The organism is Lysinibacillus sp. (assembly GCF_032093475.1).
Classification (GTDB): Bacteria; Bacillota; Bacilli; order Bacillales_A; family Planococcaceae; genus Lysinibacillus; species Lysinibacillus irui.
In genome coordinates this window covers 1-40,519 of record NZ_DAMDAY010000025.1, presented here as the reverse complement: position 1 = coordinate 40,519, position 40,519 = coordinate 1, and the positions used below count along the sequence as shown (strand labels likewise).

At 37.5% G+C, this 40,519-nt stretch carries 26 protein-coding genes and 1 riboswitch; of the genes, 20 read left to right on the top strand and 6 right to left on the bottom strand.

The window, feature by feature from the left end:
- A partial coding sequence (locus RT445_RS07925) for a response regulator transcription factor (protein WP_313470375.1) occupies positions 1-548 on the bottom strand: 548 nt, incomplete at its 3' end.
- Positions 549-748: 200 nt separating this feature from the next.
- Between RT445_RS07925 and RT445_RS07920 the strand changes: the two genes are divergently transcribed.
- The 4 genes from RT445_RS07920 (at position 749) to RT445_RS07905 (ending at position 5,345) form a co-directional block, all read left to right on the top strand.
- Positions 749-1,363: a PH domain-containing protein gene (locus tag RT445_RS07920; RefSeq protein ID WP_274795246.1), complete on the top strand. Its 615-nt coding sequence runs from the start codon at positions 749-751 to the stop codon at positions 1,361-1,363.
- A 194-nt stretch (positions 1,364-1,557) separates the two neighbouring features.
- Positions 1,558-2,916, top strand: coding sequence for an acetamidase/formamidase family protein (locus RT445_RS07915; protein WP_312507209.1), 1,359 nt, complete (start codon positions 1,558-1,560; stop codon positions 2,914-2,916).
- Between the two features lie 200 nt (positions 2,917-3,116).
- Entirely contained in the window at positions 3,117-3,671 is a 555-nt protein-coding gene (locus RT445_RS07910; RefSeq protein ID WP_312507210.1) for an HPP family protein, read from the top strand.
- A gap of 198 nt (positions 3,672-3,869) precedes the next feature.
- Positions 3,870-5,345: a hypothetical protein gene (locus RT445_RS07905; protein WP_312507211.1), complete on the top strand. Its 1,476-nt coding sequence runs from the start codon at positions 3,870-3,872 to the stop codon at positions 5,343-5,345.
- A 94-nt stretch (positions 5,346-5,439) separates the two neighbouring features.
- Here the strand turns inward: RT445_RS07905 and RT445_RS07900 are convergent, their stop codons facing one another.
- Positions 5,440-6,624, bottom strand: a complete 1,185-nt coding sequence (locus RT445_RS07900) for a CaiB/BaiF CoA transferase family protein (protein ID WP_274795250.1) — start codon at positions 6,622-6,624, stop codon at positions 5,440-5,442.
- A 457-nt stretch (positions 6,625-7,081) separates the two neighbouring features.
- Here RT445_RS07900 and RT445_RS07895 point away from each other — a divergent pair, with 457 nt between their 5' ends.
- The 3 genes from RT445_RS07895 to RT445_RS07885 all read left to right on the top strand — a co-directional run bounded on the left by RT445_RS07895 (position 7,082) and on the right by RT445_RS07885 (position 13,866).
- The gene (locus RT445_RS07895; RefSeq protein ID WP_312507212.1) at positions 7,082-8,644 is read left to right on the top strand and encodes a sensor domain-containing diguanylate cyclase; all 1,563 of its coding nucleotides are present in this window, start codon (positions 7,082-7,084) and stop codon (positions 8,642-8,644) included.
- 553 nt (positions 8,645-9,197) lie between these two features.
- Entirely contained in the window at positions 9,198-9,359 is a 162-nt protein-coding gene (locus RT445_RS07890) for a hypothetical protein (RefSeq protein WP_313470368.1), read from the top strand.
- 331 nt (positions 9,360-9,690) lie between these two features.
- Entirely contained in the window at positions 9,691-13,866 is a 4,176-nt protein-coding gene (locus RT445_RS07885; RefSeq protein ID WP_312507213.1) for an S-layer homology domain-containing protein, read from the top strand.
- A 289-nt stretch (positions 13,867-14,155) separates the two neighbouring features.
- Here the strand turns inward: RT445_RS07885 and RT445_RS07880 are convergent, their stop codons facing one another.
- On the bottom strand, positions 14,156-15,439 hold the full coding sequence (locus RT445_RS07880) for a hypothetical protein (protein ID WP_312507214.1): 1,284 nt from the start codon (positions 15,437-15,439) through the stop codon (positions 14,156-14,158).
- An 865-nt stretch (positions 15,440-16,304) separates the two neighbouring features.
- On the opposite strand from RT445_RS07880, the gene RT445_RS07875 reads away from it, so the two are divergent.
- A complete protein-coding gene (locus RT445_RS07875; RefSeq protein ID WP_274795257.1) occupies positions 16,305-17,060 on the top strand; it encodes an N-acetylmuramoyl-L-alanine amidase in 756 nt (251 codons plus the stop codon).
- Between the two features lie 509 nt (positions 17,061-17,569).
- Here RT445_RS07875 and RT445_RS07870 read toward each other — a convergent pair.
- Positions 17,570-19,195, bottom strand: a complete 1,626-nt coding sequence (locus tag RT445_RS07870) for an S-layer protein (protein WP_274795259.1) — start codon at positions 19,193-19,195, stop codon at positions 17,570-17,572.
- Between the two features lie 253 nt (positions 19,196-19,448).
- Here RT445_RS07870 and RT445_RS07865 point away from each other — a divergent pair, with 253 nt between their 5' ends.
- The 3 genes from RT445_RS07865 to thiC all read left to right on the top strand — a co-directional run bounded on the left by RT445_RS07865 (position 19,449) and on the right by thiC (position 24,698).
- A complete protein-coding gene (locus RT445_RS07865; RefSeq protein ID WP_274795260.1) occupies positions 19,449-21,551 on the top strand; it encodes a methyl-accepting chemotaxis protein in 2,103 nt (700 codons plus the stop codon).
- 105 nt (positions 21,552-21,656) lie between these two features.
- Complete coding sequence (locus RT445_RS07860; protein ID WP_274795261.1) at positions 21,657-22,586, top strand: AEC family transporter; 930 nt, start codon at positions 21,657-21,659, stop codon at positions 22,584-22,586.
- Positions 22,587-22,664: 78 nt separating this feature from the next.
- Positions 22,665-22,779: riboswitch (TPP riboswitch) on the top strand.
- Between the two features lie 140 nt (positions 22,780-22,919).
- Complete coding sequence (thiC, locus tag RT445_RS07855) at positions 22,920-24,698, top strand: phosphomethylpyrimidine synthase ThiC (protein ID WP_274795262.1); 1,779 nt, start codon at positions 22,920-22,922, stop codon at positions 24,696-24,698.
- A gap of 118 nt (positions 24,699-24,816) precedes the next feature.
- Here thiC and RT445_RS07850 read toward each other — a convergent pair whose 3' ends face one another.
- Both RT445_RS07850 and RT445_RS07845 read right to left on the bottom strand, forming a co-directional pair.
- Positions 24,817-26,322: a catalase gene (locus RT445_RS07850; RefSeq protein WP_274795263.1), complete on the bottom strand. Its 1,506-nt coding sequence runs from the start codon at positions 26,320-26,322 to the stop codon at positions 24,817-24,819.
- Positions 26,323-26,606: 284 nt separating this feature from the next.
- The gene (locus tag RT445_RS07845; RefSeq protein ID WP_274795264.1) at positions 26,607-28,061 is read right to left on the bottom strand and encodes a helix-turn-helix domain-containing protein; all 1,455 of its coding nucleotides are present in this window, start codon (positions 28,059-28,061) and stop codon (positions 26,607-26,609) included.
- A gap of 398 nt (positions 28,062-28,459) precedes the next feature.
- Between RT445_RS07845 and hutH the strand changes: the two genes are divergently transcribed.
- The 9 genes from hutH to RT445_RS07800 all read left to right on the top strand — a co-directional run bounded on the left by hutH (position 28,460) and on the right by RT445_RS07800 (position 40,051).
- Positions 28,460-29,974, top strand: coding sequence for a histidine ammonia-lyase (gene hutH / locus RT445_RS07840; RefSeq protein WP_274795265.1), 1,515 nt, complete (start codon positions 28,460-28,462; stop codon positions 29,972-29,974).
- A 70-nt stretch (positions 29,975-30,044) separates the two neighbouring features.
- Complete coding sequence (locus tag RT445_RS07835) at positions 30,045-31,373, top strand: YjiH family protein (protein ID WP_274795266.1); 1,329 nt, start codon at positions 30,045-30,047, stop codon at positions 31,371-31,373.
- Positions 31,374-31,388: 15 nt separating this feature from the next.
- A complete protein-coding gene (gene hutU, locus RT445_RS07830) occupies positions 31,389-33,059 on the top strand; it encodes a urocanate hydratase (protein WP_312507215.1) in 1,671 nt (556 codons plus the stop codon).
- Positions 33,056-34,333, top strand: a complete 1,278-nt coding sequence (hutI, locus tag RT445_RS07825) for an imidazolonepropionase (RefSeq protein ID WP_312507216.1) — start codon at positions 33,056-33,058, stop codon at positions 34,331-34,333. The genes hutU and hutI overlap by 4 nt, the downstream gene beginning before the upstream one ends.
- A gap of 152 nt (positions 34,334-34,485) precedes the next feature.
- Positions 34,486-35,286, top strand: a complete 801-nt coding sequence (locus tag RT445_RS07820; RefSeq protein ID WP_274795269.1) for an NUDIX domain-containing protein — start codon at positions 34,486-34,488, stop codon at positions 35,284-35,286.
- Between the two features lie 84 nt (positions 35,287-35,370).
- Entirely contained in the window at positions 35,371-35,925 is a 555-nt protein-coding gene (locus RT445_RS07815; RefSeq protein ID WP_312507217.1) for a cysteine hydrolase family protein, read from the top strand.
- Between the two features lie 23 nt (positions 35,926-35,948).
- Positions 35,949-37,415, top strand: coding sequence for a nicotinate phosphoribosyltransferase (locus RT445_RS07810; protein ID WP_312507218.1), 1,467 nt, complete (start codon positions 35,949-35,951; stop codon positions 37,413-37,415).
- Positions 37,416-37,420: 5 nt separating this feature from the next.
- Entirely contained in the window at positions 37,421-38,035 is a 615-nt protein-coding gene (gene nadD, locus RT445_RS07805; protein ID WP_274795272.1) for a nicotinate-nucleotide adenylyltransferase, read from the top strand.
- A 162-nt stretch (positions 38,036-38,197) separates the two neighbouring features.
- A complete protein-coding gene (locus RT445_RS07800) occupies positions 38,198-40,051 on the top strand; it encodes an SLC13 family permease (protein WP_274795273.1) in 1,854 nt (617 codons plus the stop codon).
- The last annotated feature ends 468 nt before the right edge of the window (positions 40,052-40,519 follow it).

Below are 40,519 nucleotides of genomic sequence, written 5' to 3'. Positions count from 1 at the left end.
TCCTTACTTAAAATTCGATTAGGATTATGCATAAAGCAGGCCATTAAACCAATTTCCTTAGCTGTTAACTCCAATAAAACCCCATCCTTATGCACTTCCGTTTCATCAGCGTTTAGCTGGAATGGTCCAACCTTTAGTGCTTTTTCGGCAATGCTCGGAGTGGTATCCAGTAGTTGATAGCCGGCTCTACGTAATTGTGCCTTTACACGATAAGCAACTTCCTTTGGACTAAAAGGCTTCGTAATATAATCGTCGCCACCAATGGCTAGTCCTAAAATTTTATCTATTTCCTCATTTTTAGCAGACATGAATAGCACAGGCACATGGGACACCTCTCGGATTCGTCGACATAAATCGTAGCCCTCACCATCTGGTAGCATGACATCTAGCAGGACTATATCTGGATTTGTTTGTTGGAAACTTGTCCAAGCCTCGTGAATGGAGCCAGCTGTATAAATTTGTTTATAGCCCTCTTTTTCTAGACTACGTTTTAGAAGATTAGCTAAATCAGCCTCATCGTCCACGACTAATATGGTTGGTTCTTGCACTTATTCACACGACCTTTCAATTTAAAAGAATCTTTTCTGACAATCATTATAAATGAAATGTACAAGAAAGAGGAAATGAAGCATTGTTTTTGTAAAATTTGACCTAGCTGGCATTCCCTTATAATGAGTTGAGAGGGAGGAATGAAACCTTTACACATTCTAAAGCGTAAAAAGAGTATTACTATTTAGGGGGAATGACAATGTTTAAAAAAATAGCAGCGGATGCACTTGGACTTTCAGATATTGGGGTAGTTGTACCAAAAGAGGATTATGATAAAACGGATGCGGATGATTTTATCCTACATGAAATTGATGAGAAAATTTATTTTCTAATTAAAACGAAGGCAGATGAGTATTGCTTTACAAATCGTGCCATTATTCATGTAGATGGCGAAAGCGCTATGAGTAAGAAGCGATTACTACGACGCTATGACTATTCTATGTATTCCATTACAGATGTTTTTCTCGAAACAGCAGGAACAATAGACCTTGATGTCGAAATTAAGTTTACAATCGGCAATTCTCCACTTTCCATCGACATCCACAAACGCTTTATTGATGACATTAAAGATTTGTATAAAGCACTACATGCCATTAGCTACGAGCAGAAGCACAATGCCTATAAATTAGAGGTAGCAGAAAAAAGCCTTAACATTGCATCATCATCACTTGGTCGAATTGGCAATGACAATATATCTCCAGCGTCGTCATTCAAAGAAATTACAAGCTTTGCGAACAAATGGATGATTGAACATAAAGATAAATATAAAAAAGAAGACTTCTCACATATTTTTGATTTATATATGAATAATTAAATCTTTAGCACTCGGCGTAATGCACGTTGTCGCTTTGCTTTCTCATACATCCTGACAACTGTCAAAGATAAGTATTCATAACACGAACTTTTGGTAGGCTTCTTGTCGAAAAGATTAAATAGCTCTCTGCAAATGTGGAGAGCATTTTTAACATAAAGTTATACATAAAAATCAAACTAGGAGCGTGACGAAAAATGACAAACGAATTGCATGTGCTTGAAAAAGAAGGATTAAAAAATGATGACTTTATACAGCAACCGCAAGCCGCTGAGACATTGTTCGTAAATGAGTTCATCGATGGAATTTTAGATCCCTCACAGAAAATGTTGGGGCCAGTTAAAGATGGTGGGACAATCATTGCCAATACAACACCTGGATGCTGGGGACCCATGCTTACGCCTACTATTCGTGGAGGACATGAAGTAACAAAGCCTGTTTTTGTAGAAGGGGCTGAGGTGGGTGACGCTATTGTCATAAAAATACAATCAATTCAGGTTACATCGTTAGCAACCTCATCTGGACATGATGAAGCCATTACTGATCGATTTATTGGCGATCCGTTTGTTTCCGTCAAATGCCCTGGCTGTGGCAAGCTACATCCAAATACAGTCGTAAAAGGAATAGGGCCACAAGCCATTCGCTGCTCGACATGTGATACCGAAACAGCACCATTTAAAATAACAAACGGCTATACAATGGCACTAGATCATAGAGGTCAAATGGGTGTGACTGTTGGACGAGAGGGTGCTCGCCGAATTGCTCTTGACGCTAAAAACTACATGAGAACACCTGAAAATTCTGTACAAAATCCTGTTGTTGCATTAGCACCAAGCGACTTAGTCGGTGTAATGGCCAGAATGCGACCATTTTTAGGTCAGCTTGGAACAACTCCTTCTAAAGCGATGCCAGATTCTCATAATGCGGGTGATTTTGGTTCGTTCTTGATTGGCGCCCCACATGAATATGCCTTTACACAAGATGAATTGGATGTACATCGTACGGATGGACATATGGATATTAGTCGAGTTCGTGAAGGAGCTACCCTAATTTGTCCTGTGAAGGTTCCTGGGGGTGGTGTCTATATTGGTGATATGCATGCCATGCAGGGAGACGGCGAGATTGCAGGACATACAACAGATGTAGCAGGTATCGTACAGCTCCAAGTTAGTGTCTTGAAAAAGGTAGCATTGGAGGGTCCAATCTTACTACCGAACGTGGAAGATCTACCTTATACAGCAAAGCCCTTTACAAAGGAAGAAAAACGGCGTGCTCGCGAATTAGCAGAGGAGTTCGGGGTGAAACAAGTTGAAGAATCATTTCCTGTATCTGTGGTAGGTTCTGGTAAAACATTAAACGAAGCTACTGATAATGCCATCTATAGAGCTGCAAAACTATTTGAGATGAGCGAGCCAGAAGTATTAAATAGAGCAACGATAACAGGTTCCATAGAGATTGGACGTCATCCAGGAGTTGTCACAGCAACCTTCCAAGTTCCTAAAACAATATTAAAGAAGGTACGAATTTTTAAAACTGTTAAAAAACAATATGATTAATAGTGTTCTTTTTTCGAAAGCAAACTTTTATAGGTTTGCTTTTTTGTATGGTTAATAAAGTATATAAGTAAGCATTTGTCTGAAAAATGAAGTTTAGATTGAATTCTATTGTTGTGTTGATATAATAATTAAAGTTTAACAACGATCAACATGAAAATAGTTTTGAATAGATGAGTAAAGATTAGAAAAGTTGGTGTCAAATGGCAGATTCCTTGAGTGTGGAAAATAAGTTAGAGAAAAAGAATAGTATTAAACCCTTTATATTAAAAATGAGGGGAGGAGGTCATGCGCCATCTCGGACTAATTTCGCAGATGCCTTCACAGGAGCAATTGGTGGATTAATATGTATCTTTGTGCTCCTCTGGCTAACAAGCTTTACAGATGCACCTTGGTTAATGGCATCACTAGGTGGAAGCTGTGTGCTTGTATTTGTTGTCTGGAATGCCCCATTGTCGCAGCCTCGAAATATTATTGGTGGTCATTTAATTTCTGCGTTTATTGGTTTGGCCATGTATGCATTACTAGGTTCGAGCATGCTATCTATTAGTCTTGGTGTTGGGTTAACCATATTTTTTATGGCTTTTCTAGGCATTATCCATCCTCCAGCGGGTGCTAATCCTATTATTATTATTTTAGGAGGCTATGGTTGGAGCTATTTAGTAATGCCCGTATTAATTAGTGCCGTTATTATTGTAATTTTTGGGTTATTGATAAATAATTTACGAGAAAAAAGAAAATATCCACTGTTTTGGTGATGAAAGTTTTCCATCTATGAAGTGTTTTCACTTAATAGATGGTTCTTTTTTTTGTTAACGTTTTCGTTATGCATATCACTATTTTTTTAGCATATGTTAGTTAAGATTTGTTATATTGAAGAAAGAGTGTTAAAAACATGTATTTTAATGATAGGGGAAGATCTTTGTTGGTCGAATTCGATGGGAGGCTCCAATTGTATGCTGTTGGACTGTGATGAGCAATTATTCAAGGCTTATAAACAAAGAAGTGAAGAGGGTGCTGAAAATTTACTAGCAACATGGCTAGAGGCAGAGTCATATCTGCAGGAAGATCCAAAAATACTTGGAACTTCACTCTCACCCCATTTATTTTTAGTTAATGAAGAAACGGCTAAAAATATTGCCTTTTCCACAGCTCGTAAATATTGGGGTCGTGTATCAACAGAAATGCAAATGTATTTTGACAAATATGGTTTAGAAGCAAAATTTGTGAATGAACGGCTCAATGCTTTTTTCTATACGCAAAAAGGAAAAGAAACTTTTTTTGACCAGCTCTTTGCACAACATACCATAGATTTAGAACGATTAATTTGGCTAGTTTTTGGGAAAAGAATGCAAATGGAAATGCCAGTTAATGAGCTGCAGACCATTATTTTGTATAAGTTTCAAGATGAATATTTAGTGCATATGCTTTATAAACAACATGCTTCATTTTGGCATTGGCTATTTATGAAAAAAGTTTATTCACTGTTTATCCACAGACCTTTAGAGCAATTCACATTTCTTTATGAAATAATGGGTCTTTTTGAGAATTCTGTGAGAAAAAGTTGTGAACATGTGGATAACTTTGTGAATAACTATAAAACGATACTGGATAAGTGTATAACTCATGTGGATAAGCATAATGCTAGCTGTTTGGCAAAGAAACAGTTACGTCTTTATCAAATTGTTACACATTATTGTTTATCAGAGGACGATTATGACAATGTCAAAGCGCTGATAACTTCATTCGAAGTAGAGTGGCGCTACTCCATGTACGCACTTACAGAGAAGGAAAAAGTGTTAATTGCCTATATTTTATTTCATATAGCTAATAGAGAACATCAGAGTGATAAAGTTATACATTATGGCGAGTATTTATTGGAGGACGAACGATTAAATAATTATGCTATCGAAATTTTACTAGAATACAAGGATCTTTTACCAAATCGTAAACCCACACCACCTGCCATTATTAAAAACTATCAGCTTAATTATTTAGAGAATTTATATGCTATACTACTCGATCATTATGTAAAAATGGCGTTTTATGAGGATGGATTACTTTTATTAAAGGAGCACGTACTAGCGTCTAATAAAAAAATTAATGCTTCATTAGTACAAAAAAACTTTAGTAGTGAACAACTGATCGCTATTGAGGCATACGTTCAACAGGACATTGCACTACATGTGAATAACTCATTACAGCATATTGGCTTATCCGTGGAAGAATGGCGACGTAATTATCGACAACCTGAAGTGCCATACCATGTTGTAGCGCAAAGTGCCTCCTTGCATATGTTAAATATTTTAAGAGTATTATTTGTAACCGAGCAATTTGAGCTTTTTGAAAAGTTGATGGAAATTTATAAAAAATATTTGCTAATTGATGATCATTTTGAAAACATGCGCATGTTTATTAGTGCATATGTATAAATAATTGATAAAAAACCCGAGCTATAGTAGGAAACACTCATTTAGTTTTTCCTACTAGTTCGGGTTTGCTGTAGCTAATCTGGAAAGCAATTTTTTAGTCTAAAACGCCTTTTTCCTTTAAGGCTTTGATTTGTTCAGCACTATAACCTAAAGAAAGTAAGACCTCTTCATTATGTTCGCCTAGTTTGGCACCAACATGCTTATATTCTGGCTGTGCACCGTCAAATTTAAAGGGTGATGCTATTTGATTTTGCATCGTCCCATCACTTTTTGGAATAGCTACAATCATTTCTCTTGCCCTTAGCTGTGGATGCTCACATGCTTCTGGAAAGGTTAGAACGGGTTCTACACAGCCTTCAAAATCCTCGTTAAATACCTCAAGCCATTCCTCATATGTCTTTGATAGAAATGCATCATGAACTGCCTCTTTAAAACGAATCTGCGTATAGTAGGAATCATTGAAGGTATTATCAATCAACTCTGGAATATCAAGTGCCTCACAGAGCAATTTACGGAATTGAGGTTCTAAACTACCAACAGAGAAAAAGCGTCCATCCTTTGTTTTGTAAAAATCATAGTAACTTCCGCCATTTAATATTTCTTGCTCTGGCTGCGGCACACGACCACCTCCAATAAAGGCAGAGCCGTACATAGCATTAAGGGAGAATACAGCATCTGTCATACTAATATCAATGAATTGTCCTTCTCCTGTTTTTTCACGATGCAAGGCTGCAGCTAGTACACCAATAGCGGCATGCATAGTCCCACCGGCTATATCCGCGAGTTGAACACCCATTGAAACAGGTTTTTTATCCTTATGGCGTGAATAGTCAAGTAATCCTGCTAATGATAGATAGTTATTATCGTGTCCAGGCCGGTTGCTATAAGGTCCTGTTTGACCATAGCCTGTAATTGCACAATAAATAACTTGAGGATTTATTTCTTTAAGTGCCTCATAGCCAATGCCAAGCCTTTGCATGACACCAGGTCGAAACCCCTCGATAATAACGTCGTATTCTTGAACAAGTGTTCTAACAATGTCTATAGCCTCTGGTGATTTTAGGTTTAATGTAAGTGACTTTTTAGATCGATTTAAATGTTGGTGAATATATGCCTCGTGATCATCATCATAGGGTGGCATAATCCTAGTTAAATCAACGCGCTTTGATGATTCAACATGGATCACATCTGCCCCTAAATCAGCAAATATCATTGTTGCCATTGGTCCTGGTAGTAATGCAGAAAAATCGAGAATTTTTAACCCCTTTAAAATGCCCAAATCTTCCAACCCCTTTTTGTGTAGGCTACACGACCATCCCTATGATGGCAGCGCAGCGCTTTTCTCATAATCCCCATTGTGTGAAAAGCGACATAACATTCTGTATTAATACAGTTTATTTTATTTTAATGAGTATTATAACAGAATATATATTAAATTGCCTATGCTATTTTTAATTATAAAATAAACCTTACGAATTTTATATGTCAGAATAACAATAAAAATAGGAAAATTTAGAATTTAGATCCTTTAGCAATTTTCAGTTATTGAATGTTTAATTTCGGATAATTCAGTTAACTTTAGTTTGAATAAAATGAAAGTTTTCTAGATGTCCATATGATTCGGACCTCTTTATTGATACAATCTATGTTCTAGTGTACAAAGGACAGAATTAAACCGATATAATAGGCTCAAATATTGTTATAAATAAAAAACTAATATACATAGGTGGAAGGTAATGAAAACATATCAGTTAAAATTAAAGCATTTAATTATGGGTGTAGCGATGGCAGCATTCTTCTTTACAAGCATTGGCAGTGTTTGGAGCGGATACAGAATGAATGTTGATTCGATAAAGGAAAATACACTTGAGACAAATCGAGTGTATGCGCAAAAACTGGCATCAACGGCAGATGGCTATCTTGATGAAGCCTTTCAACTTTTGGGTTATAGTGCAAATCAAGTAAGTACAAATATGAATGATGAGCATGCGCTAAACCAGGAAACAGAGCGTCTAAGATTGCAAAATCAAATGTTCAATTCTGTAGTCATAACAAATGCAAAAGGTCTTGTCTTATCTGTATCTCCGCCATCAGTTGAAATTAAAGGGGAGGTTTTAACATCTATTGGGGCAAAAGAGGCGTTATCCAAAAAGAAACCATTCATCTCTAAACCATATGAGGCGATGACAGGACGTCTTATTATTTTTATATCTCATCCTATTTTCTCAGAGTCCAACGAGTATTTAGGGATGGTGGCGGGGACTATTTACTTAAAGGAACCTAATGTCTTTCAAACGTTACTTGGAGAACATTATAGTAAGGATGGCTCCTACGTCTATGTAGTAGATTCTGATGGACGCGTAATCTATCATCAGGACCCAAGCCGTATTAATGATGTCGTAACAAAAAACAAAGTGGTTCAAGCTGTGATGTCAGGCAAAAGTGGGGTTCAATTAGTCGAGAATACAAAAGGAGTAAAAATGCTAGCTGGCTATAGTGCAGTCCCTTCAACAGGTTGGGGAGTTGTTGCTCAAAAACCTTTAGAAGTAGCATTAGCCCCTTCATTTGATCGTGTACAGGAGGTCATTATAAAATCTGTACCGCTTATGGCTGTTTCAATTATTATCGTCCTTTGGGCTGCAGCACGGATAGCCAATCCGTTACAGCAATTAGCTATTTTAACAGAGGAAAGTCTCGATAAGAAGGATGTAGAGGGGTTAAAGTCGGTTAGTGGCTGGTATTTTGAAGCTTATTCTTTGAAGAATGTGTTGATTCGGAGTTTATCATTTTTACATGGACAAGTCACGTTTTTCAAGGACCAATCAACCGTCGATCCACTAACGGGTGTTACGAATCGACGTACAATGGACTCCGTACTTGCAGAATGGTCTGCAAGTAATGTACCTCATGCGTTTATTCTGTTAGATTTAGATCACTTTAAAAGTGTCAATGATACATATGGTCATGCCGTTGGGGATAAAGTATTACAATTTTTAGCGAGACACATGGAGTCTGTAGCACGTGAAGGCGATATTTGTTGTCGCTATGGTGGCGAGGAATTTGTTATGCTACTGCCGAAAACTACGGCAGATGAAGCGGCACAGGTAGCAGAGCAATTACGTGAAATTTTATCCACTACAGAAAGCCCCTGTGGTAAACCAGTAACGTTATCAGCAGGAATTGCTGTGTTTCCAGAGATGGCCGATTCTACAGAGGCATTAATTGAAGCGGCAGATAGTGCATTATATCGAGCAAAACAAGCAGGGCGCAATCAAGTAAAAATTGCTGAGAAAATTTGAATAAAAAACTTATAACAAATGGGCTTACATCTCTAATTTTTGGGGTAATTGATTAATGCAAACATCATTTGGGCAAGCTACTCTTAAGTCATCCGCCAAATGACTTCTCAACCATGTTCAAATGATATGTAACTCGGGTCACATCTCTCGATCGACTTGACAAGACGTAAGGTTATCCCCCTTTCCCTTATGACACCCAAGTACGACTAGATGTATGCCTATATATCGTGAAAGCCAAGAGAGCACCGATGCTCCTTGGCTTTTTTATGTTTTCGTCAATGTTGCTTGCCGGAATGGGTGCATTGATCACAGATGGTGTTAATCTGCTCTGAGAGTGTGTGGAGGTGATCCAAACGAGTCAGGAACCGCTCAAAGGAAACAAGGAAGTGATCCAAATAAAGCAGCTCCCGCTCATAAGTCGTTTGAAGGTGATCATAAAAGGGATGCCCCGCTCATAAGTCGTGAGAAGGTGATCATAAAAGGGATGTCTCCGCTCCAAAGCGGAGAGAAGGTGATCATAAAAGGGAAGCCCCCGCTCTAAAGTGGAAAGAAGGTGATCATAAAAGGTATGCCTCCGCTCCAAAGTGGAGAAGGTGATCATAAAATGGATGCTCCCGCTCCAAAGTGGAGAGAAGGAGATCATAAAATGGATGCCCCCGCTCCAAAGTGTAAAGAAGGTGATCGTAAAATGGATGCCTCCGCTCCAAAAAGGTGAGAAAGTGATCATAAAAGGTATGCCTCCGCTCCAAAGTAGAGAGAAGGTGATCCTATAAAGGGAGAATCCGCTCAAAGGAAACGAGAAAATGATCCAAACAAACCTCCCCTCCTTTGAAAAGGTGAGAAGCTTAACAGAAGCGTAAGACTCCCCCGAAAAGTAACATGAAATCGAAAAGAGAACCCCTTCAAAAACTCATATGATTATGAAGAAATTTACCTAACTATTTTCGATTTATCTATGAAGGTTCACTAGCTTTTGGTCGATATAAAGAGTATGAGGAAAATGATAATTGTACGTATCAAAATACATAAGTGAAAGGAAGAGTGGAATGGATAAATCTAAAATCCAAAAAGTAAATAAAGCCTTGATTGCAACAGTATTTGCTTCAAGTGGGATTGCTGTTGTAGTGCCTTCACCACAAAAAGCGGTAGCGGCTACTTCTCCCTTTACGGATATTAACCAATACTCGGATAATTATAATGAAATATTAAAAGCTTATTCTCAAGGTATAATGAGCGGTTTTTCGGATAACACTTTCCGCCCAAATGTAAGTGTAACTCGTGGAGAGGCAGCGAAAATGCTGGCTACAGCGTTAAAATTGGATACGAAAAATATCCAAGATCCTTACTATAAGGATGTACCGAAGGGCAATCAGTATTATAAATATGTAGCGGCATTACAAAATGCTGGCATTATGTCTGGTTATTCAAATGGCACATTTATGCCAAATGAAGTGCTTACTAGAGGCGAATTAGCCAAAATGGTTGTAGTTGGATTCCATCTAGAGGTTTCTCCTACATACAATAATATTTTCAAAGATGTGAATAGCCAAACAAGCAATGCTATCTATATTCAAACTTTAATCGATTTGAATATTACGAAAGGCACAACGCCTGTTACATTTTCTCCATTTGATCCTGTAACGCGCGGACAGTTTGCTTCATTTGTTGTAGGTTCACAAGAGAAGAAGGATAATGAAACATCGTACAAAATTACAAATGTTGATGATGACGCTGTTTACATAAATGGGAAATCTTATTCGATTCCGGAAAGTTTATCCCATATCTTTAATGACTATAATGCACCTGTATTAAAAGGTGCCTTTATTGAGGGGGATCTTTCGGGGAAAAGTATTCGCTCCATCTCAAAATTAACGATTAATGCCAGTGGTACAAGTTCAAGCTTCCTTGATTTCGATGGTGATTATGGATCATTAGGCGCAACGATTGTTGTAAATGGTAATTATATTGAGTTCTCAAATATGACGATGACAGGAACAATGTTTGTCAACGAAACCGTTCGTCCACCGTTGCATTTAGGGGCTACACACAATCAGCCATTAGCTCTTGGACGCGTGGCAAGCAATAATATCTCATTTATTAATTGGTCAAATCCAGATAATAACAAAGGTGAAGATTCGCCAAATAACAATTCAAATGATCTTCAAAATTGGACAAACCCAAAACCTGATAAAGACAAGCCATTCGTCAACTGGTCTAAAGAAAAGCAGCAAATGAAAAACGTTGAAAAGCATCTTGAATTCTATAACAGTAGCGTTTCTCGATTAGTTGTATCGCAAACAGGTACAAAGATTGAAACGAATACAAAACTCCCTCGTGTAGACATCATTGGAAATGTACGAGAGTTTGAAATTCAAGGTGATATCGGCACGTTAAATCTGAATACAGAAACGAAGCTTACAATCTACGGTTCAGGAAATATAGATTGGATTAATTACAATAGCTACACAGATCTTGAGCTATATATTGATGGTCGTATCGGCACATTATTTGTAGATAACTCATATGGAAAAATTGATATTGGCGATTATACGTATATCGATAAAGTCATCTTACCTAAAGATGGATCACCAAATAATATCTTCGATGATTTCCTGGATGATAAAGATAATATCGGCAATATTACTGATCCAGATGGTAAACCAATTGATAAAGACGAAAACGAGAATCAGGTTCCAGATGATAAAACAAAACCGATTGTTAGTATAACGAATGTCAAAGTACTAAGTGGTAGCGAGATTCAAGCAGACTTCACATCAGATGAGGTTGGTACGTACTACTATATTGTGCGTGAAAAAGGTGAAGAGGCACCAAATAAAAGTGAAATGGTCAACCGACTCTCCAATAAGAACGTGGCACATGGTACGGGGGCAGCTATCAAAGGAACAAACTCAATTAAGGTTTCTAATTTAGGTGAGAAAAAAGAATATGTCATTTATATTATGGTAGTGGATGGCTCGAAAAATGCTTCGGATACTGTGTCACAATCGTTCCAAATGAAAGATGGAACTCCGCCAGTAGTCAAATCTCTACAAGTTACTCCTTTACATGGAGGCACACGTGCTGAATTTACTTTTACAGCTAGTGAGCCTGGAGACTATTATTACTATGTACGTAAAAAAACAACAGCAGCAGATCCAACTACAGCAGATATCGTTGCTAACCCAACTGGAAAAGGAGTAGCAAAAGCTGGTGAACTTGGCATAAAAGAAATGTTAACAGACTTAGAGGCTGAGACTGAGTATCAGCTTTACGTTGTTATGAAGGATAATTCAGGTAACTACTCCGTAGATCCTGCTGTAGCTAAGGAATTTAAGACAGGTGAGCTTGATAATATTCCACCATATGTTGTTGGTGGAGAATTAGTCTTACTTGATGAAATCAAAAATGAATTTTATATAACAGTAAGTGAAGAACTGGATCCTATTTCTGCAGAAAAAGTAGAGAATTATGATCTTTCTGGCACAGGTATAGTAAACCAAGGAGCACAACAACCGATACATCCCACAAAGGTTGTCTATAATAAAGCTCAGAAAAGACTTATTTTCACTATTCCATCACTTACAGGCTTTGTTAATGGGGATAACCTAGTTGTTACTATTTCACCGAATGTCAAAGATTTAGCTGATATTGAATTTGAAAATATAAAAAATATCCCAAATAATACCGTTCCACGAAATACAGCTGAGTACATTCATAATGATATGGAATTACCGGTTCTCACAATTATAGGGGAGCCAGTAATAAATAATACAAAGGATCAAACACTTCTAGAGTTTAATGCTTCAAAAGCGGGGACGTATCATTATTTAATTATGGAGTCAGATTTAACTCTAACGCGTGATGATCGTTTACGTTTAATTGAGGCAGTTCAATTAAATGAGACAACATTTAAAGTTGGAACACAGGATGTGGCAATTATAGGTAGTGGTGGAAATAAACCAGCACAATTAGGGAAGCAGAAGGTAACAATCCCTTTACCAAATACAATACCACCATTAGATCCATTTAAGAGCTACTCCATCTATATGGTATTGCGTGATCGTTCAGGAAATGTTTCTGATATACAAACAAAACATGTTATTGATGATAGAACGGCACCTAAGATTGAAAATACCTCTATTAAAATAGCTGAGGGTGATACAAAAGCATCCTTTAAATTTATGTCTGATGAAGCTGGAACGTATCACTATATTCTTAGAAGAGCTGATGATTCAACAGTTTCTGTACCAACTAGCGCTGAGGAAGTTATTGCAAGAGGAAGAGCAAGTACTATGCGAAAAGATACAAATGAAATTAACCTTTCTCCTCTAGAACCACATCAGAATTACGAGCTATATGTTGCAGTTCAGGATAGATATAAAAATGCAACAATGGTCCAAGTTGGTACTGAGTCAACAATCTATACACATGATGAAAAACAAAATAAACCAATTAGTCTAACGCCTGGCGAAAGTGGAACAGGTGTAATGGCATATAAATTCTTCTCTGACGGTACACCACCAAAAGTAGAAGATCCAATCGTTAAACAGCTTGATGGTAAAACATTAGAAGTGACTTTCTCGGAGGCTGTTGATTTAAAAGACTCGGACTTCCAATTAGTGGATCCTGAAACAGGTAACGCGATTACTCCTACTTATGCTTCATGGAAGTGGCAGGATAAAGTAGAGGATATTAATGAATGGAAGCCACGTAAAATGATACTTACATTTGCTAATGAAGTAACACAAAGTTTTGATATGACAATTAATGCAACTGCAAAGGATAAAGGCGGATGGACGTTTAGTAAGCTATCTTCATCATTTATCTATAGAACGCTTACTACAAACATTGAGAGTGCTAAATTACAGCCTCCAATTGCAACAGATAGAAGCAAAACTATTATTACTACATTTGACTTTACATTCGCAGATCCATCTGTGGTACCTGGAGAAGAGGCTAAATTCTACTATAAAGCCTACAGTAATACTTATACCCAAGCCCAAATTGATGCCGTTAAACCAGTAGAGGTAATCATACCAGAGACGCCTGGAGCCCTAGTAAGTTTAAGTAGTGGAAATGGTAAAACAAAGCTTTCTGATGGACGTACTGAACAATCTATTACTCATCCATCTGTTTCGTTTATTGAAGGGGATTATATTGTCATTGTTATTGTGGATAAATACGGGAATATGTATAAAGTACAAGGTAAAATAACAAAATAAATAAGGCTAAGGTAAGTAAGATTTAAGTATATTTTTAATGTAAAAATAAAAAGGAAATTTAAAAATATAAACGCAAGAAATCTCTCCTAGGGTTGATTTCTTGCGTTTTTTTAAGTTTGGGGAAAGTATGCAGAGGGAGAAGCCTGTACTAAACTAATTGCCCGTTATGAAACATATGAGTAAAGAGTTGTAAAGGAAAATCTCAAACTAAATGCAAATGAGAGTTACGTTATATGATTCGAATTGTTCTTTGTCCCGGCTCTCGGATTGTTATAAATGATAATAAGATTTAATTTCTTACAATCTGAAACGTTCCAGAAGTAGTTGTTTGGATAATATGGCGATTACCACTGACAGTAAAGTCGGCTGGGACTTGCTTACCAAAATCATTGGAGCGATAGAAGGATGAATTAGCTGGTAATCCCTCCATAATGATTTCCATATTGGCATCGAATGTCACAGGCTCCTTATTTAATTCAGCTTTGAGTGTAATACGATTGCCCTTTTTCGTTACTTCTATATTCATCACGCCTTCATCCTCATTCACTAGCGTATAGAGTGGAGGAATGATGATCGTCATTTTATCTTTTGTCGTGAGAATAAAGCGTTCTGTATCAATCTCTGTCTCAGCAACATTAATTTTGGCTTTATAGGTATTTTTGTTTTTTGTCATAGCTGTAGTTTTACCTGGAGCAGCTGCGACATCAGAGAGAACGGGTTTTTTAGGTACGTTGTCTTTTGTAGGGAGTGTATATTTACCTTGTACAAAATCAACTAAAGTCCAGACATTCGGCACTAGTTCCTGTTGTACAGGTGTTAACGCTTCAAAGGCTGTTTTAACTTCCTGAACATCATGAACCGTGGATGTTTTCGGCGATAGGGAAGCAATGGCATTTTCAACTTCCTTTGCAGCTATTTTATCCTTCGCCACAAGCAGTTCAGCATCAAGTAACTTCTGCTCGATCCCTACAGGTAAAGAAACATTGGTAAATCTCCGCAATGCATTAAGCTCCGCCCTGGCATCGGCCACCTCTTTATGGAACGTCAGGCGAGATGAATTAAGTAGTTGAATTTTATTGACCACTTTATCAACAGATGTATTTGGTGTGATATAGGACGTTAATATTTTTTGCGCAGAGGCACTTACATAAGACTTTTGCGCAGCGTTTAATGTATTATACCAATCGCGTGTTTCAAGGACATTTTGATAATAATGAACAGATGATGATTCTACAGAATTTAGCTTTTCTTCAATTTGAGCAGCTAGTTTACGGTAAGCCACTCTCGTTTGTTGATGTGCTGATAAGGTTGAATAGTTCGTCACATATTGTTTTTCAACTTCCGTCAACGCATTATATGCTTTAAGAGCTGCCTCTAAATTTGGTTGGAAGGTAGCAGTTGTATTGTTTATATTGTTAATTAGTTGTATAACATTCGAGACGTTAGCATTGTAGTTGTATACATAGGCAGTTCTTGCATGGTCAGTCAAATTAGCTGCCGATGCTGGCGCACTGTAAAGTAGTGAAGGAACGGCCACTAAAGTCAGCAAGGCCAATCTTTTTTTGTTTTTCATCTTGGAGAATCCTCCTATTTTAATTGTTATTGTATATGGAACTATAACTCAACTAATATTTGGTATTATACTAATTTTATCATAGCCTAGGATTTTTTTATGCATTTTTTGGATGAATAGGTATATTGGTTATAAATTTAATTTAAGAATGGCATAACTTCAGTACCTATAAAGGGAATCAGACTGATTAAAATAATAGAAATATAGTGAGAAAACAGGTGATGTAAGGTTAATACACTGCCTGTTTTTTTTTGTAGTAGAAACCTGTTTATCCAAAGGGCACAATGAATAAATTGAAGCAAACCTTGCTACAGACATCAACAATGATCTTCATACCAAAATAACTTTAACATGTGCACAACTTGTAGTGATGGTGATCCTTATTTAACGTGGTCTTCTATATGGAATGACAAAATTAAGCTTCCTAGATGGCAAAGCAGCTCAATGGGCTTAAAAAGGATTTTGGGAAGCTAAATTGAATAGTGAAGGGAGACAATTGCGTAACCTTAGTCTTCTTTTCTACGAATCGACGGATAAAACAATCAAAGTAGCGGATAGAATGATCGAATTAATGGATAAATCAAAAAAACTGATGGATAACCCTAAAATGCACTCAAGTGAACATCTAATGTCCAGAAATTGTTGAGAATGGTGTTATAAATTTATAGTGTTATTTTTGTGAGGATCACACGTGCAATTATCAAAAGTGACTAGGCATCTTATTGCCTGGTCGTTTTTTATTTTTAGCACAATTTGTTCAGAAACTGTTCAGTTTATTAACGTAAGCTAGAAGCAATAAAAGAAGAGTGACTATAGGAATCACAATAGTTTGGCAGGTAATGAACAAAAAGGATGGTACATCATAATGGTAGTATGGCGTCAGTATTTAGTTCCAGAAACACAGGCAGCTAAAGTGACTTATGGAAAACAAAATACAAAAAAATATATTATTATTCATGAAACGGATAATGAGAAATCCGGGGCCGATGCGGATGCCTACGCCCGTTTACAATATAATGGTCATTATAGGGAAGCTAGCTGGCACTTAACGGTGGACGATAAAGAAGCGGTTCAGTCATTTGCGTTTGAATATGCATGTGTGGGGGCAGGATCAGCTAAAGGTAATTTACAAAGTATCCAAATAAACATTTGTGTCAATTCAGACGGAGATTATTTACAGGCTGTGAATAATACAGCTGTTATAGTTGCAAGGATCATGAAAGAAGAAAACATTACAATTAACAACGTAGTACAGCATCATTATTTCAACAACAAAAATTGCCCAAGAAAAATGCGGGAAGAGCGAGTAAAATGGATGCAGTTTATTTCTATGGTTAGAAATGCTTCGGTCGGTACTGTAAGGAAGAGAAATGCCGCAAATGCTACTACGAAGTATTTTGTCGTAACAGGCCTATATGAAACTCAACAAGCTGCTGAAAATGCACATGATGTGTTAAAGTACCGGTTTGGCTGGAATGCCTATATTGAACAATTAAACGACAAATGGAGAATTAAGGCCGGAAAATTTATAAGCAAAACGGAAGCAAAAGTAGCGGAGAAGAAAATAAAAGTCGCACAACTATCAAAGATAACAGAGGTAGTGGCTGACTTAACTGAGTGAAATCGGTTGTTCAGGAATTGTTCAGAACAATGTAGTAAGCTAATTTATGTAATCTTGTCAAATGTCTTAATCCTTAAACAAACCAAGAAAGACTAGGCCCTTTTGGGAACCTAGTCTTTTTTGATTATTTTAGCAGATAGAAAGAGGAGAGAGCAAATGACTGTTAGAATAGACTAATACTGATTTAGAAATCAAGTCATGAGCTAGATGGAGTGCAAATTTTAAGTCGAATTACAGAATTCGGGCTATAAACTGCTGAAAGAAAATGTTGTTGTAGATCTTGAACAGTGGCTATCTAACTTCAAGTCAATGCCTCCAATCCAACAGCGGATAAGTATAAAAAGTATTCCAAGTAAGTTTTACATGAAAAATTATCTTGATATGCAAGAAAAAGTTCATGAGGAAATTGAGGACTGGTTTCAAAGGTGGAAACCAATGGAGTTTAACAACATTGAAAAGGACTCTACTAAGCGCAGAGTCCAATTTTTAGCTCTAATATGTTCTAATGATTAATTTGCAGATTTATACTGCCCTCTATAAATAGAGATAGCGTTGTTTAAATATTCAGTTGCACTTGAAACGTCATACTGTGACGAATTGCTATTAGATGTAATTCTTTCAGCATATGAAATTGCGGAGTTGAAATCATCCCATTCTCTTTGAGTTGTATAAAGAGTACCCGATGTCAAGCCAGCTCCATTTTCAGAGACAGTAACCCGTACACTATAAGCATAATTCACAAGTGATTGTAAATTAGTTTTATCCACATACCCATTATTCCCATACTTATAAGCACTCTTATAAGTCCAAATAGCATTGTTTAAATTATTGATAGCATTAGCTATATCCGTTTGAGTTGCATAATAATTATTAACAACTGATTGAGCCGATGATACAGCAGACTCTATTGCGTTTCTTTCTGTTTGTGTAGTCCATGGGGTATTATATGGCACATTCGAGCCATCCCAAGAAACCGTAACGTATTGAACAGAATTGATTAAAGATTGTAGTGAAGCTTTATCGCCATAGCCATATTTTGTTCCGCTTTTTTGAGCAGCTTGATAAACAGCTAGGGCATTTTTGTATTGACTGATGGCATTTTTCACTTGTTCTTGGGAGGCACTGTTGTTGTTTGCTACAGCTCTTGCGCTTGCTACTGCTGAATCAAATGCGTTTCGCTCAGCCTGTGTTGTCCACTTGTCTGTTGTTAAAATATCATAGCCGTTTACAGATACATGTACATACGGTGGTGATGCTAGTAGTGTATTAAGCTCTTTTTTATCAATAATAGGAAGAGTAACCGAAACATTTTTATTGTCTACTTGTACGTTCCCTACTTGATGTCCTGAATCTAACGCTACTTTAGTACCGCCTTTTACAACGATTTGATCAATTTTTCCTTCACCGTACAGGTTGAAATCTTTGTCCACATTAATTGTAAGTTTTTCTACATTAGACATTACCTCAAAAGAAGTAACTTTCCCTACTACATCCACTTTTGAAAGTGTTTGATCAGAAGATACATTAACTTTAGTACGTGCTAAATTAATATCAGCTGATTTCATATCTCTTAACGTTACATATAACCAATTTACCTTTTTTGTGACAATTGGTTTTAGCGTAATTGTATCACCCACTTCGACTTCATCGAGCGTTATGGCCTTCTTTACTCTGTTAGTAATGATCAACTGACCATCAACACTAACGTCTTGAATCTTTACATAGTCTGCATTTACAGTGAGGTCTCCAGAGATATCTGCGTCACCACCGTCGAAATAGACAGATTTTTTGCTTGTCCCTGCTTTGTTTAATGTTAAAGCTGTGACGTCCGTAATTTGGCCGTTTTTTACGACAATAGTAGCTCGGGCGTTTGTTAAAGCTGTTTTGTTAGAAGTTTGAAAAAGAGATTTTAAATCTTTATGGACTCTAAATGTACCGTTCGATGTGATGACCGTATCTTTTGTTAGATTTCGGATAGTCACAGATTCACCAATGACTTTTTTTGTTGCTGCTACTTGAGTTTCATAGGAATTTACTTGATTTAAAGGTGTAGCGGCACTTGCGGAAGACACTGGTATTACTAGCGTCGCTGTAATAGCCGTGGCCATTAATGTTGATAGCGCTTTATTTTTCATGTAAGTCACTCCAATCAGGTTATTTATTAGTTAATATATCATATTTTTCTATAATTTAGAATTGGGGGAGGATGTTATACTATGAAGCCCTATTCAAATAAGTCATAAGTCCTTTCCTTTGTAAAATGAGTTATTGGCGAAATATCGGTATTTCTCTCTATTATTATGTAAAATTTCTACTTTATTCGATAAATATTTTATTGTGATACTATCTTCCATCCTTTATCATTATTATAAAAAAGGGGTGTTAGTGGTGAAAAAATCGAGGGGTATTGCATTAAAACTATCTTCCTTAATTATAGGATTATTTTTAGTATTATTTTTATCCTATACAGTGACCACGGGCATTATCATAAAAAAACAAAGTGTTGAAGACGCAGAGCATGGAACATTGCAAACGGCTGAATCTTCAGCAGCTATTATGAGTGAGCGTTTTAAGAAAGCCAATACAACATTACATACGACAAAGCGCATTATTGAAAGCATGGAGAAAAATAATACATTATCAGCTCAGGGCATCCTAGACATGATGAAAAGTAATTTAGCTAATAACGATGATTTACTTGGGGTTGGAGCTGTCTTTGAGCAAAATTCTATTATGCTGAAGCCGAATGATGAAGCTACTTTAGTGGATTCCAAAAATCGATTTGGCCCTTATTTAAGTAAAAATGGTAATGACATTACGACAGCTCTTATTGAAGGTGTCGATGATAAAAGTGTTTCTGAATGGTATTGGATACCAAAAGAAGAGGGACGCGCAGTTTTGACTGAACCGTATGATTATAATGTAAACGGACAAACCGTTTTAATGACAACCATTTCGGTGCCATTAGTCAATGCTTCTGGTTCATTCTTTGGTGTACTGACAGCAGATGTTTCTATAGATTTTTTAAATGAACTAACAGAATCGGTTGCACCAGAAGGTGGTTACGCAGCCATTATTACGAATAAAGGTATACTGACAGCCAATAGCTTTGGTAAAGAGCTAGATGGTCGCAATATGCAAGAGGATCCGACTTGGAAAAGTATAAGTAAGACAATGGAAAATGGCGAGCTAACAAATATGTACATTGATTCTAATCAGCTAAAGGAAAGGGCTTATAATGTCTTTGCTCCAATGATATTAGAGGATATTGATGAAACATGGACAGTTCAAGTCGTGTTACCCGAATCAAAAATACTAGAGACATATAATCACGTATTCGTATTTACGATTATTGCCTCCATTATTATGGTAATTTTAATGACAGCTGCAAGTGTGTTATTCATCTATAAACAGCTAAAGCCACTCAAGTTTTTACGTACATCTATCGAAACGGCAGCAGAGGGAGATTTAACCCAAAAGGTGGATGAGAAGTATATTAAGGCTGATGAAATTGGGGCAGTTGCATTAGCTTACAATAATATGCTAGATAAAACCAATGGTGCGATTCAAACCGTATTGAACTCTACTACATTATTAAACCAATCGTCCAATCAAGTACATGAGGCCTTTAATGAAATTGTAGCGTCTAGTCAAGAGGTGTCTGTTGCCATCAATGAAATTGCACAAGGCGCATCGAAGCAATCTGAGGATACGGAAGAAACGAATTATCGAATCATGGATTTATCTGAACAGATTGATGCCATTACAGCTCTTTCTAATGAAATGGATGAACTCTCTCATAAAACGAACGAAACAACAGAAAAGGGATTGTACGAGGTTGAAAGCTTACGTGAACGTAATATAGAGACAAATGAGATGAACGGTCGTATTCAACAACAAATCGAATCATTAGCCTCTCACATTGCGAATATTAATCATATCATTGCTTCGATCCAAAGCATTACTGAGCAAACTAATCTATTAGCTTTAAATGCAAGTATTGAGGCAGCACGTGCTGGTGAACATGGTAAAGGATTTGCTGTCGTTGCAGAGGAAGTAAGAAAGTTAGCCGAGCAATCTAAAAGTGAAACAGAAATTATTAAGAATACAGTAGAAAGCATCCTTGAAAATTCACAGCAAACAGTTGCTGTCATTGCATCTAATGCGGATTTAATGCAATCTCAAAATGAATCCGTACAAAGTACACAACTGGCATTTAAAGATAACAGTGATTTGTCACGTTCAATTGCAGCCTCTATTAGTGAATTAATGAGTAAGCTATCGAGTATGTTAGAGCATAAAAATCAAGCGATTATGGCCATCCAAAGCATATCAGCAATTTCAGAGGAAACGGCTGCCTCAGCTGAACAAGTAAGTGCATCTGCAATGGATCAACAAGCAGAGTTACAAAAAGTAGCCGAGTCTATACAAAATATGAACGATATTTCCAATGAACTGCAAGAAGTCGTGAATCGTTTTAAATTAGCGTAAAATGAAGGGCTGCCTAAACAAATAGGCAGTCTTTTTTTATTGGAAGAGACATTGACCTAGTAGAAATTCGGCACTACTATAAAAGAAGGGAAGGGGGTCATCGAAATGATGTATCTCGGAATGATTTTCTTTCAAATTGTTGCACCTATTTTAGTGTTACTTATAGTAGGTGCTATCTTACAAAAGAGATTTCGCTTTAATTTAAAAGCGTTGTCTCAGCTTATTACATATTGCTTTATGCCAGCAGCTGTTTTTGTAAATTTATATGAGACGAGTGTAGAGCTGTCTGTACTGGCAGAGGTCGGATTGTTTATTGTGCTTTTTATTGGGAGCCAAATGCTACTCAGTCACCTTTTTGCGAAGTGGCTTGGTTTAGTTAAAACAGAGGCAGCAGTTTTTAAAAATAGTGTTGTGCTCATTAACTCTGGGAACTATGGCATTCCGGTAGCTCAAATGATTTTTGTAACACAACCTATTGGTGTAGCGATTCAGGTCATCCTTGTAATCTTTCAAAATATGACAACTTATACATATGGTTTGTATAATTTAATTTCCTCTACCAAATCAGGAATGACGATTATTAAAGATTTTTTTAAAATGCCCATCATTCATGCGTTGATTATTGGTGTAGCCATGAACTATTTTAATATCGGTATTCCACAGTTTATTAAAATACCAATAGACCATGTAGCAGATGGCTTTATTGCTGTGGCACTAATCACGTTAGGTGCGCAATTATCGCAGCTTGAAATCAAATCTATGTTTAATAAAACGGTTTTCGTCAGCTGCTTCACACGTTTAATTGTCGGACCAGCCGTAGCTTTAGCCATTATTTTTTTATTGGGGTTAGATGGAGTTGTCGCTCAATCACTATTTATAGCCAGTGCTTTCCCGACATCCCGCAATAGCTCTAGTCTAGCATTGGAATACGATGTGGAATCGGCAACAGCTGCCCAAACTGTTTTATTTTCAACTATTGTCAGCTGTATAACGGTAACAATAGTGATTTATCTTGCGGACGTATTATTTGCTTAATCAATAGAATATTAAAAAATAATGAATGGAAAACTTCCATCTCATAGTAATATCTGCTACACTAGCATCAAACTAAATAGTATTAACTAGGGGAGTCTGATGAGTCAGGCTGAGAGGGAAACGCTTAGAGGTTTCTTGACCCTTTGGACCTGATCTGGCTCATACCAGCGTGGGAAAGTTAAGAAACTATTGCATAGTATGTGTATGCAATTTCAACCTTTACATTCGTGGCCGGATCCAAATAATTATTTTGGATTCGGCCTTTATTTATTTGTTAGGGTGAGCTAGATCCGGTCCTTGTAACAAAAAACATTTAAGGGAGAGAAGTAGCTCATGTCAGCAATTAGTGAAAAGAACATTACGATTATGTCTAGCTTTGAAGGAAGCAAAAAGGTGTATGTTGAAGGTTCCCGTCCGGATATTTTAGTACCAATGCGAGAAATTGCATTAAGTCCGACAACAGGAAGCTTTGGAAATGAAGAAAACGCCCCTATTCGAGTATATGATACGAGTGGTCCCTATACAGATCCATCTTATCAAGTAGATATTACAAAAGGTTTACCTGCCTTACGAAGTGGATGGATTCAAGAGCGAGGAGATGTAGAAGCATATGAGGGCCGCTCTATAAAACCGGAGGATAATGGTTTTCGTCGTGCAGATGATCCGCGTAATCATGAAAATGTCTTTCCTGAATTGGCAAGAAAGCCTTTACGAGCAAAAAAAGGGAGAAATGTAACGCAGCTGCATTATGCAAGACAGGGGATTATTACACCTGAAATGGAGTTTGTAGCGATACGTGAAAATATGGATCCAGAATTTGTCCGATCTGAAATTGCAGCTGGGCGCGCTATTATGCCTTCTAATATTAATCATCCAGAGGCGGAGCCAATGATCATCGGTCGTAACTTCCATGTGAAAATCAATGCCAATATTGGGAATTCCGCGGTATCGTCTTCTATAGCAGAAGAGGTTGAAAAAATGACATGGGCAACACGCTGGGGTGCTGATAATATTATGGATCTTTCAACAGGTAAGCATATTCATACAACGAGAGAATGGATTATTCGAAATGCAGCGGTACCAGTGGGGACAGTGCCAATTTATCAAGCATTGGAAAAGGTAAATGGCGTAGCAGAGGATTTAACGTGGGAAGTTTACCGTGATACGCTTATTGAGCAAGCCGAGCAGGGTGTAGATTATTTCACGATTCATGCAGGTGTACTATTACGCTATGTTCCCCTTACAGCTAATCGTGTAACGGGAATTGTATCTCGTGGTGGTTCTATTATGGCACAGTGGTGTTTATATCATCATCAAGAGAATTTCCTTTATACTCATTTTGAGGAAATCTGTGAAATTATGAAGACTTATGATGTTGCTTTTTCTTTAGGTGATGGCCTACGTCCAGGTTCAATTGCAGACGCCAATGATGAAGCCCAATTTGCAGAGCTTGAAACACTAGGTGAACTAACACAGATTGCGTGGAAACATGATGTTCAAGTGATGGTGGAGGGGCCAGGTCATGTACCGATGCATCTGATTAAAGAAAACATGGACAAGCAATTAGAAGTTTGTAAGGAGGCGCCTTTTTATACGTTAGGTCCACTTACAACGGATATTGCTCCAGGCTATGACCACATTACATCGGCTATTGGGGCAGCGATGATTGGCTGGTTTGGGACAGCAATGCTCTGCTATGTGACACCAAAGGAGCACCTTGGCTTACCTAATCGCGAGGATGTTCGAGTGGGAGTAATTACGTATAAAATAGCGGCACATGCGGCAGATTTAGCGAAGGGGCATCCTGGTGCACAACGCCGAGATGATGCACTATCAAAAGCACGTTTTGAATTCCGCTGGCGTGATCAATTCAATCTATCTCTCGATCCAGAAAGAGCGGTGGAGTATCATGATGAGACTTTGCCAGCAGAAGGAGCAAAAACAGCACACTTTTGCTCTATGTGTGGTCCTAAGTTCTGTAGTATGCGAATTTCACAAGATATTCGAAATTATGCTAAAGAAAAAGACTTGAATACGACAGAAGCGATCCATCGAGGTATGAAGGAAAAGGCAGAGGAATTTAAAAAAGCGGGTAGTCAGATTTATCAATAATGTAAAAAGGCTTGTGTTGTAGTATCGACACAAGCCTTTTGTGATTAAAAAACTCCATGTGAGTGAAAAATTCACATGGAGTAAAAATTGGATTTGGATATCAATAATAAGTGGAATATTAAACGTTTGTTGGTTGTTTTACATATGGGTTTGTAAGATCCATACCTTCTAATGAAAGACCCATTGCTTTTGCTACACCTTCACCATATGCTGGATCTGCTAAATAGCAGTGAAGGATGTGACGGCGCTTGATGAATTCTTCAACAGAAGCCATATCATTTGCCGTATTTTCAAATAGACGTTGTTGCTCTTCTGCCGTCATAAGTCGGAATAGTTTACCTGGTTGTTCAAAGTAATTGTTGTCGTCTTCACGGAAGTCGTGAATACCTGCATGACCATCGATACGTAATTCAGGCTCTTTATAGTCTAAGTTATGCTCCCATTCACCATAGCTATTTGGTTCATAACCTAGTGTTGAACCAAGGTTGCCATCAAAACGCATTGCACCATCACGGTGGAAAGTGCGGAATGGACATTTCGGTGCGTTAACAGGAAGCATATAGTGGTTAACACCGAGACGATAACGCTGTGCATCTGCATATGCAAAGATACGACCTTGTAACATTTTATCTGGTGAGAAGCTAATACCAGGAACAATATTAGACGGTGCAAATGCAGCTTGTTCAACTTCTGCAAAATAGTTGTCCGGGTTTTTGTTTAACTCAAACTCACCCACTGGAATTAATGGGAAGTCTTTTTTATACCATACCTTTGTTAAATCAAATGGGTTGTATGGTAGCTCGCGAGCTTGCTCTTCAGTCATTACCTGAATGTACATTTTCCATTTAGGGAAATCGCCTTTTTCGATTGCTTCATATAAATCACGTTGTGAAGATTCGCGGTCTTGACCAATGATGTCATTAGCTTCAGCGCCAGTTAAGTTTTTAATGCCTTGCTCTGTACGGAAGTGGAATTTAACCCAAACACGTTCATTATCAGCATTGATAAAGCTATACGTATGAGAACCAAAACCATGCATATTGCGGTAACCAGCTGGAATACCACGGTCAGACATTACGATTGTCACTTGGTGAAGTGCTTCTGGTAATGAAGTCCAGAAATCCCAGTTAGAATTAGCGTTTTTCATATTTGTACGTGGGTCACGTTTTACCACGTGGTTTAAATCTGTGAAGTGTAATGGGTCGCGGAAGAAGAATACAGGTGTATTATTACCTACTAAATCCCAGTTACCTTCTTCTGTATAGAATTTAAGAGCAAAGCCACGGATATCGCGCTCAGCATCTGCCGCACCACGTTCACCTGCAACTGTAGAGAAACGTGCGAACATTTCTGTTTTTTTGCCAATCTCTGAGAAGATTTTAGCTTTTGTATATTGAGTAATATCATGCGTTACAGTAAAAGTACCAAATGCACCTGAACCTTTTGCGTGCATACGACGCTCAGGAATTACTTCACGGTTGAAATTTGCTAATTTTTCAACTAACCATACATCTTGAAGTAAAAGAGGGCCACGTGGACCTGCTGACATAGAGTCATGGTTACTTACTACTGGAGCGCCACCTGCTGTTGTAAAACGACGGCTACGATCATTTGCGTTTGTCATATTAGTTTACCTCCTGAAAAAAATGTGAGTCAAACTCTTCATCTATAACTATAACAAATATAAAATAGAATTGCTAGTACATTATAATAATTATCGTTAAAGAATTTATATATTTAAGTATAAACTATAAATATATGCGCTATACAGAAGTAATATACATAGTTTTTCACTTGAATTTTGCTTAGCTAATCTCAATTTGTAAAGTAATAAAGAGAAATGACTGCGTTAAAAATATCTTTATTGAAAATAAAGTGAGCTAATTGAAAACTATTTTAAACAAACTTTTATTTTTTTCTATATCGGTTTGGCGTAATACCAGTTTGTTGTTTAAAGATTTTAATGAAATAATTTGGATCATCAAATCCATTTAAATGAGCAATCTCACTAATTGCAAAATCTGTTTCTAGTAGCATTTTTGTAGCATGATGAATTCTAACTTGCTGTAAATAGCGCTTAAATGGCAGGCCTTGCTTCTTAGAGAAAATCGTACTTAAATAATTAGGACTAATTCCGAGCTTATGAGCAACAAAGGGTAGAGATAATGCACTATCTTTAAAGTGTTGATCAATTATTTCTAAAGCTAGTTCAACATAATCGGCTCTTTTCTCCATCCGGGCTTCTCTTGCTAACTCGATTAAAGTTTGTGTAAAAGAAATAATGCTGTTGAGAATAGTATAAAAAATAGGATGCTCGATAATGATGTGAAATAGCTGACGATAGTTTTGTTCAATAACAGCTTTTTCATGTAATTTATATTTCAACATAAAGCGCCGGATTTGTGCTAAGACACTTGTCAGATGAATACGTAAATCATCTTGTTCATAATAGATTCCCTCATTAGAAAGTCGATATAAAAAAGTTTTAACAGCCTCTAAGTTTCCATCTTCCAAACTACTTATTAATAATTGTTGCTCCTCTGGTGTTAGTAATGGATCAAAGGGCTGTGTTTCAAATTGTTTGCTGGCATAAAAAATATGACCAAAGCCTTCGTAAAAACTTTGATGTAGTGCACGCTTTGTTAATGCATACATATTTTTAATGGTTGTAGGTGTTCCATCATATATCCCGATATTTAAAGAACTATTACTAATCAAACGCCATTCCTTCATTAACGTTCGAACATCCTTCTCCACCATTTTTATATCGTCTGTGTCAAAAAGACATACGATTTTATTGGATAGAGGATATGTTTTCATATGGAAATGAATTGGAGTTTGTTGGAGCCAAGTGTAGAGCTTATTAAATGTCTCGTGATGCTCGGGTTCAATCATTGTAAAATGCAAAGTAGGTTCAATAGAGCTAGATTTGTTATCTAAAAATAATTGATAATAAAAGGAATCATTTGTCGCCTCTTGTGCATAATCTGTAATTTTTGGTGTGCGAAGAGAAATGGCAGCGAGTTTTTGCTTTAATAGTTCTAAGTCAATTGGTTTCACAAAAAGATGGGCAACCTGTAAATCAATTGCTTTTAATGCATTTTTAAATAGGGGTTCTGTCGTCATTGCTAGAATGGCACCGGATAGTTTTTGTAAATCTCGATAAAGAGCGTTTAAGCGATTATTAGGAAATAAATCGATATTTAAAAGAATCGCATCTGGTTCAAATTGTCGAATACTTTGAGTCACTTCTGAAATACTTGTACACATTTCAATAAAAACATCTCCAGGAAAATATGTATGTAAAAACCATTTTATGCCTGCTAATTCGGTTGGGTCACGATCAATTAATAACAGCTTCATACCATCAATCCTCCTTAAAATATTCTAGTTTCATATAAGATTACGATTATATTAATAAAAATAACATAAGAATCTGAAAAAAGTCTTGTTTTCTCTTTTAAAATTCTCTATATTCTGAAAAAGGTAGTTAGTACAATGTAAATAGAGTAATTGAACAACTATCAGCAACATCGAATTTTGCAATGAAAACGCTTAAAAGTGTTTTAATGCTGATGTTTTAACTATTACGATGAAATAAATCCCCCAGTGGATTTCGCAGATTTTGAAGAGGAGCTTTTTGAGCAATTTCGAGAAAATCTGGACGCATTGTTTTTCTACGTAAAAGCTAAGCGTCAACGGCTATGATGCCAAGGCGTAATTGATTTACATAGTTACATAAGGGAATAGGAGGATGTCATGTGAATTCGATCATCGAGCTTGATGGCAATACATTAACAAGACAACAAATTGAGGAAATCGTAAAGGGGCAAGCAACTGTAGCACTTTCTGCAGATAGTTTAGAACGAATTCGTTTAAGTAGAGAGCGTATCGAAAAACGTTTAGCAGAAGGGCAAACGATTTATGGTGTAAATACAGGGTTTGGAAAACTCAGCAATATAAAAATTGAAGAAGAAGATATTGAATTATTACAGTTGAATTTACTACGTTCAGATGCAACGGGTGTTGGTGAACCATTCCCAACTGATGTTGTACGCGCAATGATGGTGTTACGTGCTAATGCATTGGCTAGAGGATTTTCTGGTATTCGTGAAGAAACCGTCCAGCTGTTATTAGATCTTATTAATAAAGGCGTGCATCCAATTGTTCCATCACAAGGTTCGGTAGGAGCAAGTGGTGATTTAGCGCCATTATCCCATTTGGCATTAGTACTAGTGGGTGAAGGTAAGGCAGAGTTCAACGGAGAAAAAATGAGTGGTAGCGAGGCGTTAAAGCAAGCTGGATTAACACCAGTTCGACTACAAGCGAAAGAGGGTCTGGCACTTGTTAACGGTACGCAAGCAATGACAGGTATTGGAGTTTTAACGGTCAATGAAGCTGAACGAATTGGACTTGCAGCAGATATGGCGGCTAGTTTGACGCTAGAAGCATTGAAGGGCATTACGTCAGCATTTGATCCAGCGCTATTAGCTGTAAGACCACATCCAGAATTAGAGCTGGTTGGTGGACGTATTCGTAAGTGGCTTGATGGTAGTAAACGTGTAACAAAGCAAGGGGAAATTCGCATGCAAGATGCGTATTCGCTACGCTGTATTCCGCAAGTACACGGTGCATCTTGGCAGTCATTTTTCTATGCAGAGAACCGCGTTCAAACGGAAATGAATGCTACGACAGATAATCCGATTGTATTAGAGAGTGGTGAAGTATTGTCGGGAGGTCATTTCCATGGTCAACCGATTGCTTTAGCAATGGACTTTTTGAAAATTGGTGTAAGTGAATGGGCTAATATTTCAGAACGTCGTACAGAACGTATGGTAAATCCACAGCTTAACGAAGGCTTACCGCCATTTTTAGCGACAAATCCTGGAATTGAATGTGGACTGATGATTGCACAATATACAGCGGCTTCCATTGTCTCAGAAAATAAAGTCTTGGCACATCCCTCTAGTGTGGATTCTATTCCGACATCAGGCAACCAAGAGGATCATGTGAGTATGGGCACAACTTCGGCTCGTCAAGTACGTCAAATTGTTCACAATGCGGCTCGTGTTATAGCAATAGAGTTGATTTGTGCATCACAGGCAATTCATTTAGATAAAGCGGAAGAGCAATTATCTCCAACAACTCGAAAGTATTTAGAAAAAGTGCGTGAATTCTGTCCACCATTATTAGCAGATCAACCAATCGGTGATGAAATTGAAGCATTGGCTAAGTATTTATTAGCAAGTGATGATCTAGTTAATGAGTATGTGTAAATTAATTGAATAAACTTGTTAGAAATTAAAGTTAAAAGTTCTTTCTAAATAATATCTGAGGGGGACTTGGATGGAATTTCAACAACAAGAGCTGAGGCAAGACTCGGTTTTCCGAGCTTCCTCCGCTTTGAAAATGATTATATGCAGTTTAGTCGGAATATTCAGTTTTTTTGTTTCGTTTGAATGGCAAGGCAAAGATACAATCTTAATCGATCATATTGTGAACTTTATCCGTGCAGAGGTACCACTATTGGTGACCGCATATGTTCTGATCATGCTCGTAGGGGGAGCATTACTTCCATTTTTAACTAAAAAATGGAATAACTCAATTGTTAGTATTGTGTTATCTATTTTTAAAGTGTGTGGAATGGTAGCAGGAATTTTATTAATTTTTAATTTAGCACCGGGATGGCTAGCGAACGAAAGTATTGGACCGTATTTGATGGAGAAGCTTATTAAGCCTGTAGGAGTACTGATTCCAATTGGTTCATTATTTCTAGCACTTCTTGTAAGCTATGGGCTACTTGAATACATTGGTGTGTTAACGCAACCGTTTATGAAGCCAATCTTTAAAACACCTGGACGGTCAGCAGTTGATGCTGTTGCCTCATTCGTGGGTAGTTATTCGGTTGGTTTACTTCTAACAAACCGTGTCTATATGGAAGGGCGTTATACAGCGAAAGAAGCTGCTATTATTGCGACCGGCTTCTCTACTGTATCGGCAACGTTTATGGTAGTCATTGCGAGTACGCTTGATATTATGCAGCATTGGAATGCATTCTTCTGGGTATCGCTCGTAGTAACATTTGTGGTCACGGCCATAACAGCTCGTATATATCCACTTCGTTCAATGAAGGATGAATATTACCAGGGTTCGACACCTATGCCCGAAAAGATCGTTAAGAAGGATCGTTTTAAGGAAGCTTGGCGACAAGCGATGGAGGCTGTAGAGCAAAACCCACCTTTATCCAAAATTTTATGGATGAATTTGAAGGATGGTTTCATTATGGCAATGGGTGTTATTCCTTCTATTCTATCAATAGGTTTACTTGGATTGGTTCTTGCGACGTACACGCCTATTTTTGATTGGTTAGCTTATATTTTTGTACCTTTCACTTACGTACTACAAATTCCAGAGCCATTTTTAGCAGCCAAGGCACTATCTTTATCGCTTGCAGAGGTATTTTTACCAGCACTTGTCGTGACACAAGCACCACTCGTAACAAAATTTATTGTAGCAGTAGTATCCATTTCGGCTATATTGTTCTTCTCAGCCGTTATTCCACTAATTTTATCATCTGAAATTCCATTGACGTTGCGTCAAATTTTACTGATTTGGTTTGAGCGTGTCGTATTAACTTTAATTATCGTAACACCTATAGCATTTTTACTATTTTAAAGGAGAGTGTTTTGTATGGTATTCAAAACAGAAATTCGTGCACCACGTGGAAATGAACTAACATGTAAGGGTTGGACACAAGAAGCAGCTATGCGTATGCTAATGAACAATTTGGACCCAGAGGTTGCAGAAAACCCGGATGAACTGATTGTTTATGGAGGTATTGGTAAGGCTGCCCGTAACTGGGAGAGCTATGAACAAATTATTGCTTCTTTAAAAGAATTAGAAAATGATGAAACATTGCTCATTCAATCTGGGAAGCCAGTAGCTGTTTTCCGTACACACGAGCATTCCCCACGTGTATTAATTGCCAATTCAAACCTTGTTCCTGCATGGGCAAATTGGGATCATTTCTATGAATTAGAAGATAGAGATTTAATGATGTATGGTCAAATGACTGCAGGAAGCTGGATTTATATTGGTGCTCAAGGTATTTTACAAGGTACTTATTTATCGTTTGTTGAAGCAGGGAAAAAAGTATTTGGCACTGCGGATTTACGTGGTAAATTCATCCTTACAGGTGGTATGGGTGGCATGAGTGGTGCACAGCCATTAGCTGGAAAAATGGCAGGAGCTGTAATTCTAGTTGTTGAAGTAGAACGTGCACGCATTGAACGTAAAATTAAAGAAGGTTACTGTGATTACATTGTGGAAACGGTGGACGAAGCAATTGCCTTAGTGAATAAATTACGTGACCAAAAAGAGCCTGCATCAATTGGTCTTGTTGGTAACTGTGCAGACGTCAATCGTGAACTGCTAAATCGAGGGATTATTCCAGACTTTGTAACAGATCAGACATCTGCACATGACCCTATTAATGGCTATGTACCAAACGGCATGACATTTGAAGAAGCACTAGAACTGCGTAAATCAGATGTTAAAACATATGAACGAAAATCGAAAGAAACAATGGCAGAACATGTGCGGACAATGCTAGAGTTCCAAGAAGCGGGCGCTGAAGTATTTGATTATGGTAATAACATTCGTGCATACGCTAAAGAGATGGGTGTAACAAATGCCTTTGATTTCCCAGGCTTTGTACCAGCATATATTCGTCCATTGTTCTGTGAAGGCAAGGGTCCATTCCGTTGGGCGGCTCTTTCAGGAGACCCAGAGGATATTTATAAAACAGATGCACTTGCGAAAGAGATGTTCGCTGAAGATGAAGGCCTTGTTAACTGGATTGATATGGCGCAAAAAATGGTTAAATGGCAAGGCTTACCTGCACGTATTTGTTGGTTAGGCTATGGTGATCGCCACCGTTTTGCATTAAAAGTAAATGAAATGGTTGCCAATGGTGAATTATCAGCGCCAATTGTCTTTGGCCGTGATCATTTAGATTCAGGTTCAGTGGCATCGCCAAACCGTGAAACAGAAGGAATGTTGGATGGTTCGGATGCAGTATCCGATTGGCCAATTTTAAATGCTCTTGTCAATACAGCGAGTGGTGCAAGCTGGGTAAGTGTACACCATGGTGGTGGTGTTGGAATGGGTTATTCCCAACATGCAGGCCAAGTGCTAGTAGCAGATGGATCTGAGCTTGCTGCAGAAAAAATTGCACGTGTATTAGTTTCAGATCCAGGGATGGGCGTTGTTCGTCATGCAGATGCAGGCTATGACATTGCTATTAATACAGCGAAAAACAAAGGTGTGCATATACCAATGTTAAAGGGTGATGTGAAGTGACCATTTTAATAAAGAATGCCAATGAAGTGATTACATTAAAAAGTAACATACAAGGTCCGCGTACGAAGGAACAAATGCGTGAAATTGCAGTGGTAGAAAACGGCTCTGTTCTTATTGAGGCAGATCATATTGTTGCTGTTGGAGCTTTGGATCAACTAGAGGTAGACTTTCCTGATTTAGTAAAGAATGCGGAGACTATTGATGCTTCAGGTAAGATAGTTATGCCAGGGTTAGTTGATTGTCATACACATTTAGTACATGGTGGGACTCGTGAACAAGAGTTTAATATGCGACTTAATGGTTCTACCTACATGGAAATTATGAATGCTGGTGGTGGCATTCACGCTACAACTAAACGTACACGGGAAACTAGCATTGAAGATTTATATGAAAAAACGATGCAACACTTAGATGTATTTTTAAAGCATGGTGTGACAACAGTTGAAGCGAAATCAGGCTATGGCTTGGATTGGGAAACAGAAAAGAAGCAGCTGGAGGTAGCAAAACAATTACAAGCTACACATGACATTGATGTCGTGAGTACATTTATGGGAGCGCATGCAGTACCGCGAGACTATAAAGGTCGTGAGGATGAATTTGTTGATGTCGTCATCAAGGATATGTTACCTAAAGTGGCCGAGCTAGAACTAGCTGAATTTAATGATGTATTTTGTGAAAAAGGTGTATTCACACCAGAGCAATCTCAACGAATTTTAGAAGCGGGGAAAGCACTTGGTTTAACCCCGAAAATACATGCTGATGAAATCGAGCCATATAAAGGTGCAGAGCTTGCTGCGGAAGTAGGGGCAATTTCGGCAGAGCATTTGTTAGTGGCATCGGATGAAGGTATTAAAAAAATGGCTGAAGCAGGTACAATTGCTGTCTTGCTACCGGGAACAGCATTCTTCTTACGGGCACCATTTGCAAGAGGACGCCTAATGATTGATGAAGGGGTGCCCGTAGCAATCTCAACGGACTTTAATCCTGGATCATCTCCGACAATGAGTCTACCATTTATTATGAATTTAGCTTGTATGCATATGGGTATGACATTGGAGGAAGTATTAACAGCTACAACGATTAATGCGGCTTATGCACTGAATCGGGGCGAACAAATAGGGTCCCTTGAAGCGGACAAAAAAGCGGACGTTGTGATTCTAGATGTTGCTAATTACAAGCAATTACAATACTTCTACGGTATGAACCATACACATACGGTCATCAAAAATGGTCAAGTTGTTGTGCAAAATGGAATTCTGCTGAAAGATCAATAATATTATGGGCATAAATAAGGCTAGAAAGCTTTATTTATGCTTTTTTTATATATAGGTTGCAATTACTTTGGTAAAAGATTATAATCAATTTAAATAGTAATTCATGAATTACAAATTACTAAAACCTTGTTATTGATTGAAGGGGTTACTCAATGAAAAAATTTCATACTGAAGAAGAAGTGCTTGCGAATTATGATTCTTCAAAATATCAAACACCTGATGGGTATACAGCGGATATTGCTATTTTTACAATTACGTCAGAGAAAATAGAAGAAAAAGCACCTCCTCAAATGACACTGAAGATTATGTTAATTAAGCGTGCGGCAAAAGATGCTGAAGGAAACCAGAATATTGAAGGGGGAAAATGGGCACTTCCAGGAGGATTTGTAGATGCTGTTCAAAAGGAAACAGCATATATCGCTGCTAGAAGAGAATTAAAAGAAGAAACAAATGTAGAAGGTTTACATGTACAACATTTTGGTGTTTATGATGAAATCGATCGAGATCCACGTGGTTGGATGATATCGAATGCGTTTTATGCAATTGTTCCTGAGACATATATAGAGCAACGCCAAGCTAATGATGATGCTGATGATGTACAGTTATTTGATATAGAAAATGTATTTTCGCTACAGTTAGCTTTCGATCATCGAAGAATTATTACAGATGCGTTGGAATTTATTAAAAGGGATATGATACAAACGACAGTTGCCAAAAACTTTTTACCACAAGAGTTTACTTTATCTGAATTACAGAGGGTGCTCCTGACAGTTGGAGAAGATCCTCGAATTTCAAATGATTCAGTATTTTTTACAAAAGCACCTAAATTACCTTTTATCCAAAAAGTGTTAGATGAGGAAGGTAAACCGAAGAAAACGAAACGCAATTCATTTAGGCCTTCACAACTTTATACATTCACTGATTTTGAAATAGTGGAGTCCATCTATCATTAGGAAAGAGCCATCTTTCCTGATTGTTTTAAATGAAGTAATTTGTAATTTTAATATTACTAATTAATAAAGTGGAGTGATGAGACGATGATGAAAAAACGTGCATTAATTAATATTGATTATACAGTGGATTTTGTAGCGACAGATGGAGCTCTTACTTGTGGAGAGCCTGGGCAGTTACTCGAACATACAAATGTTGAATTAACAAAGGATTTTATTAAGAACGGTGATTTTACAGTTTTTGCGATAGATGTTCATGAACAGGGGGATGTCTACCATCCAGAAACAAAGCTATTCCCACCACATAATATTCGAAATACAGAAGGTAGAAATTTATATGGTGCATTAAAGCAACTATATGAGGCAAATAAAGAGCAGGATTGCGTCTATTACATGGATAAAACACGCTACTCTGCTTTTGCAGGAACAGATTTAGAATTGAAATTACGTGAAAGAGGAATTACTGAGCTTCACTTAATCGGCGTTTGTACAGATATCTGTGTTCTTCATACAGCAGTAGATGCTTATAATAAAGGGTTCGATATTGTCATTCATAAAGATGCTGTTGCCTCCTTTAACCAAGCAGGACATGAGTGGGCGTTAGGGCATTTCGAGCACACGCTCGGTGCCACTATTATTTGACAATAAGGGATGGAGGAGAAAACATGAAATATGCAGACGATAGCTTCATGTTACACACAGATTTATATCAAATTAATATGGTTCAAGCTTATTGGCAAGATGGTGTTCAACAACGAAAAGCTGTTTTTGAGCTATATTTTAGAAAACTTCCATTTGGCAATGGCTATGCGGTATTTGCTGGTTTGAAAAAAGTGATCGATTTTATTAATAACTTTAGATTTTCCCAAAGTGATATTCAATATTTACGAGAAGAGGGGAAATATCCAGAGGATTTTCTTCAATATCTGCAGGAGCTTAAGTTTACAGGAAGCATAAAGGGAATGAAAGAGGGTGAACTTGTCTTCGCCAATGAACCTATCCTGCGAATTGAAGCACCATTGGCAGAGGCCCAATTAATCGAAACCCCTTTGTTAAATATTGTGAACTACCAAACGCTCATCGCCACAAAGGCTTCACGTATCAAGCAAGTGACAGGTGAGGATATTGTTATGGAGTTCGGCACTCGACGTGCACATGAATTTGATGCTGCAATTTGGGGTACTCGGGCTGCTTTTATAGGTGGATTTTCTGCAACAAGTAATGTGAGAGCGGGGAAATTGTTCGGTATTCCTGTGTCAGGAACTCATGCCCATGCAATGATTCAAACCTATCGAGATGAGTATACTGCTTTTAAAAAATATGCAGCAGCTCATAAAGACTGCGTTTTCTTAGTAGATACTTATGACACGCTACGTTCAGGCGTTCCTAATGCTATTCGTGTGGCAAAGGAGCTTGGAGATCAGATTAATTTTGTTGGTATTCGTTTAGACAGTGGCGATTTAGCCTACCTTTCAAAAGAGGCAAGAAAAATGCTAGATGAAGCAGGGTTTACAGAAGCTAAAATTATGGCTTCGAATGATTTGGACGAATATACAATCATGCATTTAAAATCGCAAGGTGCGCGAATCGATGCATGGGGCATCGGAACAAAGCTAATTACAGCCTACGATCAAGCTGCTCTTGGTGGAGTATACAAATTGGTTTCTATTGAAGATGAGAGGGGAGAAATGGTTGACACCATTAAAATTTCAGCAAATCCTGAGAAAGTAACTACACCAGGGCGTAAACGTGTTTACCGTATTATTAATAATGAGAATGGTCATGCTGAAGGGGACTATATTGCATTAGATGAAGAAAACATAGAACAAGAAGAAAGATTAAAAATGTTCCACCCTATTCATACGTATATTAGTAAATTTGTTACGAATTTTTCAGCAAAAGAGTTACATGAAAGTATTGTCGAAAAGGGAAAAGTGATTTATGAGGAACCGACTCTTCAAGAAATTCAAGCATATGCGAAGGAAAATTTACGTTTGCTCTGGTGTGAGTACAAACGAACAATGAATCCAGAAGAGTATCCAGTCGATTTAAGTCAAGCTTGCTGGGACAATAAAATGGCAAGCATACAGACAATTAAAGAAAAAATCTCACAAGGAAACAGCAGGAGGTAGATAAAATGGCGAGGATAGGTATTTATGGTTCATCTTTTGACCCTATTACCAATGTTCATCTTTGGACAGCAAGTACGGTCGCACACCGCTGTAAATTAGATAAAGTTATCTTTTTGCCATGCTCAAATAAACGCAAAGATAAAACGATAAAAACCGCTGATATTCATCGTTGGAATATGCTACAGCTCGCTATTGCTAAGGACGATCGTTTTATTGCAGATTCCTATGAGATGGACCAAGAAGGCTGGAACATCTACACATATGACACGATGAAATACTTTAGAGAAAAACATCCAGATGATGAAGTCCATTTTATCATGGGGGCTGATTTATTAGTGGATATTGGTGCAGGGCTGTGGAAAAAAGGCGACGCATTAGTAGCAGAAAATAAATTTATTGTAATGGCAAGACATGGCATTGATATGCTGTCCACGATTAGTCGTTCTCCTATATTAAGGAATCATGATGATGGTAGATTCCATCTAATCGATAAAGGGCTAGCGATGGAAATTAGTTCTACCTATATTCGAGAAGAATTTGCTATGCGGGGAGAACCAAGATACCTCTTGCCTAATGCATGTTACGACTATATTAAAGAACATCATCTTTATCAAAAATAGTAAAGTACGGTTAAAAGTGTGGATAGGTGCCACACTTTTTTAATTTTGAAAAGATGGTGAATTTTATCATATGCTCCTCTAGGTAAGCTATAATAAAAAGAGCAATAACATACAATCTTTTTGCTGGTAATAATTATAATGATTAATGTTAGAAAGGAATTCATGGATGTGCAACTTACATTAACATTTCTTATTTTAGGAGTAACGATTTTCGCATTTGTGACCAATAAAGTACGGGCAGATCTTGTAGCAATTGTGTCACTTCTAGCATTTGTCATTACGAATATTTTAACGCCGGCCGAGGCATTAGCTGGTTTTTCTAACTCTGTCGTTTTAATGATTGCAGGGTTATTTGTCGTGGGTGCAGGAATTTTACGGACAGGACTTGCAGGAATGGCAGGGCAACTTTTACTTAAGTGGTCTGGTAATAGTGAGCTAAAACTATTTGTGTTACTGCTTATTATTGTAGGATCAGTCGGTGCCTTTATGAGTAATACCGGTACTGTAGCACTAATGATGCCGATAGTCGTGAGTATAGCAATTAGTATGAAAGTCAGCCCTTCTAAATTTCTTCTACCACTTTCATATGTAGCAAGTCTTTCTGGGCTGATGACTTTGATTGCATCACCAACAAATTTAATCGTTAGTCAGTTATTGGTCGACCGAGGCTATCATAAACTTGGCTTTTTTGAAGTGACCCCTATTGGTATTATCGGGATGATTGCGGGGATAACTTACTTAGTACTTGTGCGTAATATTTTGTTACCAAAGGATCGTAATCGAACTCAGACAAATGAGGGGTATAAACTTTCACCTAAGAAAATTATTAAGCAATATGATTTAAATAATCGCCTATTTAAAATCTCTGTTCCTGATGAATCACCTATTATTGAAACATCTTTAGCAGAATTAAAACTGCCAGCTACGTATATGCTTTGTATGATGAAAATTCATCGTAAATCTCAGGAGGGCATTAACTTATTACCGATGACTTATCAAGAAATGGCTGGTCCAACAAGTGTTATACATGCAAAAGACGAGCTATATGTTCAAGGTGAAGAAGAGGATATTCGTCGGTTTGTTGAGGATTATCAGCTTGAGATGCAAGGATTAGTAGAAGGAGAAGCCGACGAACTAGTATCGAAACATCTTGGTATTGCAGAAGTATTGCTCACACCTAATTCAAGCTTTATCAATGAAACGGTCAGCTCTCTTGGATTCCGAGAAAAATATAACTTAAATATCATTGGTATTAATCGTAGAGGTGGCTATAAGCTCCAAGATATGGTTTCACATAAATTGAAATTTGGAGATGCGATATTAGTGCAAGGAGCATGGGATGAAATTCTTTTGTTAGCAAGAGAGACCCAGGATGTTGTGGTTGTCGGTCAGCCTAAGGAACATGCAAGTGTAGCAGCGGCTACAGGCAAAGCTGGTATTGCAGGTATTATTATGTTGTTCATGATTTTTTTGATGGCATTCGAAATTTTTCCTGCTGTCATCTCGGTCATGATTGGTGCTGTCCTAATGATATTGACGGGTTGTTTAAGAAACATGGAAGATGCCTATAGCAATATGAATTTTGAAAGTATCGTGCTTGTAGCTGCTATGCTGCCAATGGCGACAGCATTAGAAAAAACAGGAGGCATGGCTATTTTATCTGATGGGATCATCAATGCTCTAGGCGATTTCGGACCTTATGGTGTACTAATAGGTGTTTATATTTTAACTGCTGTATTTGGTCAATTTATTAGTAATACAGCAACTGCAGTATTGTTTGCGCCGATTGCCATGAGTGCCGCCATTGCAATGGATGTAAGTCCCACAACATTTATGATTGCAGTTGCGGTAGCCGCAAGTATGGCATTTGCTACACCAATTGCTTCCCCAACAAATGCACTAGTAATGACAGCAGGGGGCTATAAATTTATGGACTTTGTCAGAATAGGGGTTCCATTACAAATTGTTATGTTCATTGTCATGATGGTAGCCATCCCATTCTTTTTCCCATTTTAAAATCTCAGGCTATCCATCTAAAGGAATCGAGAAGTACTTCTCGATTCTTTTCTAATTGATCACGTGGAGTAGATTTGATGTTTCGTCCGTCATAAATGTAAATGAAAAAGAACATAGAGAAAGTCTCAACTTTTTTTAGTCTATCTTTAGGTTGAAAACTCAATTTTAATATTCAATTATTTTGATTATAGTTCTAAAAAAAACTACTAAATTATTATCGAGGGATATGCTAAAATAAAATACAACAGCTAGTGAAAACATCTTTATTAGCCAAAATATTTTATGTTATTAATATAGGAAGTTTTCCTGCTTTGAGAAAAAACTTAATTTTTTTTTAGAAAAAGTGTTGACCTTTTAAAAATAAGGGTGTAGTATTATACAAGTCGCCACGGTGACACGCTAAAATAAAGCAAAACATGAACCTTGAAAACTGAACAAGCAAAACGTAATCAATAAAGTTTTAAGTAA

What these genes read in the sequence shown, in the direction of transcription:
- RT445_RS07845 (WP_274795264.1), bottom strand. Translation starts at nt 28,061, where the DNA reads ATGAAGCTGTTATTAATTGATCGTGACCCAACCGAATTAGCAGGCATA.
- RT445_RS07910 (WP_312507210.1), top strand. Translation starts at nt 3,117, where the DNA reads ATGGCAGATTCCTTGAGTGTGGAAAATAAGTTAGAGAAAAAGAATAGT.
- RT445_RS07870 (WP_274795259.1), bottom strand. Translation starts at nt 19,195, where the DNA reads ATGAAAAATAAAGCGCTATCAACATTAATGGCCACGGCTATTACAGCG.
- thiC (WP_274795262.1), top strand. Translation starts at nt 22,920, where the DNA reads ATGTCAGCAATTAGTGAAAAGAACATTACGATTATGTCTAGCTTTGAA.
- RT445_RS07835 (WP_274795266.1), top strand. Translation starts at nt 30,045, where the DNA reads ATGGAATTTCAACAACAAGAGCTGAGGCAAGACTCGGTTTTCCGAGCT.
- RT445_RS07880 (WP_312507214.1), bottom strand. Translation starts at nt 15,439, where the DNA reads ATGAAAAACAAAAAAAGATTGGCCTTGCTGACTTTAGTGGCCGTTCCT.
- nadD (WP_274795272.1), top strand. Translation starts at nt 37,421, where the DNA reads ATGGCGAGGATAGGTATTTATGGTTCATCTTTTGACCCTATTACCAAT.
- RT445_RS07920 (WP_274795246.1), top strand. Translation starts at nt 749, where the DNA reads ATGTTTAAAAAAATAGCAGCGGATGCACTTGGACTTTCAGATATTGGG.
- RT445_RS07810 (WP_312507218.1), top strand. Translation starts at nt 35,949, where the DNA reads ATGAAATATGCAGACGATAGCTTCATGTTACACACAGATTTATATCAA.
- hutU (WP_312507215.1), top strand. Translation starts at nt 31,389, where the DNA reads ATGGTATTCAAAACAGAAATTCGTGCACCACGTGGAAATGAACTAACA.
- RT445_RS07815 (WP_312507217.1), top strand. Translation starts at nt 35,371, where the DNA reads ATGATGAAAAAACGTGCATTAATTAATATTGATTATACAGTGGATTTT.
- RT445_RS07850 (WP_274795263.1), bottom strand. Translation starts at nt 26,322, where the DNA reads ATGACAAACGCAAATGATCGTAGCCGTCGTTTTACAACAGCAGGTGGC.
- RT445_RS07820 (WP_274795269.1), top strand. Translation starts at nt 34,486, where the DNA reads ATGAAAAAATTTCATACTGAAGAAGAAGTGCTTGCGAATTATGATTCT.
- RT445_RS07875 (WP_274795257.1), top strand. Translation starts at nt 16,305, where the DNA reads ATGGTAGTATGGCGTCAGTATTTAGTTCCAGAAACACAGGCAGCTAAA.
- RT445_RS07860 (WP_274795261.1), top strand. Translation starts at nt 21,657, where the DNA reads ATGATGTATCTCGGAATGATTTTCTTTCAAATTGTTGCACCTATTTTA.
- RT445_RS07800 (WP_274795273.1), top strand. Translation starts at nt 38,198, where the DNA reads ATGGATGTGCAACTTACATTAACATTTCTTATTTTAGGAGTAACGATT.
- RT445_RS07915 (WP_312507209.1), top strand. Translation starts at nt 1,558, where the DNA reads ATGACAAACGAATTGCATGTGCTTGAAAAAGAAGGATTAAAAAATGAT.
- RT445_RS07885 (WP_312507213.1), top strand. Translation starts at nt 9,691, where the DNA reads ATGGATAAATCTAAAATCCAAAAAGTAAATAAAGCCTTGATTGCAACA.
- RT445_RS07895 (WP_312507212.1), top strand. Translation starts at nt 7,082, where the DNA reads ATGAAAACATATCAGTTAAAATTAAAGCATTTAATTATGGGTGTAGCG.
- RT445_RS07905 (WP_312507211.1), top strand. Translation starts at nt 3,870, where the DNA reads ATGCTGTTGGACTGTGATGAGCAATTATTCAAGGCTTATAAACAAAGA.